The 42,230-nt window shown below is 56.6% G+C and carries 26 protein-coding genes and 2 pseudogenes; 8 read left to right on the top strand and 20 right to left on the bottom strand.

Annotated elements, in window-relative coordinates:
- Positions 1-1,012: 1,012 nt before the first annotated feature.
- The 11 genes and pseudogenes from JM946_RS29580 to JM946_RS29625 all read right to left on the bottom strand — a co-directional run bounded on the left by JM946_RS29580 (position 1,013) and on the right by JM946_RS29625 (position 14,069).
- Positions 1,013-1,801, bottom strand: coding sequence for an SDR family oxidoreductase (locus tag JM946_RS29580; RefSeq protein ID WP_230980095.1), 789 nt, complete (start codon positions 1,799-1,801; stop codon positions 1,013-1,015).
- Between the two features lie 114 nt (positions 1,802-1,915).
- Positions 1,916-3,712: a M24 family metallopeptidase gene (locus tag JM946_RS29585; RefSeq protein WP_203171069.1), complete on the bottom strand. Its 1,797-nt coding sequence runs from the start codon at positions 3,710-3,712 to the stop codon at positions 1,916-1,918.
- Positions 3,713-3,714: 2 nt separating this feature from the next.
- Positions 3,715-4,161, bottom strand: coding sequence for a DUF1330 domain-containing protein (locus JM946_RS29590; RefSeq protein ID WP_203171070.1), 447 nt, complete (start codon positions 4,159-4,161; stop codon positions 3,715-3,717).
- Positions 4,158-4,400: a biotin/lipoyl-containing protein gene (locus JM946_RS29595; protein ID WP_203171071.1), complete on the bottom strand. Its 243-nt coding sequence runs from the start codon at positions 4,398-4,400 to the stop codon at positions 4,158-4,160. Before JM946_RS29595 ends, JM946_RS29590 begins: the two co-directional genes overlap by 4 nt.
- Before the next feature lie 32 nt (positions 4,401-4,432).
- A complete protein-coding gene (locus tag JM946_RS29600; protein WP_203171072.1) occupies positions 4,433-5,428 on the bottom strand; it encodes an alpha-ketoacid dehydrogenase subunit beta in 996 nt (331 codons plus the stop codon).
- Positions 5,429-5,448: 20 nt separating this feature from the next.
- On the bottom strand, positions 5,449-6,447 hold the full coding sequence (locus tag JM946_RS29605; protein ID WP_203171092.1) for a thiamine pyrophosphate-dependent dehydrogenase E1 component subunit alpha: 999 nt from the start codon (positions 6,445-6,447) through the stop codon (positions 5,449-5,451).
- Between the two features lie 52 nt (positions 6,448-6,499).
- Positions 6,500-7,852 carry a spinster family MFS transporter gene (locus tag JM946_RS29610; RefSeq protein WP_203171073.1) on the bottom strand — a complete coding sequence of 451 codons (1,353 nt, stop codon included), beginning with the start codon at positions 7,850-7,852 and terminating at the stop codon, positions 6,500-6,502.
- Between the two features lie 70 nt (positions 7,853-7,922).
- Positions 7,923-9,401, bottom strand: coding sequence for an aldehyde dehydrogenase family protein (locus JM946_RS29615; protein ID WP_218043205.1), 1,479 nt, complete (start codon positions 9,399-9,401; stop codon positions 7,923-7,925).
- Between the two features lie 103 nt (positions 9,402-9,504).
- Positions 9,505-11,874, bottom strand: coding sequence for a TonB-dependent receptor (locus tag JM946_RS29620; protein WP_203171075.1), 2,370 nt, complete (start codon positions 11,872-11,874; stop codon positions 9,505-9,507).
- Between the two features lie 751 nt (positions 11,875-12,625).
- Positions 12,626-12,811 (bottom strand): annotated as a pseudogene (locus JM946_RS31880) (hypothetical protein); the annotation flags it as partial.
- 991 nt (positions 12,812-13,802) lie between these two features.
- On the bottom strand, positions 13,803-14,069 hold the full coding sequence (locus tag JM946_RS29625; RefSeq protein WP_203171076.1) for a transposase: 267 nt from the start codon (positions 14,067-14,069) through the stop codon (positions 13,803-13,805).
- A 353-nt stretch (positions 14,070-14,422) separates the two neighbouring features.
- On the opposite strand from JM946_RS29625, the gene JM946_RS29630 reads away from it, so the two are divergent.
- Positions 14,423-16,660, top strand: coding sequence for a hypothetical protein (locus JM946_RS29630; protein ID WP_203171077.1), 2,238 nt, complete (start codon positions 14,423-14,425; stop codon positions 16,658-16,660).
- 20 nt (positions 16,661-16,680) lie between these two features.
- Here the strand turns inward: JM946_RS29630 and JM946_RS31455 are convergent, their stop codons facing one another.
- From JM946_RS31455 to JM946_RS29645, 3 genes are all read right to left on the bottom strand, one after another.
- On the bottom strand, positions 16,681-17,802 hold the full coding sequence (locus tag JM946_RS31455; protein ID WP_203171078.1) for a glycosyltransferase: 1,122 nt from the start codon (positions 17,800-17,802) through the stop codon (positions 16,681-16,683).
- 374 nt (positions 17,803-18,176) lie between these two features.
- Positions 18,177-19,199 (bottom strand): glycosyltransferase family 2 protein, encoded by a 1,023-nt coding sequence (locus JM946_RS29640; protein ID WP_203171079.1) that lies wholly within the window; start codon positions 19,197-19,199, stop codon positions 18,177-18,179.
- A 109-nt stretch (positions 19,200-19,308) separates the two neighbouring features.
- The gene (locus JM946_RS29645; RefSeq protein ID WP_203171080.1) at positions 19,309-20,349 is read right to left on the bottom strand and encodes an NAD-dependent epimerase/dehydratase family protein; all 1,041 of its coding nucleotides are present in this window, start codon (positions 20,347-20,349) and stop codon (positions 19,309-19,311) included.
- A gap of 119 nt (positions 20,350-20,468) precedes the next feature.
- On the opposite strand from JM946_RS29645, the gene JM946_RS29650 reads away from it, so the two are divergent.
- From JM946_RS29650 to JM946_RS29670, 5 genes are all read left to right on the top strand, one after another.
- Positions 20,469-21,572, top strand: coding sequence for an NAD(P)/FAD-dependent oxidoreductase (locus JM946_RS29650; protein ID WP_203171081.1), 1,104 nt, complete (start codon positions 20,469-20,471; stop codon positions 21,570-21,572).
- A gap of 25 nt (positions 21,573-21,597) precedes the next feature.
- Positions 21,598-22,509: an NAD-dependent epimerase/dehydratase family protein gene (locus tag JM946_RS31885; protein ID WP_203171082.1), complete on the top strand. Its 912-nt coding sequence runs from the start codon at positions 21,598-21,600 to the stop codon at positions 22,507-22,509.
- 31 nt (positions 22,510-22,540) lie between these two features.
- Complete coding sequence (gene rfbC, locus JM946_RS31890; RefSeq protein ID WP_203171083.1) at positions 22,541-23,080, top strand: dTDP-4-dehydrorhamnose 3,5-epimerase; 540 nt, start codon at positions 22,541-22,543, stop codon at positions 23,078-23,080.
- A 464-nt stretch (positions 23,081-23,544) separates the two neighbouring features.
- On the top strand, positions 23,545-24,315 hold the full coding sequence (gene rfbF / locus JM946_RS29665) for a glucose-1-phosphate cytidylyltransferase (RefSeq protein ID WP_203171084.1): 771 nt from the start codon (positions 23,545-23,547) through the stop codon (positions 24,313-24,315).
- Positions 24,316-24,487: 172 nt separating this feature from the next.
- Complete coding sequence (locus tag JM946_RS29670; protein WP_203171085.1) at positions 24,488-25,870, top strand: MATE family efflux transporter; 1,383 nt, start codon at positions 24,488-24,490, stop codon at positions 25,868-25,870.
- 235 nt (positions 25,871-26,105) lie between these two features.
- Here JM946_RS29670 and JM946_RS29675 read toward each other — a convergent pair whose 3' ends face one another.
- The 3 genes from JM946_RS29675 to JM946_RS29685 all read right to left on the bottom strand — a co-directional run bounded on the left by JM946_RS29675 (position 26,106) and on the right by JM946_RS29685 (position 30,923).
- The gene (locus JM946_RS29675; RefSeq protein ID WP_203171086.1) at positions 26,106-28,139 is read right to left on the bottom strand and encodes a PQQ-dependent dehydrogenase, methanol/ethanol family; all 2,034 of its coding nucleotides are present in this window, start codon (positions 28,137-28,139) and stop codon (positions 26,106-26,108) included.
- A 229-nt stretch (positions 28,140-28,368) separates the two neighbouring features.
- Positions 28,369-29,559, bottom strand: a complete 1,191-nt coding sequence (locus tag JM946_RS29680; RefSeq protein ID WP_203171087.1) for a sugar phosphate isomerase/epimerase — start codon at positions 29,557-29,559, stop codon at positions 28,369-28,371.
- Positions 29,560-29,951: 392 nt separating this feature from the next.
- Positions 29,952-30,923, bottom strand: a complete 972-nt coding sequence (locus JM946_RS29685; RefSeq protein ID WP_203171088.1) for an SDR family NAD(P)-dependent oxidoreductase — start codon at positions 30,921-30,923, stop codon at positions 29,952-29,954.
- A 1,810-nt stretch (positions 30,924-32,733) separates the two neighbouring features.
- Here JM946_RS29685 and JM946_RS29690 point away from each other — a divergent pair.
- The gene (locus JM946_RS29690) at positions 32,734-34,869 is read left to right on the top strand and encodes an outer membrane protein assembly factor BamB family protein (protein ID WP_456115332.1); all 2,136 of its coding nucleotides are present in this window, start codon (positions 32,734-32,736) and stop codon (positions 34,867-34,869) included.
- Positions 34,870-34,906: 37 nt separating this feature from the next.
- Here the strand turns inward: JM946_RS29690 and JM946_RS29695 are convergent, their stop codons facing one another.
- On the bottom strand, positions 34,907-37,393 hold the full coding sequence (locus JM946_RS29695) for an outer membrane protein assembly factor BamB family protein (RefSeq protein ID WP_218043207.1): 2,487 nt from the start codon (positions 37,391-37,393) through the stop codon (positions 34,907-34,909).
- A 1,148-nt stretch (positions 37,394-38,541) separates the two neighbouring features.
- Here JM946_RS29695 and JM946_RS29700 point away from each other — a divergent pair.
- Positions 38,542-39,629, top strand: a protein-coding gene (locus JM946_RS29700; protein WP_230980099.1) for an IS3 family transposase whose coding sequence is annotated in 2 segments (ribosomal slippage) — positions 38,542-38,794 and positions 38,794-39,629 — 1,089 coding nt in all. Because the reading frame shifts where the segments join, the coding sequence is not laid out codon by codon here.
- Between the two features lie 43 nt (positions 39,630-39,672).
- Here JM946_RS29700 and JM946_RS29705 read toward each other — a convergent pair.
- A pseudogene (locus tag JM946_RS29705) lies at positions 39,673-40,134 on the bottom strand (IS110 family transposase); the annotation flags it as partial.
- A 316-nt stretch (positions 40,135-40,450) separates the two neighbouring features.
- Complete coding sequence (locus JM946_RS29710) at positions 40,451-41,473, bottom strand: SDR family oxidoreductase (RefSeq protein WP_218043209.1); 1,023 nt, start codon at positions 41,471-41,473, stop codon at positions 40,451-40,453.
- Between the last annotated feature and the right edge of the window lie 757 nt (positions 41,474-42,230).

The following is a 42,230-nucleotide window of genomic DNA, read 5'->3' on the forward strand; positions in this document are numbered from 1 at the left end:
CGGCGGAAATCTGAGCCGTGGTTGACGGATCGTGAACACCTAAAGTAGAAACCAACCCTCCAGTCGCCGGCACCACGCACTGTTCACCATCGCGTGGAATCGCTGTTCACGATCGCTGGAATACGCAGGCTGGCCGTGCTGTACTAGCATGGAGCCAAGCACTGCTTGACATGCAGAGCTGAGTGAAGCCCAGACCAGCCCGGGATCTTCAAATGGGGAGCTTGGTTGACGGATCGCGCGAGAAGCTGTCGCTCACTCCAGAGAGGTGATGAGCATGTCCGCAATGATGATGACAACGAGCGCTAGCACTGGCCCGCCTCGCAACCAGGTCGTTCATTCAATGGAGTATGCACAGGCGAACAGTCGGATCGTGACAATGCTGCACCCACCGCGGCGTACCGCGGACATGTGAACGCGAGAGGCGCGGCGAGCCTTTGGCGATTCGCCTGCCGCCGACAACAATTTCGCCGGACATTGATCCGGAATTTCGGCGCAGTTCGCTGGAAGCGCGCGCGTCGACATTCCGAGCGCATCTCGCCGGTTTGGGCACCGTCAGTGAGGCTGGTCTAACGATCGGATGGGACGTTGAACACACGTGGGTCATCGGCACCATGAACGCGGAACGTCACCCGATTGAACGCGAGCACGCGAGTCAATGTGCAAATCCAGTCTTCATGCGGCTGATGCGGCGTTCCGCAAGCAAACGTTCAGGTGGAAGCCGACAACGGCGATGATGATCTAAGCGCGCTCTCCTTATCGGCCATACGGTACGCTATGGTCAGCGTAATGTACGAACAGATCCCGCAGCACTATGAACTTAGCGCATCTGGCGGCGCACGGGTTCGCCGTAGCAGGACTAGCGCTAACTAACGGAGACCTGCGTATGTCCGTGCAGCAACATGTCTCCGAGTAATCCGAAAGAAGTGAAAGCGAAACTGCTGTGAGCAAGTCAACTGAGAGCAGCTTCGAACAGAAGCCGCACTCGCATCCGCTGAGCCGGGGGCGCTAGTATCTATGCCGTCGCCCCGCCGTCAATCACAAGTTCCGAACCAGTTATATAGCTGGCGGCGGGCGAGCATAGAAAAACCGCGGCTCCGCCGATTTCATCAGGTCGTGCCATTCGACGAAGTGCACTCAGCGCCTTCCAGGCATCTCGCTGCACTTCCATAGACGGGGCCAATCCACAGGCGACGTAACGGGCAAGGATCGCGTCCATCATGGGAGTATCGACGCCACCAGGATGAATACTGTTCACACGAATCGGATATCCCAACACCGCGAACTCTTTGGCCGCCGACTTACTGAGGAGCGTAACAGCCCCTTTGCTCGCCGAATAGACCGCGTTGAACGGCACACCACGTAATCCTGCTGTTGAAGACACGTTGACGACGGAAGCTCCCCCGACGCGCTGCGCGCCTCGGTCCTTGAGTATAGGCAGCGACGCCTGCAAGCCAAGCAGAACGCTTTCAACATTTACGCTGAGAACCCGCCGGCACTGCTCGATCGATGTGTCTGCAATACGCTCCACTAAGGATATGCCGGCGTTGTTGATCAAGCAGTCTATACCACCGAAGCGGATAAGAATCTCACTAATAACTCGTTGCCAATCACCCGCAGAAGTCACGTCCTGGCTGAACCATGCGTCTGCTTGAAGACCCTGCGGAGGATTGCCGATGTCAGTTGCAATCACCTGCGCACCCGCCTTGGAGAGAGATGCACAGATGGCGTGTCCAATCCCACCGCCGGCACCCGTTACCAATGCTACGGAGCCACTGAGAGACTCAGGTCTGTCACATACCATTGCGCGCTCCGTTAACGTATGCGCCTATCTTGCATACTTTGTTTGACGCCATCTGCGTGCTCCGCCGCGGGAAAAATGAAGGCACCGTAGTAATCGGAGCAGATCTATAGCCCCTCAATACTCGATGAAGGGCTGCACGAATGTTCGAAGCCAAGCGGCCGACTGAACATCCAGCAAAGGCTCTATATCTCTGAGCACAGTGCGGTGATACTCACCGAGCCAGTGCCGCTCCGTGGGAGAGAGGCGCTCGAGGTCCACCAGGCGAGGATCAATTGGTAGACGTGAGATCGTGTCGAACTCCAGGAAATTCGAATAACGCGAAGGGACCACGATCATGTGGCTTTCAATGCGGACTCCGAAGTCGCGATCCACGTAATAGCCAGGCTCATTTGTGATGATCATTCCCGGCTCCAAAGGATACGCAGAGATGGGGCGCACCTCGGCACGGATCACGGGGCCTTCGTGGATGTTGAGGTAATTGCCAACGCCGTGGCCCGTGCCATGGTCGTAATCCAGCCCTTCGTTCCATAGTTGTTGGCGAGCGATCGTGTCGAGGCGAAAGGCCGGAGTACCGCTGGGGAAGCGTGCGCGCGCTAAAGCGACGTAGGCTTTGAGCACGAGCGTATGTGCGAGAACATGCCTCGGCTTTGGCGTGCCCAGCGCAATGGTCAAAGTATTATCCGTGGTTCCGCCCGGATAGTGTCCGCCCGAGTCCATCCAGTAGATTGCGTGGTCGTTAAGTACCCGACTACCCTCTTGCGGCGGTACGTAATGCGGCTGCGCACCGCTGGGGCCCGAGGCGGACATGAGCGGCATGGAGGGACCGCGATAATCCGCATGCTCAGCGCGGAGACTCTCAAGCTTTTGCGCCGCTTCAAACTCGGAAACCGCATGCTCAGGGACTGTGCGCGCGAGCCACGCTGCAAAGCGCACGACGGCAGCCGCATCGATGATGTGCGCTCTCCGAGCCCCCTCAAGTTCCGCTGGATGCTTATGCCAGCGCAGGCGAGCCACAGCGTCGTCGTCGCGTGCACTCTCTCTGAGGATTGCAGTGAGTGCAAAGGGGGTACGCTGCAAGTTCGCGCCAACGAGCCCTTGCTGTGCGGCTTCGCTCAACGCCCTCGTAAGGCGATCGCTCGATTGGACAACCACCGGACCTTGACCTCGAGCGAGAACGTTTTTGCTCAATCGATCCTCGTCGACGAACCAAGTAACGCGACCATCCTTTCGCACCAGCGCGCGAGTAGTACATGAGGGCACGATATGCCACTCGCCCGCTGGCGTCCAATGTGCTTCAACTGCAGCGCGCACATTGAGGAGCCAGGAGACATCCTCGGGATCGGCCACGAGAAGTGCGTGCAGCCCGCTTCTCCGCAGGTGCTCGGTGACACGTGCACACCTGACTTGATAGGTCTCACCGGAAAATCTGACGGGATAATCTACAATCTTAGGTCTGTACTCAGCCGGGCGTGAAGGCCCCCACAGGGCATCGATCGGATTCTCGTCAAGCATTTGCAGATTGAAGCCGAGCTCGGCGGCAAGGCTCTGCCACTGCGCTACATCCGGCTGCGAATGCAGCCAAGGATCAAGCGCAAGGCGAGCACCCGGCGATAGGAACCGTCTCAGCCATATACGGCGAGCTTCCAAGGTTGCAGGCTCAATTGCGATTGCGGCCCCTTCGGTCTCCACCTCCGCCTGCAGTCGATACCGACCGTCCAGAAACAACGCTGCAGCATCTCGCAGGATGATCGCGAGACCAGTCGAGCCACGAAACCCGGTCGCCCATCGAAGGCGCCTTTGGGAAGGCGGTGCAAACTCGCTCAAAAACTCATCAGTAGACGGAACCAACAGCCCGGACAGATCCCTGCCACGCAGCCAAGGCTGAAGCTCGCAAACGTGATCGTGTGCCACTCTCATTCGTATGCTTCCACCGCGATGACAAACTGGCTTTCGATATGCCCTTCACGCGTCTTCTTCGCGAGTTGGTGCTCGGGCGAAAACCAGAAGGTGCGCAGCGCGTCCATCGATCGGTAGCGCTGAACGATGATGTTGCCATCGTAAGGCCAGCTTCCTTCCAGAAGCTCTGGAGCCGATGCACTCAACAACTCATAACCAGCTCGGCGTGCGAGTGGGTCGATGGCCGCCCTGATCGACTCTATTTGCTCTGGGTGGATCGTCTTCCAGCTTGCTATCAGATAGGCGGGCTTCTCGTGAGGGGCTTCAGGCTGCTTGTCTCTCGCAGATGCATAATGAGCCGATGATGCCATTCCCAATACAAAGCTCAACGCGAGTCCCAAGCCATACCCAATGTTCACTACCCCGCCGAGCGTTATGAGACGATTGAGCAGAGTTCTCTTCATGAGCATTCCTCGATTAGGGCGATCTCTGCATTGACTGGAACGCTTTGTCCGGCCGCAACCAGCACCTTGGCTAACCTACCGCTCACTGGGGCTTCCACCTCTTGCATAGCCTTGGCCGTTTCAACCTCAGCCAGCACTTCACCCTGAGCGACCGTCTCTCCCTCAGTCTTTAGCCATCGACTGACGGTGCCCTCATCTATACCCATTCCCGACTTCGGAAAAATCACTTTGGTTGTCATGTACCCGCCTAAGCTGCACTTCGCTCCAATACTCATCTAAGGACTGTCTTCACGGAGGCGATGATTGCCTCTGCACGAGGGTACATCAGGCTCTCCAGCACCGGACTGAAGGGCACGTGCACATCGGGGGCGGCTAAGCGTTGTATTGGCCTCTTCAGATACTCAAAGCCCTGTTCGGAGACGATTGCCGCGATCTCTGCTGCAAGGCTGCAAACACGATGCGCGTTCTCCACAATTACAAGCCGACCAGTTTTAGCCACTGATGTCAGGACTGTCTCAGTGTCCAAAGGCTTGAGGGTGCGAGGATCAATGAGCTCGACCGAGATGCCTTCGGCAGTGAGCACCTTGACCGCCTCTAGCGCTACCCGCATCGCACCAGCAATGGCAATGAGGGTCACATCGGAGCCAGCCTGCCTGATTGCGGCTTTGCCAATCGGCAACAGATACTCGGGATCCGTAGGAACTTCGTCCTTCACAGTCCAGAACTTCGTGTCCTCAAACAACATCACCGGGTCATCGTCGCGGACGGCTGATTTAAGCAGCCCTTTGATATCCGAAGGCGTGGTCGGGCAGAGAATCTTCAGGCCGGGCACGTTTAGGAATACCGGATACGGACGGTCGGAATGCTGGGCGGCATTCGACACGCCGTAGAACATGCAGCAACGAAAGACAATCGGCACTCCGATCTGGCCGCCGGTCATGTATCGAAGCTTGGCAGCCTGATTGATGATAGGGTCAGAAGCCAAGTACATGAAGCTTGCGATACTCAGGCAGACGATCGGGCGCAGTCCTGTCATCGCTGCTCCGATGCCCATACCGGTGAAACTCGTTTCGGAGATAGGCGTGCTCCAGGTACGGGTGGGATAACGACTCACGACTTTTCCATCACCGTAGACAGCGAGATCTTCGCCGATGATTATCACGCGCTCGTCGCGTTCGAGCTCCTCCATCTGCGCCTGCTGAAGTGCATCGAGATAACTCATGCGCACGTACGCATTACCCGATTTATCGTTGACTGCGGCCGCCATGAACTACTCCTGGTATTCCTCTACACTGCTTGCTTGCCGCGGGCAGGGATAGGCCGGCTGTACAAGTTCTCACACAACTCGGAAGGCTCGGGGAACGGACTCTCGTCGGCAAAGCGAACGGCCTCAGCCACGGCCTCGTCGACCTCCCGTTCGATGACTGTCAGTTCGGATTCAGAAAGCCCGAGCTCGAGCAGGGCCCTGCGGAAAAGAGGTATCGGGTCGCGATGCCTCTTGTGGTACTCGACCTCCTCGACTGGTCGATACGGGTCGGTCATCCCAGCGTTCAAGTTGACGTTATGCTCATCGAATCGATAGGTCTTGGCTTCGATTAGGGTTGGGCCTTCTCCACGCCGGGCGCGCACCACCGCGGTGTGCGCCGCATCGTACACAGCACTGACGTCCTGACCGTCGACTGTAACACCCGGCACGGCGTACGCATCTGCCCGCTTAGCGATGCTCGGCTGGGCATGGCTCTCCACAAGAGAGGTGGTGATTGCATACCCGTTGTTCTCACACAGATACACCACAGGCAGCTTCCACAGTGATCCCATGTTGAGAGATTCGTGAAACGTGCCTTGATTGACCGCACCGTCGCCGAAAAAGCATAGGCAAACTTGATCCGAGCCACGCACTTTGGCCGAAAGTGCAGCCCCAGTGGCCAAAGGAATGCCGCCTCCCACAATAGCCGACTGGCCAATGATCCCAACACTGCGATCAGCCAAATGCATTGAACCACCGCGCCCTTTGGAGATACCGGTAGACTTAGCCATAAGCTCCGCCATCAAGGCTTCGAGACTCGCGCCCTTTCCGATTGGGTGCCCGTGAGAACGATGCGTACCGACGATCATGTCCTCATCGCGTAGCGCCAGACACGCCCCCACGATGGCCCCCTCCTGCCCGATGCTGGCGTGGAAGGCACCAGGGATCTTCCCCTGCATGAATTGTCGCGTGCCCTCTTCCTCGAACCTTCGGATGCGCAACATCCGTCTATAGGCTTCTCTCTGCAGTGTTTCGGTCATCGACACGTGAATTTCTCCTCAACACGGAGGACTCTATCAACTGCTTCCGCGATCATTTAACAGCCGCCAGGTGATCTTCCCTGCCGCAGTTGATCTTCCCTGCCGCTTGCGATTCCTCCCTGTGTACGCATATGAGATCACGGGCTACCGACTCGCCGGCGCGCCAGAGGTGCCAGGCAGCCCAGCAATACCCAGGACACAAGACCACGAGGGCATATCGGAGCGACTCCTCAGCCCACACGGGTTCCAGCGCATCGCTCAGCGCGCCGGCTGCGAGCGGACCAAGCCCCATGCCAACCAGGTTGGCAAACATATAAACGAGGGCTATCGACATCGCACGCATCTTCGCTGGAACGAGCGTCTGCATCGTCGCGAGTAACGGCCCCTGCGCAACATTGCCTCCAAGATTAGCCAATGCCATCGCGGCAAATGCGAGGTAATGATCAGGTGCGAGGAACGTAAGCACCATGAGCAGCGCGTAGATGCAGAATGCTGCCGCGCATGCTCGCAGCTGCAACTGCTCATTTCCCGCGGCGTAGCGGGCAGCCCATTCTCCCCCCAGGTACACTCCCACCAAGCCACCGCCCCCATAGATCATCGCGAGCCAAGTGCCTAGCTCGCCCGTCGAGAGCCCATGACTGCGAATGAAAAAAGCGGCCTGCCATTGTTGCAACCCATATCCAAAGAAATACCAGACCGAAAAGCAGATCAACAGATGCCTGAAAGCTGAGATTGACCATAGAGTCGAAGTAACTTCCTTAAAGCTCGGATGTCTCTCGGCCCACCTCGAACCATTGCCATCGATTGCGGCGTTCGTCGGTACAGCCGGTTTCGAGCACCGAGGCTCGCTCAGCGTGAGAGCGGCCAAGGCTGCGAGAAGCACCCCAGGAAGCCCGACCAATACAAAGGTGACACGCCAGCCGTAGAACTCGTTAAGCCAGCCGGCCGCAAAGTAACCGACCAGAAGTGACAGCGGCACAGCTAGCATGTAGCGGGCCACGGCCCGAGGGCGCTCCTCACGGCTGAAATGCTCCGCGATGAGCGAGTGGGCGGGCGGAATGCAGCCGGCTTCACCTACTGCGACTCCAACGCGGATCAACAGCAGCTGCACAAAGTTGGTTGCTGCAGCAGATAAGGCTACGCACCCACTCCACAAGGCAGTAGTCAGCCCTATGATCGTGATGCGATTGCCGCGATCAGCCCACCGCGCGATCGGGATACCCATAGTCGCGTAAAACAACGCGAAGGCGATGCCAGTCAGTAGACCCAGTTGGGTATCGGTGAGCTCAAGATCTGCTTTGATGTCCTGCAGCACGATACCTAGCGCCCAGCGATCTAAATAGTTGAACGCCAGGATCACCGTCAGCAGGATAAGAAGATGCTGCTTTCGAAAGGGCCGTAGCATCAGACAGAACTCCCAATGCTCAGCACGTGGACTGACGAGGCATGTTCCGGATGAATGATGGAAGGAGTGCTCACCCGTGAGTGATCCACACGAGCTGCCGGCGCTGATAGCTCTCCAGTCCGGCCAAGCCGCCTTCAACGCCCAGTCCGGACTGGCCCCAAGGCTCAAATGACGCGGCGTGTCCCGCGCCCACTCCCCTCGAAGCGGCTGCGTAGACCCACACTGAGGAGCGCAGCGCCTTCGTCAACCTCATGGCGGTTGACAGGTTTGCCGTCCACACATAAGCAGCTAAGCCATACAATGTGCCATTGGCTACGCGGATAGCCTCGGCTTCATTCTCGAAGGGAATAACCGACAACACCGGTCCAAAGATCTCCTCCTGGGCAATACGCGCGGTTGGAGAGACGTTACAGAAGACTGTCGGCTCGACGAAGTAGCCGCCCGTGTGCAAGAGCGTGCGGCAACCGCCGGCGACTAACCTCGCTCCTTCGTCAGGAGCACCCTCAATGTACTGCATGACCCGGGCACATTGTGCGGCCGAGGCTAGCGGCCCGAAAGTCGTGTTCGGATCGAGCGCGTCGCCCATCACGACCTGCTTCACTCGTGCCACGATCTTATTGACTAACGCCCCCTCAATCGAGCGCTGCACCAGGAGGCGCGATCCAACACTGCACAGCTGGCCTTGATTGGTCAAAAGCAGCGAGGCGATGGACTCGCTGGCCGCATCTAGGTCTACTCCATCATCGAATACGATCTGCGCAGATTTACCTCCGCATTCAGCCAGTACCACCTTCAGGTTCGATTGACCTGCATACTGGAGCATTTGCTTACCTACAGCAGTAGATCCAGTGAAGCTGACCATATCCACCTGCCGATGCAACGCCAAGGCGCGGCCCACAGTCCTTCCTAGACCGGGCACCACGTTGAGCACGCCGGGCGGAAGCCCCGCCCTGAGAGCAAGAAACGCCAACCGGATCGAGGAACGCGAGGAGAGTTCCGAGGGTTTCATTACTACACAATTACCGGCCGCCAGAGCGGGGGCGAGTTTCAGTACGGCATTAAAGGTCGGAAAATTCCAAGGCACTATCGCCGCCACCACCCCACGCGGCACGCGGCGTTGTGCAACGAAGCTGCCTGCATCGCTGTCGTACACGTCGCCCGTAACCTTATCTAGCGCTTCAGCATAAAAGCGCATCAGCTGTGCAGCGGAGGCGGCATTCGCTCGGAGTTCCCGTATGGGCTTCCCCATTTCGCCCGCGTCCAATGCATCAAGCTCGGAGGAATCTCGCTCAATGAAATCGGCTAGCAGATGCATAATCTTCTTCCTGAAGGACGGTGGCTCCTCACCCCAGCGCCCATCATCAAAGGCTCTGCGTGCCGATGTCACCGCGTGGTCAACATCAGCATCGCAACCCGCTTGGATCATCAGAAGGGACTGGCCATTTGATGGGTTTATCACCTCTATCGCCGATGCACTTTGTGATTCCAATATTTTCCCGTCAACAAAAGGCGCCACCATCTCATCGGGCTTATGAAGAACACAGTTCATCTTGTAGCTTGGCCGGAGTGCGTCTGGACTATGCCCCTGGGAAAGCCTGTGAGCGAACAAAACACCATCAACTGCACAGCACGCGCGTCCGGCACGCACATCATCAGAAGTCATAATTCAGTCGGAAACCGATGGTGCGCGGTCGCAGGCGGTAACCAAAAACACCCTCGGGCGTGCGGAAAGAGAACTCATCTTCGTTCGTCAGATTGCGCACAAACAGATCAACATCTAAGCTTCCGAAGTCCACTCTCCCAGACAAATCTACTTTGACGTAACCACCAGCTTTGGTGTTCGCTGTTTCCTGCAGATTTCCATAGAAGGTGCCCACATAAATCGGATCAGCACGCACAAAGGCCTGGTATCTTCCTACATTGAACTCGTATTGAAGACCGAGGTTCGCATTGAACTCCGGCGACGCAGGCAACCTTGCACCTTCGAAGGCATTTATTGCGGGCACGTCCCTGGTCAGCTCAGCCCGGATCCACGACCCGCCAGCATCAATGCGGAGTGCCTCTGTGGCGTAAAAATTTAGCTCAAGTTCCATGCCTTCGGAACGCGCCACACCCGCATTCGCGGTGTAAGCGGGATAACACGTCGCAGGGACCGGAGCACCTTCTGCAGCCAAGTTTCGGGTGACCGGCACGTCTGTCCAGTCTATGCGAAAGAGATCGGCCGCGATTGTGAGGCGACGGTTTAGAAGCACGAACTTACCACCGAGTTCGTAATTATCTACCTCATCTGAATTGACAACTTTTGTGGAGTCAATTGTGACATTGCTTGTTCCATCAACGAGACCATCACCGTCAACGTCGCAGGTCGCCGCGTTCAATCCAGTTTGCGCTCTACCGAGACGAAACCCTTGCGACCAACCGGCATAGACCAGGGCGTTTTCGTTAGGCTTGTAGCTGAGATTTCCTCGGAAGCTCGTGCCCGAAGCATCGGCATCATACAAAGTTGGGCTTAACTCTCCATATACCGCACCTGTGCTGCTTGTGAGTTCAGAGCGGTCGTACTGGTACGCGCGTCCGCCACCGGTAATCGTTAGCCCAGGAAGAAATTCCCAAGACACCTCGGCGAATGCGGCCTTCTGCTTCAGGTTCCGGTCCGTATCAAGCCCTCCCATAGATCCTGATTGTCCAGGTGCGAAGAGATTCGCCTCTGCGCTCCCGGACCAGTACGGACGGAAGATGGCTACATCGTCGAGATCTTCGCCATAGACGCCAGCCAAGAAGTTCCATGCACCCTCAAGCTTCGTCGCCAAGCGAATCTCACCGATGTTCCCTCGATGCCCGCTCGGTGAGCGCCACGAGACAGGCATGGCTTGATATGGACTGCCTACCGGCGTGTAAATCCCCAAAGGGTACACATACGTAGAGTCGCTCTTGAGATACGAGTAGGTGGCGACAAGATCTCCCCAGCCAATGTCGTATTCCATGACCGCATTTGCCACATTGAGTACGTTATCAAACAGACCCAAGTTCCGCTCACCATCGGCATGTTCAGGTGCGACTTGGAGAGACAGCTGCCCGAACGCGCCAGTATTTGTGGCGGCGAAGCCATCTGTCTCGCTTTCCTGCCTCTGATAAGTCAGAGTGAACTTAAGATCTTCGCTCGCCTGGTACAGAGCAGAAATACGGCCACCAATAACGTAGTAGTCACCAACGCCGTCTCTGTTTGCCGCGAATGATTCGGCACCAAAGTCTGCGGCTCGTGCTCGGAAGGCCGCATCTGTGCCCGAGACGTTCCGATAAAAGCCCTCCTCTTCGTATCGATAACCGACCGCACGAACCGCGACTTGGTCGTTAATGAGTGGGATATTGACCACGCCCTCCATGGTGTAGTTGTCACCACCTGTGCCAGAGGTCACCGAGTAACCGCCTCCGACCTTAGCTTCGAGCGCGCCTAACTTAGGTGCCATCGGAATTGTTCGCACAGCTCCGCCAAGCGAGGCGTTGCCGAAAGCCGTACCCTGGGGGCCGCGCAACACTTCAACACGCTCGATATCTACGAGCTTCGCATCAGCACTGGTGCTGCCGCTCAATGCGCCAGAAGCAGTCATGGGTGTCTCACCGAAGTAGGTGGCGACCGTGGCAGCCCCAAAGTAGTTCTGAAACGCCGGAAAGGTTTCAATACCGCGTATGACGATGGATTGGCCGTACTGGTCGCTCGCCTGGGCTACTCCGGGAATGCCGCGCAAGTAATCTTCGGAACTGACCAGTCCCCGACGATCAATGTCATCCGCTGTGACGACCGCGATGCTGATCGGAACCTCCAGCAAACTTTCAGCGCGCCGAGTAGCGGTAACGATTATCTCCTCCATCGCCCCAGATCGACGTTTCATACCTCCGGATTCCGTCTGACTCTCAGCCATTGCGAGCTGTTGATCGCCCTCGCTTGGCAAGCTCTGCGAGAAAGCAGGAACGGTGAGACTGGCTGCGATTGTTGCTATCAGCCGATGTTTAATACTTTTCATTGTTTCATCTCCATCGTTCATTCGCCAACCCGTTCAGCAAGAACGACCAGTATGCCTGATAGATCGACCGGACAACTGTGATGACCCCAGTACCTGAAAACTGGCTTCGGTTAAGAAAATCACCCCATCTAAATGAATAGCTATCTGTCGTTCGGAATCGGCCGACGCTTCCAAACTTCTTCTCTCAGCAAGGCCACGTGCTTCGTGGTCACAGTGACTTACTCAAGTGACTCCGACGCATCATAAAGTGTTTTTCGACCTAACCTGGTGGCCGGGATCAACACCCGCGGGCTGCTGGTCCGCATGATTGGGTGCGGCAAGAATGCGGTGTTGAGTGGTCTGGGACGGTCGCCGTGGCCCGCTGGCGGAGACAGGTCAGTGTAGTTCAGCACCGGCTAAGGCTACCTTGATCGCCGCCGACGACAACGGCGAGCGGCAACTACAGAGCGATCAAATCGATGGCTCTTCACACGCACTGGATCGGAGCTTCCTATCGCTGCCGATAGAAGATAACCGAGGGGTCGGATGTGATCGAACGGTACTCGGTCTCGCATGACGTAATGGCAGTCTTGAGCCAACCTTATTCGACTGCGCTTCATGCCAGGTATGGGACTGCGTACTGTGCAGCTTCGAGGACGGCCCAAGCGAGATAGCGATTGCCGCGCTTCGCGTCGTTCTCGCCTTTCGCTACTCTTGCTGCTCCGTTTGTTGTCTACGCAGCGACAGTCGGAAGCGAACTGCCCAACATCGACTAAGCGATTCCTGTCCCCACCTTGAGCACGGGTCCAACCAATCGCCGTGCCGATGCTCGCACACTCAGCAGCAAGCAACCAGGGCGCGTGAGGACAGCTAACTGTTGCGTTAGCCGCCCGGCAGCTTGCGCCTGCTCTAGTGAGGTGATCAGATCAACCAAGGTGCCGTAGTACACGCGGCGGCCGCGTTGGGCAGCTGGACTGCAAGGCTGATCGCCAAGGGGTTTTACCGGAGGCGCGGCGGTCCGAGCAGCACGATGTTCTCATTGCGATCAACGAAGCCGAGCTCGTGCGGGCTTTCCATTCGTTCGCGCTTGATCGAAGGATGGAAGGAGAGTTGAAGGACTGCAGCGCCTTCACGCCGGGCAAAGTGGATGAGCGCATCGCAGCCTGCAGGCGCCGGTTGTTACAGAGGTTGACCTGTGCAGTTAGCAACCGGCTGATTGCTTCGGTTGCCGCGAGCCGACGACCGTCGATGTCACTCAGTGTCGTGTCTACCGCTTGCAGCTAACCGGGCGTCTTCAGACCGGCGAGCATGCAGCGGATGACTTCTCGCTGAGAGCGAACGGCTCTCATGACCGTACCCCCGATGATCTCCTTGTAAACAGCGAGTGGACGCCGCTCCGCTTGGCAACGCACGAAGGCGGGGCCCGGGCCAGCACCGGCGATTGCATCATCGGACAAATATGGCTGCAGGGCATGCCCTTGAGTCATACACCCTCCTCACCCTCAAGGCGCACCACGGGACACTCGCCAGTCGTACGATGCAGACCAACGTTCGCCGTCAGAGTTGACCACGACACGCTTGCACATTAGGGTCGGAATCGTTGAGGATCTCCCGGCCGTTCAAGAAGCTCTGGCGCACGTAGCGAATGGAACGCTCCACTTACCCCTTGGTCCTTGCTCGATAGGGGCGGCACGCACGAACGCAACAGCCCAGTGCGCGGCGGAGCGTAGGAACCCAGGGTTCTCTCGGAGCTAGCCACCAACGGCTTGCTGATCATCGATGATGATGCAAGACATATGATCAAAGAGCATCCCGGCGGGAACGCCGGCAAACATCGTGAAGGCCTGCTTCAACCCATGCGTCTGCACTGACATCATCTGTCGCGGATAGAACTGCACCCAGAGCAACCTGGAATAGCCCAGAACCACGAGCGGCGCGAAGCCCTTGGCTCAAGGCAAACGGAATTCCGCGAAGTCCATCTGTGCCTGCAATCCCGGAGCAGTCTCCAATCGCACCACCGGGCCAATCGCAGGCGCCGGCCTGACGTGCCGCACGTAGTCCATCACCTGCGTATAGCCGCCGGTGTGGCCCGGGGCGCAACTCTGCGCGCGAATGCGCGTCGCTGTCAGCGTGGGGTACTCGGCCAATCGCGCCCAGACGATAGGGCGAAAGGCATTGATCTTGCTTTGCACCTGCGGCCGCGGCGCATATCGCACCGCCTCATCGTCCAGATCTCCAGCAGATGCAGCAGTCGCCCAAGGGTAGCCTAGCCTTCGTTGGCCGAGGAGGTTTTTCCCACTCAGTGATGCTACCGACTGTAGAGCTCTGGCGTGTTGATAACCAGTCGAGCACATTCCCCGTACACGCAACTGCTGCACCCGCCAGCCCTCGCCTCTGGAGGACATGCGTAACGTCGCCTGAAGCCATTCGTACCGCCCCCATGAGAATTCGGAACCGGCAAAGGGGGTCGAAGTACGCAGTGTGTCGATCACCACCAGGGAAGCCGCTTACGGCATGCAGGGCTCACATCTCACACGAACCGTTGTGGTTCGAACAGTCTCCGTACTTCATGAAACTTCAACGCTGCAGCATCGGTGTAATCGTGACGATCGGCGCTTTCTGCGACGCCGGATGCCTAGCCTCTCCCGCAAGCACTCGGGTAAGCTGCGAGCGGATCGACATTGCTAAACTCAGCATCGACAAAGGGCATCGCTGGCGGCCTCCTTTTGGCTTAGACCGAGTTGGCAGCCCGCCAGTTGCGCACGTTGAGCTACACCTGCAGCATCCTCCCACGGCGGAGTACTACCTGACCGCCTACAACAACGGCGATGAGATCGAGCGAGAAAAGGTACATCTCAGGCTCAACGCAGGTGACTATGGAGGCTTGGGCAACGTTCCAATCAGCAATAAGAGAACGGCTCGATTTTCTCACGTGATACTTCCGCAAAGGACCACAGAAGCCGCATTGGAAAGGGGCTGCGACGGGAAGCTTGAAGTTCTTGATCGGAAAACCGTGACGAAAGAGGATATCGAAGCGGACGCTGTCGCTCAATCTCCGCAACCGTTAAACCCCGTGGATTTCGGCGCTATATTCCCACCGCACAACGTTCTATTCATAGTAGAAGGCCAGGACGCGACAGTCCGCGTAGCGGCGCTATCTCGCTCGCTTGATCTGCCTCGAGCTCGTCTACAAGTGTGGGTCGAAGGCGCCAAGCCTATCGAACAAACGATGTCCCTTCTGAAGGATAAACGAGTTGATCGAACTGTTACGGTTCCCGTTTCAAGCGCAGTCACGAACAACGCCCTTCGTATACGCATACTCAACGAAGAAAAGATTGTTTGGTCAAAGGACATATCAGTGATGACTGTCCGCCACTGGATGCGACGTCCGTTGTTTGGCGTGGTTCAAACGAAGCTTCATTACGGATCTGCAATACCCGTATTTGATTCAAATACGGGCAGCTCACGAGCAGCCCTACCCTATGAGACTGCATGGAACGCAGATCTGAAAGATCTGATCGTCTTTCTGCCCAATGGTTCTCGCTTTGTCTTCTGGCGAGGCGCCAACTACATTCCGTTCTGGGCCGGACAGTACAACACTGGCACGCTCTATCAATGGGCGGAAGACTGTAGCCGCGGAATGATCTCTCATCCAGACGGCAGCAAAGACTGCCCAGAGCCACTCTTTGATACCGAGCTTCGATACAGTCGCGCACGAATCATCGAAGCGAGTGCTGCTCGCATCCATGTGCGGTGGGAGTACGAGCTCACTGATGTTCGCTACGAAGTTCGCGGCGGACTAGCGACCGAAGACTTCTATTTTTATCCCGATGGGTTCGGCACTCGTGTTGTAACGGTGACGGCATCGGCCGACTCCAAACCGCAGCTCTCCGAGTTCATCATCATCACACCTGCGTCCGCTTACCCGCTCGAGGTACTACCTAAGAAAATCCTCAAAGCGCTGTATCTCAACTCCGGGCAAAAGGACAACATCTCTTTTCCCTATGATGACGAGGCATCTTCTGTCGACAACGAAACTCAAAGCAGCAAATTCACAAGGCTGATACTCCGAGACCATGAGCCCACACTATTCCGAATCTTCTCCCACAAAGATGATCCCTCATCTGCTATTTACCTCTATCCAGACGTCGGCGCTGACTTCCGGCCCCTTATGCCTTATGCATACCCCCCCATGTATGATGGCGCTGAGATTGTCACACCTGCATATTGGGGAAATCACTGGCCGCTAACACGCGGGAAATGGACTGGCTGGACGATCAATGATGAGATTGACGCAAGCCCAACACACAGCGCCATTGCCGGCTGGATTCCCTTCGACCCCCAAAAAGAAGAGAAGAGATGGGAAGTTGCTCCTCTAGTCGAAGGAAAATGGGCGATGGCGAACTGCACTTCATCGCCGCAACCTTGTGTCCTATCCCGATTCGCCTGGATGATCGGTCACACCGATTTGCCAGACCAAGAGCTGATTAGAATGGGCAGAAGCTTCACTAGGCCACCTGCCATCGACGTATTCGGAGGTCGCGTAGCTGTTCCGTCATACAGCATCGAGCGCCGCGCGCTACGTATCGTGGCTGAGCAACCGAGACTGACAATCAGGCTTCGACCTACCGTGCCGCTCATTAATCCCGTCTTCGAAATCGAGGAAGCACCTACGGGGCCCCTTGAATTTGTTTTCGTAAACGAGGTTCAGCTCTCACCAACAGAGTACGCATGGGACGGCAAGACCCTCTGGCTGAATAGAAATATAGAGCCTCCGCACCTGGATATAACCCTATCATTCAAATAAGTACCAGCAAATTCTTAGGCCTACAGTTGGTCACCTGCGTCGCTCGGTCGCAGTATCGACGCTATGAAATCCATCCATTCCGACGACTGCCGTTTACGCGCATCGCGCATCTGATCTCGAATGTAGCCACTGAGCGCGCGCAACGATGATACATCGTCCAGCAACTTCTTAACTGTCAAGGCAGCATTCGGGTAGTCGTCTAACACAATCCGCGGAACTCCAGTGAGAAATGGCAAGCCACTCAATGCCGCGTCTGTGGCGACGAACGGCGTAGCATACGAAGCGCACTCCGCCAGTTTTAGCTTCGCACCAAAGGCGTTCTCTATCGGAGCGATGAACAAGTTATCTCTGAGCAGATGATCCATGACTTCATCGTCCGAACTCGCTCCGAGGAACCTTACGTTATGCTCTCTCCAGAGGTCGGGGACACAGCTGTCCGTGGCGCCGATGATCGAGATCGTTATCGCCTCATCCAGCATGCGAAGAGCCGGGGCAAACTTCGTGCATATCCATCCTATGGCAAGGCGATTCGCAAAGTAGTCAATGTGTCCCACGAATAATACGCTCCTACTGCTGGTGTAACTCCACAGCATACTCCGCTCGCTGAGAAGTGGAGGAAGGACGGCGACATGAACGCCCGCCGGCGCACTTCTTGGTATATCGTTCCCAGTTAATGTGACGATTGCGCGACACCGCCCGACGGTCGCCTCGAAGCGCTTCTTGAATCTATATTGGGCCAAGCTCCGTGCCAGCCGCCATATGAGCCTTCCCGTTGAAACAATGCGCCCAGTGGGACTTATGCTCCTCGGAAACAACAACTCTCTATGGAAAGCCACCTCATCGTTCAGTAATACTAAGCAAACTTTCCAGTTCCTCATGAACACTGACGGCACACCAAGTGCCGCCCAAATGTCACTTACGATGACTACCTCGGGTGCATAGCTAGTGATTGTATCGACTACTTCAAGATCGACATGTTGTTGTTCCCGGAGACTCTTCTCAAAAATGAAGAAGTATGCTCCCTCAACCATTCTCCTGATCCGCCGCGAAAGACTGGATACGTACTCGACCATACCGTCAGCGCTCCCTTTTTTGTTCTCAATTAGCGGTATCGATATGTGCTCGAATCCTACGGCGGACACAAATGCTCGATTCTCGTCCCTGCGAGCGGGCAGCTCGCTTGTTATGACAACGACCCGGATGTCCCTGATCTGTCGCAATTGATTCAGAAGATGACGGGACCACAGCGCCCGGCCGTGCCGATCGCATAGGTTCTCTTGGAGGTAAACGATAACTGTAGGATTACGCGCCATAGGTGAAACTTGGGCGGCACTGAGATCCTAACTCAGCGTGATCACTCTACGTATCCGCACAGACTCCCCCCTGCTGAACTGTTCCTAGCAGGAGGAGCTGAGTATCCGATGCAATCAGCGTTCCCATCTGAGTATCTCTGATCGATCCGACAGCACACGCAAACAGCACTTGCACGCCGCCTTGATAGAACATTACAGGACTTTCAGATTCCGAAAACAGACAGATTCCGCATCGGGTAGTATCGGCTATCCTTCAAAGCCTGCATCAACGTGCCACGCAACCGGTTGGCGCTGAAGAAATGATAGTGGATCACGCACAAGATGTTCAACACACTTCCAGGCAGTGTAGCCACTGCGACAGGCATCAATGCCTGCCACGTCGACCGCAGTCTTGGTCGGACGAACTCACGGTACTCACGAAGTGAGTAGCAACCACATGCTCGATTGAGTACCAGAGTCCGTAACTCCCTCCAAGGCTCCTTCGCTATCACTTGCCTCTTCGCACGTTCGGAGAATGGGGCGCCCCAGATCAGTTCTGGGAACTTTATGCATACGATCTCAAAGAATCTCGTCATGTATGATTTAGAGTTTCCATCGCGATAGCTAACGCATGGTTTTGCGATCACCAGGGTTCTTCCAGGAAGCGTATGTTGAAATATCACCCCGAGATGTATCCACATCGAGCCGACGTATGCATCCCTGTCCCGCGAAAGCCACAGACTCCGTTTGATTATCACTGAACCGATGTACACGAGGAGAGGCGCCGTCTCGGCGAACATTCTATCCGTCTCTTGCTCTTCGTATACTCGGTCAACCTCCGCATCAAGGTACTTCGCTACGAGTACGCGAGACATGTTGAAGTCTTTCCGCTCATAGTTAACAGCAATCAGACTATAATCGTCCCTCTTAATGGCGCCCAGCACCGTAGCCACAGCGCCCGGCTTAAGAAGATCGTCATCGGCCATCAACCAACAGTACTCTCCGCGCGCGAGTTCCACTGCGCAATCGAAGTTCTTGTCCAATCCTCTGTTCTCCGTCTGTCTGACGTATCTCAACGAAGTGCATGCCACCGCGAACTTCTGAACTACCTCTTCGGTGCTATCAGTGGAAGCGTTGTCCGACACTACAATCTCACATTCTTCCGTAATCTGAGACACTATGCTCTCTATGGTCGCCCCGATAAACGCCGCTCGATTATAGCTTGCGATGCAGATTGACAGCTTCACTGACGGTGGCGCCACCATATAGGACCTCTTTGCGCTGAGCTTAGGAATTCGCACATCAGCAGAGAATATGCCAGAGAGGTCTTCCAGAGACCGCGCCGGTTCTCACAGTTCATCGATTCTTGGTCGTCCAGAACAGACTCGGGCTCACCGCCCCATCTGATATCAGGTGCTTTATCTGTTTGAGCCGGATGAATCTTCTCGACTGAAATGTGTCGACAGTTTCTCCTCGAGAATCGAACCAGTCACCGATCTGCCTACAGCCGCGCTCGATATCCCATACTGGGTGAAACCCAGGCAACTTTCGTGAGGCCTTATCGAAATTCACCTTGTAGGATCGAAGATCGCCGGAGCTCTCGCCTGTTATCTCAAGATGGGCTGCCGGTACGCTTCGCGCCACTGCCTTCGCAATCTCTCCCACTCGATAATTTGCATCGTCGCTGCCGATGTTAAATGCCTGGTTGTGAATCGTGCTCTTCGGTGCTTCGGCCGCACAAAGTGCGGCCTGGCTAATGTCCTCGATATGCACGAGCGGCCTCCACGGCGTGCCGTCCGACAACACACGTACCCGCCCAGTTGATTTGGCCCACGCGATAAGATTATTTAGAACCAAGTCGAGCCGCATTCTCGGGCTTACTCCGTAGGCAGTTGCGTTACGCAAATAAACTGGTGAAAAGCCGGCGTCGGCCAAACTACCCAAGTCGGCTTCAGTCTTCACCTTCGATACCGCATAGATCGAGACAGGATTGAGCGAGCCTTCCTCATCGATAGGACTCGTGTTATCCGACGCCCCATAGATACTGCACGATGACGCAAAGACGAAACGTTTGACACCCACTGACTTCGCAAGGCGGGCCACCCGTATACTCGCGTGGTGATTGATCTCATCGGTAAGCTCGGGCGCCAGCTCACCCAAGGGATCGTTGGACAGAGCAGCGAGATGCACGACGCAATCGAATCCCTCAAGCTCCGCTGGTTCAACACGTCGGATATCCTTCATAATCTCCGCATCCGGTGGAACGTCCGTCTCGGATGTTAGGCATTCTCGAAAGAAACCTGTGTCGAGCCCACATACAAAATGCCCGGCGTCCTTGAACGTACGGATCATGATGGGACCGATGTAGCCAAGATGTCCGGTGATGAGTACACGCATGTTTTACCTCCGGTGAGCTTTATACTCCGGGAGCCGTTCCGACCGGACGAGCTGTTCCTTGCACGGAACAATCGCGAGATCGATCGACCCTAACCTATCGTTGTCATTGGACAATCCGTATGGCCGAGAGCGCTGATTGCATAGTCGTCGGAGCCGGCGTTGTTGGACTAGCTGTCGCACGCGCCTTTGCAGCTTATGGACGAGAAGTTTTGGTACTGGAAGCGGAGAGAACGATCGGCACAGGCGTAAGTAGTCGTAGCTCGGAGGTTATTCACGCCGGCATCTATTACCTCCCTCACTCACTCAAAGCCAGGTTATGTGTGTCCGGGCGTGATCAACTCTACGAGTACTGCAACACACGAAACGTGGAGCACAGGCGTTTAGGTAAGCTAATTGTCGCAACCAGCGAACCTCAGGTTTTAGATCTCCACCGGTACGCAGACCAGGCCGCCGCAAACGGCGTAGCTGATCTTCGTCTCCTCACAGGTCAGGAAGTTCGCAGCATAGAACCTTCGGTCCGGTGCGTTGCTGGGCTACTATCCCCTTCCACAGGCATCATTGATTCTCACGGTTTGATGATCGCCTACCAGGCGGACATTGAAGCGCATGGCGGCACCATTCTGTTCAACACCCGAGTGCTGCGGGGGACATTGTTCTCCAGTGGTGTTCAACTGGAGATCGAGGGCGGAACCTCCGTATCAGCCGGGACTGTTGTGAATGCGGGCGGATTGCAGGCTCAGGCGCTATCAAGCAGGATGGAAGGCATTCCTCACGCCTCGATTCCGGACCTCCACTTGGCCAAAGGTCACTACTTCACCCTGAGCGGCCGATCGCCGTTCAAACGGCTCGTGTATCCGATCGCCAACGAGGCCGGTCTCGGTACGCATGTCACACTTGATCTTTCCGGGCGTGCGAGGTTTGGACCCGACGTGCAATGGATCGATCACGTCGACTATACGTTCAACACCGATCGACGGGCCCTTTTCTGCCGTGCGATCCGAGAGTACTACCCAGACCTGGATGAATCTTGTCTCCAACCCGGTTACGTCGGGATCCGGCCAAAAGTATGTGGCCCTGGCCAGCCTTCCGCCGATTTCTGCATCTGCGGACCTGCTGCACATGGAGGAGCACCATACGCGGCGCTCTATGGAATCGAGTCACCGGGCTTGACTGCGTCGCTCGCACTTGGCACATACGTAGCGCGGATGTTTGAACAGGCTTAGCGGACTTAAAGGCACCGATCAGATCATGGACGCCGATCGAGTGATTCTCGTGACGGGAGCAAGTGGATTCCTGGGATCACGAATCGTCCAGCAGGCCCGTTGCCAAGGTCTCAACGTAGTCGCAGCTCATCGTGCTGGCACCGGCCCGGGGGTTGCTCATATGGACGTCTGCGACCCAAACAGCGTCGACGATGCCATCCGAAACGCGGCGCCCACTGTCGTCATCCACTGTGCCGCCTATGGCGTTAACTATGCCGAGCAGGACTTTCAGCGGGCGCTTCACGTGAATACCATCGGCGCGGTGGCTGTGCTGGAGGCAGCCGCCCGACACGGTGTTCAGCGATTCATACACATAGGCAGTTGCTTCGAGTACGGCAGCCGCGATGGACTGATCTCCGAGAACACTGTTCTTCAACCGACCGCAGTATACGGCGCTACGAAGGCAGCAGCCGCTTTACTTTTGCGCGAAAGAGCACGCGGTCTCAAACCCTCGCTTGTCATTCTTCGGCCGTTCGCACTCTGGGGGATCGGCGAGCCCGCACATCGCATCATCCCTCAAGTCGTTTCGGCTTGCCTCACTGGCGTACCACTCAAGTTGACATCGTGCGAAGTGATCCGTGATTACACCTACGTTGAAGACATGGCCGCGAACATACTTTCCATAGCATTACTCCCCGAAATCGAGTCAGGCACAGTGATAAATCTGGGAAGTGGGAGAGGCGTGCTGCTTCGTGACTTCGTACTCTCTGTTGCGAGACTGCTCTCTGGAGAAGCACTGATGCAATTCGGAGCGCTGCCCTATCGACCCACGGAAATGTCTTCGCTCGTCGCAGATGTAACACGGATGCGAAGCTTTCTCGGGGTCGTTCGGGAGACATCGCTAGTCGACGGCGTAAAACGCATGGTTGAATCCATGAGGACTCATAACATTTCCTAGCCACATTGCTGCCATCACCCGGAGTGTCGCTTTGATCTACCAAAAGACCCCGTTAGAAGGCGCGTGGATTATTGCGCCGGACCCACGTCGAGATACCCGCGGCTATTTTGCTAGAACATTCTGCACGGAAGAGTTCTCCGCCCGTGGCCTCGAAAGCACGGTCGCTCAGTGCAATATGTCATTCAGTCATGTGGCAGGCACTCTGAGGGGGATTCACTTTCAGCTGGAGCCTTGCGCCGAAGTGAAACTGGTACGTGTGCAACAGGGATCTGTTTGGGACGTGATCGTCGATCTCAGGCGCGCGTCTCCGACCTATTCGTCTTGGTTCGGGGTAGAACTAACATCTGCCAACCTACTCTCCCTGTACGTACCAAAAGGTTTCGGGCACGGATTTGTCACCCTAAGCAACGACACCGTAGTCTCCTACCATGTTTCGGCGCCGTACACTCCGCAGCTTGAGAGAGGCATCCGTTGGGACGATGCGGACGTAGCTATTAGTTGGCCGATACAGCCAGTTGTAATGTCGGATAAGGATAGGACGTTGCCAACGCTCCGAGAGATTCAGGCATAACGTCCGACCAATGCTCTCGTGGCGAATCTTCGGTTTGCAGAGAGCGCGCGACAGATTCGACGAGGCTGATGCCAAAGCGCGCACGCACGCACCCGCTTGTCTCTCAGATGAATCGAACGCCACGCAAGCGAGCGCGGATCTATATCGGCGCGCGATCGGAGATTGGGTTGTTGGACCAATCTGAAAATCTCCAACGGTCGACGGACAGCTGTGGCAGATCAAGAAAGCGTTCGCCTTTGGCCTTTACGTTCGGGGTATTCAGACCGCTCCCGCTCCTCCGGGTTGGTTACATAGATGAACCCGCGAGAAGCTGCTACCGCAATCCTCCGTGAACGCACTCGAGGCGCGTTGATTTAAATCACAGCTGAAGTCGTTAAACACGCACGCTGACGAGTCGCTTGATTGGATTCTAATCCCAGGGAATGATTTCGCACCAACTACGTTACCTCAGCGGAGGCTCGGCAATGAAAGCAGTGATCCTAGCTGGTGGCCTGGGCACGCGTATAAGCGAGGAAAGCCATCTACGACCAAAGCCTCTTGTCGAGATCGGGGGCAAGCCGATTCTCTGGCACATCATGAAAATTCTTTCCGCAAATGGGGTTCAGGAGTTCATCATCTGCTGCGGGTACAAGGGCTACTTGATCAAGGAGTATTTCTCCAACTACTTCCTTCACATGGCGGACGTAACATTTGACATCCCACACAACACGATGCAAGTCCATCACACCTTCGCGGAGCCTTGGAAAGTGACGGTTGTCGACACAGGCATGGACACAATGACAGGCGGTCGCATTCTCCGTATTCAGGATTATGTTCGCGGTGAACGTTTCCTTCTAACATACGGTGATGGGGTGAGTGACATCGATGTTCGGGCCTTGGTTAGGTTTCATGAGGACCACCATCGACTCGCGACCGTCACTGCAGTACAGCCCACTGCTCGTTTCGGCGCCCTTGAGTTCTCTGGGAATTGCGTCAGTCAGTTTGTTGAAAAGCCGAAGGGGGACGGGCGCTGGATCAGTGGCGGATTTTTCATCCTTGAGAGTGGCATCTTCAAGTATCTCTCCAAAGATCAGGATGTCTGGGAACAGGAACCGTTACGCAAGCTCGCAGAGGACGGAGAACTGGTGGCGTATCGCCATAGTGGATTCTGGGCAGCGATGGACACTCTAAGGGACAAAACCTCACTTGAAGAGATGTGGGCCTCCAAGCGAGCTCCCTGGAAGGCGTGGGAGTAGCCGTTGAATCCGGGGGACGGCAGTTCCTTCCAGTGACAAGACGTTCAATTCAGTGGACTGCACTATGGATTCGCTCTGATGATGAGCGACTCCGTCTTGGATTTAGAGCTCGGCCCTGACGCAACGTCGATCGATCTAATCCTCCCTCTTTTGATCGCCGGTCAATGCCCCATTGAAAGACTTAACCCAAGGCTCGATCCTCAAACATATTGCCTCGATGGCAACTCCACTGGCTATCGGGATGCTCACCCAGATCGCTTATCAGATTATCGATCTTTACTTCATAACAAAGATTGGCGTGGCTGAGACGGCCGGGGTAAGCGCGGCGGGCAACATCTTCCTCCTCGTCGCTTCTTTGACTCAGGTACTTGGTGTTGGTGTCACCGCTCTAGTAGCGCAAGCCGCGGGACGGAGGGATCGGTCCGATGCCAGCTTGGTATTCAACCAGGCTTTGGGGTTCTCTGCTGTTTTCGGTATGGCGATGATGCTGCTTCTATACACATCATCGATGCAGTACCTGAAGGCTGTTGCTCCTGACAAGGCGACCGTAGAAGCTGGGCTCACCTTCATTTACTGGATAGCGCCGGGATATGCCTTGACGCTGCCGACCGTCGTAATGAGCTCCGCGCTTCGAGGCGCCGGGATCAATAAGCCGACCGTGGCGCTCTACATTCTCACTGTCTTAGTAAACGCAGCTCTGGCTCCTATTCTGATTGCGGGCTGGGGAACAGGAGTCCCTCTCGGGGTTATGGGCGCCGGTTTGGCGACGACCATCGCCACCGCCAGCGGCTTACTTTTCTTCGCCATCTACTGTCATCGCTCACACTTGTGGACGGCTTTCGACTGGCGCCTTTTGGTTCCAATACCAAAACAGTGGTTACGTGTGCTTGCCGTGGGTCTGCCAGCAGGCGGCGACACTGCGCTCTTCTTTATATATAACGCGGTTGTCTATTATTCGATTCGTGATCTTGGATCTGCCGCTCAATCAGGTTTTGGTGTTGGCTCGCGGGTGCTCCAGACCCTTCTGTTGCCCGCCTTGTGCATCTGTCTTTCTGCCGGGCCGATTGCAGGACAAAATTTTGGCGCGAAGAACATCGATCGCGTGAGGCAGACATTCATTATTACTGCTGTCCTCGGATCGGCGGCCATGTTTGCGACGACGATCTTGATTCAATGCCAGTCAACCGCGTTCATTGGCCTGTTCGATGCGGATTCATCGACGGCGCACGTTGCCCGCTGCTTTCTGGAACTGTCGTCTTGGGCATTAGTCGCTCAGGCAGTCGTAACCACTTGCTCCGGCATGTTTCAGGGGTTCGGCAATACGATGCCGGCGCTGATCAGCTCATGCGTTCGCCTGGTGCTCTTTTCGGGTCCCGCAGTATGGCTGTCTATGCAGCCGGCATTTGTGATCGATCAGGTCTGGTATCTCTCAGTGGCAACGCTGATGCTGCAAGCGGCAGTGAGCCTGTGGCTACTTCGCGCGGAGTTCCGGAGGCACTTGTTACCGCTTGCGACGCCTACTACGGGATGCATGAAGGCTCGTCAGGCGGTTTAGCTGCAGTGGGCCTGCGGATTCCGAGCAGTGTAATGAACGCCGATCATCGCCGTCGGCTTAGCTCTGTGGGCAGACACAACGCTAACAGTCCGGATGCATTCAATTCCTACGTTGCCTCTGGGCCTCACGCAGTGCTCGCCAGCACCCTTGAGTTGGCTCCTCCGGCAACTCGACTCTTGCGTCGGCCGTGACGGCGCTTGAAGTGGAATCCGTACTCGCAAGGGGCGACGTGCGCTCAAGGCACGGAAGCTTGTGCAGTTTCCCGAGCCGTCTGCCGTATATACATATAGATCGACCATACTTCCTTCTCACTCAGGTCATCAAACGTCGGCATGCCTCTGGCCGTGAAGGCGCCCTCCTTAACGACGGCTCGAAATGCGCCCCATTGCATCGCCAATAGTGATTCACGTAAGTCGGGTGCCATCGATGCGAAATTCTCAAGATCTTTACCATGACACTCCTTGCACCTCCAGTACGCTCTGCGTCCTTCGGCGGCGGCCTCTGCATCGATGACAATCTTTGGATCATCAACCGCCCTGACCGTGAACCGGGGTGGCAACGTGGGTGGCAGCGGCGTCTTTTTTCCTAGCGCAAAGGTAAGAACGCGCCTCGGTTGTTCGTTGAATCGCCAGCCATAGTCAAACACCTTGCTCGCATTCGCGCCGCCGCCGTAGCCCACTAGCAGAGAAATATACTGAACACCGTCGCTGAGATAAGTGGATGGCGCGGCGTTGATCCCAAGTCCTGCGTCGAAGGTCCAAAGCCGCTCGCCGGTTGTCGCATCGTAGGCGAAAAATTTCCCACGGCCGGTGCCCTGAAACACCAGATCTCCGCCTGTGGCAAGTACGCCACCGTTCCATGAGCAATCGATGTATCGCACTTCCCAGTGACTTTTCTGCGCGATCGGATCCCAAGCCAGCAGCGTGCCCACACCATCACCAGATTCTATCGGGCGTACATCGATGCTCTTAGCGCCAATCATCATGCCCAGCTGAATAGTGGGTATGTACACCAGGCCCGTTCTCGGGCTGAACGACATCCTTTGCCAGCTGTGTGCACCGACGACGCTCGGCCAGATGGGCACTGGCTCACTACCGTATCGAGCGGCGCGAGTCTCAATCGGGCGGCCGCTCTTCAGATCGATTCTCTGCGCCCAGTTTGCTTTGCTGAATTTTTCTGCCGAAATGAGCTTACCTGTCAATCGATCGATCACATAGAAGAAGCCATTCTTTGAAGCCAGCATCAGCACTTTTCTTTGCTGACCGCCTATATCGAGCTCCGCGAGAACCGTCTGTTGAGTTGCATCATAGTCCCACGACTCACCCGGATTAACCTGGTAATGCCAACGGTACTCGCCGGTGTGGAGATCAAGCGCAATGATGGAGGCGACGAAAAGATTATCGCCACCGCCCGCACCGCGCCGGGAAGCATTGATCGGAGTTCCGTTCGCGGTTCCGATATAGACGAGCTTCAACTCAGGGTCGTATGCGATGTTGTCCCATACCGTGGCGTTACCACCGTCCTTCCACCATTCTCCCCTCCAAGTCTTTGCCGCCATCTCCATGGCGGCATTCTCAAAGCCCTTCGCGGGGTTACCAGGAACTGTATAGAACCGCCACAATCGAGCGCCGCGTACCGCGTCGTATGCTGTGACGTAGCCTCTAGTACCCCCTTCGCCTCCATGGCCGATGATTACTTTGCCGCCGGCCACACGTGGCGCACCGGAGATTTGCTTACTTGCGTCAGCTTCGTCAAACGTCTGGATGCTCCAGACCGGATGGCCAGTCTTTGCGTTGAGCGCCAGGAGGCGTCCGTCCACAGTGCCGACATAGATGTTGCCTCCCCAATATGCCACTCCGCGATGAGAGCCAAAGAGGATCCCCTTTCGGTCAGGAGTATGAGTGGCAAGTTCCGGATCGAATCTCCACAGCTGTTTACCAGATCGGACATCAACTGCGTACGTTGTACCGTTCGTACCCGAGAAGTAGAGGACGCCACCGATCGCCAGCGGGGTGGCGTGCAGCGAGCGCTCACCGGGAAGATCCAGATGCCACGCGAGCCCGAGCTGCGCAACGTTGCCGCGGTTGATCGACGAGAGCGGGCTGTAGTGTTGCTCGGCAAAGGTTCTCCCTGGCTCGGGCCAGTCCTGGATCCCTACCTCACCAGCTGACGGTCGATCATCAACCGCACCACCGACGTCCGGCAGTACACAAAGACTTAGTGTAGCGGACCAGGCAATTGCAACCGAGGCACCTGCGACAGATTTCATACGAAACACATCCGCCGATATTCGCTGATTCCTCTGCTGGTCATACCGATTCTGCTTCTGGCCGGGGGCATTCAGGTACGTACCACTCTCTTTCTCTCTGAAGTTGACTGGGCATGGGCACCGGCATGCCGCCGATGTACTACCTGCCCGGAGTAGCTACCTGGGTCATCGCACGCAGTTCGGCCGTCGGCGCCTATCTACGGTGCCAGGATGGCATTCCATGCCTGTTTCATTCAGTTGGCTGTTGCAATCGTGCATCCGCTTGCTGAAAGTTCGGCCGGATGCCGCCGGAACCCGGCTGATCGAGTTCCGCCGCCAGCCAATCGACCCCACGCGATACGTTGTGTAGCACAGTGTCAGGGCTGGCCCCGAAGTCCAAGCAAAGTACCCCGACAGGGCCTCGCCAGCCGCTCTTCTGAATAACGCGCATCATTGGCAGTTCATCCTCTCCCTGCGAAGGATAGAGCGACTCCATTTCCCCGCGCACGCCACTGATCGCAACCGTCCTTACGCGCGGCTTGATCCTCGCCCAGATCTGCTCGAAGTGCCTTACATCGTCATGAAGGCTGTCGCGGGCATGCCAGAACGTGTAGACCATGCCCACGTTCTTGATGCCGTCCTGCTCAAGCCGCTCAATGATTGCGAGCTGATTGTCAACCAGTCCGAACCAGCCATTGTGATTGTAGAGGCTCACATCAAAGCCATACTTCGAGGCCAGTTGTGCGAGCGAGCCGATGCGGCGCGCCTCCTGCTCCAGGCGCTCGACCTGCTCTTGGGGAGTTTTCGGAAGGTGAGCCTGGTCGGAATATATGCGATGAAGCGCCTTGAAGAATTTCTCCTTCTGCTGCTCAGTAAAATCGGTGCCCGATGAGAAAGCTGATTGGAAGTAGTCGTCATCCGCGGGACCAATGAATCCCGCCTCGGCAAATCTCTGCTTCCATCCTTCAGCAGTTTTCGGTAGAAAAGCATTAGACTGCGAAACCCAAATTTGGGGGCGGATCCCAAGCCGCCTGAAGGAATCGAAAGCTGCTCGGACCTTGTTATCCTCTCCTGGCCGGTCAGTGTCGAGCCAGAAGTACACAGCAGCGACATTCACCCCATGCTGTCGGAATGCGGCAATCTGCTCATCATATTGTGCCGCCCTGTCAAAGAAATATATGAATGAGTAATGCTTGAAGCCTCTCGCTCTAAGCATCCGCGCACGTGCTTCCGGTGCAATCTCCGCCTCGCCTTGATTCCATTGCAGCTCCAACGGCACCAGATTCTCGCGTGCTAGAAGCTTCGTTCCTGTTGAGGCACTTGCCGAATGGATGGCGACCGCCCCGCAAAATAGCAACGCTGCGAGGACGCATGCTGCTCGCTTAATCACTGATGAAGCAGATCTTTTGCTATGTGCATGCCAGTCGAGAATGGTCCTCATGAGGGCCCCCGTTCGCCTGTATTGTGAAGGAGAGATCAGGATCGACATCCTTACAAATGCTGCGCCTTGGCGAAGGTGCTTTCAACCGACGAGCACTGTCGATGCTTATGCTCGTCTCGAAGATCATGCATCCGTGACCTTCGTTTGTGCGGAAATGTGCGCTCTTGGAGCAGGGTTCGTTCTCATCCAATGCGCGGCAAAGGTGGCCGCACGGCACGACCGTTGCAATGGTTCCGCTTCCTTCAACATCACCGGTAAGGGATGCTTCGTCGACCAGTCGCTGGCGCCCGCCACGCAGCAACGCCCTGCATCTGACGCTCATCTGATAAACCGCGGCAAGGCTGTGCCGCGTCCTTCCATTCGGCACATTCCGATGACTCGTCTGCGCCACGTCATCGCACAATCTTGCTCGTCGGGCTACGCTCCCTACCTAAACAACGGCGGCGATCACGCTCGAGCGTATATGAGGGATTGCTCAACGTGGGTTGCGCAATTGCCAGTCTTGCCTCCGGGACTTGGACGTGCGCTGGTATCGACGCGAGCACGGCTTCACTGCGATCACGGATCGCCCCTTCGTACTCCGGATGCGAGAGTATGTATAGATAATTGTTTCTGATTCCTTCAAGCACAATGCGCCCGGCCTCGAAAGGATCCATCAAGGCTCCGGTGTCCCGAAGTTTCCGACCCGAAGCTTCATGCTCGGCCAACTTACTGGTATCGGTGCTGTGGCTGAGGCCTCCCAACTCAGTGGGTCGGTTCCGTTGGGAATTCCAGCCGCGCGAGAATACGGCTCCTGGACAATAAACCGATACACCAATATTCAACGGCAGAAGCTCGCCCCGAAGCACTTCCATCATCATGATCACGGCCGCTTTAGATGCACAGTAGATTGCGGCGTTCTCCACCGCAAATAGGCCCCACGCAGACGCGGTAGTCACAATCTGGGAGCCCTCGCCATGCGCCCGAAGATGTGGCAGAAATACTTCCAGGCAGTTGAATACGCCGCCCACATTAACGTTCATCATCCAGTCCCAATCTTTGCGAGTAGCCTCGCTAAAAGGTCCTAGAGCATAGACGCCGGCGTTATTCACAAGAACGTGGATTTTGCCGAATACCTTGATCGCTTCAGCCGCGGCTGCTTGGATTCCGTCTCGATTAGTCACATCGAGCTCTACAGCGTGAACGCGCTCGCGGGCGTTTTCGAGGTATTTCATTGCCTCACTGAGATGCTCCCGAGTCCGATAGGAAATGACAATCTTCATTCCCGCGTCGGATAACGCGCGAGCAATGCCGAGACCAATTCCGCTAGATCCGCCGGTTATGAATGCGACCTTCCCTTGGACATCCTTTATTGGGATCGGCACTTGGGGACAGGAGACCCTCTCCCGTCCCCTTGCTGAACTGACTGAAAGCGCGGACGTACTAACGAGCGCACCAGCAGTGACTCGCAGAAAGGCCCGTCGCGCAGGTTTGGAGCAAGGTGGTCTGTTTTTCATCGATTTCCGGGCGCCTCAACTTGCGTGCCGCGCTGATTGCCGGAGGCTCCCCCATGTCGCTCGGCCTAGTAGACGACGTGCTGCGACCATCTTCCTCCTGACTGCTGGTGGACCGGTCTAAGAAGCGCAGTAACCTCCCCGCCCACAGTCGATGTTGGCGATCATGTGAGAATCTTGCCTCCCAAAGCACTGTCTCGCCCCACAGCGCACCACCTTTCGTTCGCTCTGCAGGCTCGAACACGCGCCCATCAACGCACCCTCCGCTTCGGCCGTGCAAATTCCTCTCGCCAGCACCGCATGCAGCTGCTTCGGGTTTCAAGCAGGCGCAAGCACCCCCACACGCAACAGCGCTAGTCTGCAGCGACTCAGCTTTTTCCATTGACATGAAGATCATTCGTTTCGCATCAACTACGGCTCCGCAGGGCACGGTTACGCAGTATGCTTTTCGACATGTCCTGTCCCGGCACTCCTTCGGCGAACAGTTCCGATCGAAGAGTGGCCTAGACGGTGCCCGTTGTCGATGAGCCTAATAGTGTCGGCGCCTCGATCTATACTCTCGTGCGGCGAGTGCTTGGGCCGTCGGCGCCAACGCCCGTGCTCGAGTCGGGATCCCTGCGCTGGCAGACGGCTTCGTCGTCGGCCCGTAGCCGATCTGCTTCATCATGCTAGGAAGGCGCGCCGGGCAACTACGGAGTACCCGGCACAGCTGCTGAGATGTCAGATCCAAAGCTCGATGAGTCGCAAGAGCAACGGCTGGACAACGCGGCTTCATCTCCAGTATGACGAAGGAGCTCATCCCTGCAAAACTCTTCTTCTCGCGTGAGCAGGTCGCGGTCGAGCTAGCACGTACATCCGTCTACACAGCCAGTTAGCTTCTTCGCGATGCGATCGTGGTCGCGCAGAGTCGTCAGGATACGCAATCAGCCGACTTCTCGATACGCGCCCTCTACTGGCAACCCTGGAAGCCGCTACCCTTTCGCCCCCCTGCGCCTGGCCTCATTCATCACTCCGATCGCGGCTCCCAGTACGCTTCGTAACTGTAACGCGAAGGTCTGTCCGGGGCGGCACACGGATTCGATGTCGCGCACGTTAGATCCGTCGATAATGCGACGGCCAGATGTTGCAAAACGCGCAAACACGAGGTGTTGGCTTGCACTATGCAACGATGCGGGACCTGGTTGATCGTCCCCCAAAGCTAATTCGAAGAGATCTATAGGTGCCATCGCTTACATTCTGCGCTGGGCGATCTCCGGCCTAAAGAGTTCGAGCTCGCCCAAACCGCATGCGCTGCATACGGCAAAGCTGCGCGAGGGATGACTGTCTCAGCAGAGGGTTCACTCCAAGATCTATGCAGCTTTGGCCCGGCGTTGGCACGTTTGCGCACGTGCTGGCCCTAGTTAGACTGCTAAACGATCAACATCGCCTGCCGCGATCACTCGATCGCTGCTGCAACCCAACTTTTTGCGATGCTCATATTTCTCACACGGAAAATATACAACGGCAGATACTTCTGCTGCCTGCCATGGGACGCGTGCCGAGTGGATCGAATTCCGCTCGTTATCTATCGGTTTGCGCTCCCCCGCTCCCGCCCCGTCACCTCGGAGCTTGTGCGCGTCGATGCAGACGTGATTACTTAGGTGACGAAGCCCAGACGTGTCCAGCAGCTAAGAATGCTTCTATGCTTTTCCGCGCAACCACTCTTCGTGCCACTCTCTTCACACTAGTTATCTTCGCCGTGAGACTCAACGGCGCCACATTGTCGGAGGAGGAGGACCACCAAGGGCACCCGACGAAAGATTGGCCTACCGTTGGTGGTGACTTGAGCAACACTCGCCACTCTGCGCTTGCGAAGGTAGACAAGAACAATGTGCGACAGCTGGGAGGCGCGTGGGTCTCCGAACGGTTCGACGATGGTAGCGTGTCGCTCGTTACGCCCGTCGCTAAAGATGGAGTGCTGTTCGTCACGGCCGGACGGAAGGTCTATGCGCTGAACGCGATCACGGGCGTGAGGATTTGGACGTTCAGCACGGCTCCAGATATTCGACCAGAGCGCGTGGACGAGACTTCAGAAGCGCTCAAGAACTCGACGATCACGGAGATTTCCGTCCCGAATCGACGCGGCATAGCCATCGGCCAAGGTCTTGTGTTTGTGGGACTTCACGATGGGCGCGTTATCGCACTCAATAAGGATACAGGTGAATTAGTCTGGAGTCAGCAGACAGGGGTTGACCAGCCGAAGAAAGAACAAGTCGTTTCCGGCGCACCAATATACAGCCGAGGTCTAGTGTTCGTCGGACTGTCGAACGGAGATGCACGCCTGAGAGGACGAGTGACCGCGATGGACGCGGCAACCGGCAAAATTGCTTGGCAACTGTTTACGGTCCCAGCACCGGGAGAAACCGGTCACGAGACGTGGCCGTCGTTCAATGATGCCTGGAAGTTCGGGGGCGGCGGCGTATGGACGAACGCGGCCGTGGACGAAGATCTGGGAATGGTTTACTTCGCTACTGGCAATGCCGTACCTCCGTTTGCAGGAGACTGGCGGCCCGGCTCGAATCTTTATACGTGCTCGGTCCTGGCATTGGAGATCAAAACAGGCAAGCTGAGGTGGTACTACCAACTCGTGCGCCATGACGTGTTCGACGCAGACGTGGGAACCCCGGTGATCCTTCACGATGCGCAGATCGAGGGGCAATTGCGCAAGGCAGTGGCCATCTTGCGGGCCGATGGGCACTTGTTCCAGCTTGATCGAGTTACCGGCCATCCATTGAGGGCCGTGGAGGAGCGAGCGGTCCCGCAGCTTGCGTCCCAAAAGACGGTGCCCACACAGCCGTTTCCTGTCGGCGCTGAAAGCATTCTGATGGATTGTGACGACTGGAAGAAAGAAGGCGTGCCTGCTGGATTCGTACTCGGCTGTATGTGGACCTCCGCGGCCGCTCCTCCACCATCGAAGGATCCGCAGAACGTGCTCGCACCATTTCCATCCGCTCGCGTGAGCCCGATGGCGTACAGTCCTGAAACGCGATATTTCTATGCGCAGGCTACCTCGTTCCTCACCTGGCCGCGAAGATCACCAGATCCCTACTACTTCGACTTCGATCGCAGCGCCCCAGGCCTTAGAGAGCACGGAGAGCTTGCGGCGATCGACAGCCGCACCGGCAGAATCGCATGGAAGCGACGAGTCTATGCACCCAAGGGCGCATTCCCGTTCTTGAGAGGAGGGTTGCTTACAACATCAGGCGGATTATTGTTTCGTAGCGCCCCCGACGGAACGATCGAGGCCAGCGATGCCCAGAGCGGACGAATACTGTGGACGTTTCAGACAGGGATGGCTGGTGCATACGGCTCTCCGGTGACTTATGAGGCCGATGGTGAGCAATATGTTGCGGTGCCGATGGGTCCTTCAGTATGGGCATTCAAACTCGGGGGCGAGCTTCAGACTACTAATACAGCCGCTGCACTCCCCAAGCAGGAAGAGGCGTTTTTCGGCCCCGTCATAGACACTGCCGATGTCGAAACCACATCATTGAAGCGCTCATCCTTTGGATCTGGAACGCGCTACTTCGTAGATGAATTCGCATTCCATCCTTATCGCTCTCGCGTGGAGAAAGGAGCTAAGGTGCGATTCGTGAACAACGGCAAGATGGAGCACGAGATTGTTGCGCTCGATGGCTCTTGGAGCACTGGTCGCTTAAGACCAACCCAAGAGTCCTGGATCAGTTTTCGATCCCCAGGGGAGCACACCTATATATGTAAGGACCATCCCTGGAGCTACGGACAGGTCATAGTGACGGAGGAACAAGTCGATCAATGACGGATCGTGGCAGTCGTTCGATTTCGGTCTTAATCGGTCAGTTCCGCGTTGTACTCGCTTTCATCTTGATACTGCGTAGGTGTTGCGCGTCATCCTTGAGCTCCCCTTGCAGCGAGATACCGTTAGTGCGCAGCAGGTAAGCAGCAATGTCCAGGTAAGTCTCTCGGCTTAGGCTTCCCGGGTTCGCAAGCGGCATGGTCGATCGGATGTTATCGAACAGATCTGCCACGCTCACGTTCGTCCAACGCAGCATGAAGGCTTCTCCCAACAGAGCTGGCGCTGCACCCCGCCCGGCTAGGTCCTCGCCGTGGCACACGCTACAGTTGCGCTCAAAGTGTTCTCTGCCTCGCCGAGCTCGATCCGAAAAGTCGCGGGAAGCCGATTCAGTATCACTCTCCATGGGCTTTTCATGGCTGCGGGATATCAGATCATCTGAGCGGACGATGAGTTGCCCATAACTCCAAGGGTGTTCTTTGCATACATACAGATGCTCGCCTGGATTTCCGAATGTCAACCAAGCTTCCTCTCCGGGACTCAGCCGGCCTGTACTCCATGAGTTGTCCAAAGCCACGATCTCGTGGTGGAGAATCCCATTGTTGACGAAGAGAAGCTTGCTTCCAACCTTCACCCGTGCGCGAACTGGATTGAACGTGAACTCGTCAATGAAATAGCGCGTGCCCCGCGCGGTCTCCGAGCGATGTGCTGAGCTTGTTTCGATCTCCGCGGTGTCGACCAACGGTCCAGGCAGTGCTTCCTCCGACCGCGAGACCACGGGCTTCGGTCTTTCGATCGGCTTGCCGCCGCGTTTGAAGGCCCACACCGCGGTGCCCAGAGTTGCTGCCAGATATTGCTCTCCGTCAAGCTCGTATGTGACGACTGGCCCGCCACTGGAGCCGGCCTGAAAATCCCACAGAATCTGTCCGCTCCCTGCATCAGAGGCTTCAAGCCGTCCGTCACCTGAGCTGCGGAATACGAGTTCACCTGCGGTCGTCAAAGGTTCGACGGTCGTAGCACCGACTGGCACTCGCCTGCGCCAAACAATCTTTCCTGTGCGGCTGTCGAGCGCGGCAAATTCGCCATAGGTCTGCAGACCTGGAATAGCTCCGACCTCCTTCCGGAAATAGGGATCCTGCGACCTACGGGGCCAATGTAATATTGAAGTCCCGTACGCATAGAAGTACCCCGTTTGGGGGCTATATGCCATTGCAGATCCGGTAGCCATGGCCGCTGGCGCGAGAACATTCTGAGGATCGGTCGACGGAGGCGGTGAAGCCGGCGGTGTAAACATACATCCCAGCACGAAGCCGGCAGGTACGGGCTCCTTCTGCCAGTCTTCGCAGCTTTTCAGTATGCTCTCCCCAACCATGGGGAACGGTTGGGTCTTGGCCGTGCTCTGCGAGGGAAGCTGCGGAACAGCACGCTCCTCAATAGGTGCGAGCGGCTTTCCCGTTACGCGATCTAGTTGAAACACGTGGCCATCGCCCCTCATAACTGCAAGCGCCTTGCGCGCGCTGCCATCGACTTGGGCGTCGTACAGCAATATCGGTGCTCCCGAGGCCGCACCGAACACATCATGACGGACAAATTGGTAGTACCACTTTAGCTTCCCTGTCTTCACCTCCACCGCCAGGACGGAGCCGGAATAGAGATTGTCACCAGGCCGCAAATCCCCCCCGTATGCCGGTGCGGGGTCTCCAGCCGTGAAGTAGACAAGTCCCAACTCCGGATCTACCGCTGGGCTCGCCGATATACCGCCGCCACCGAATCGCCAGCCGTCATTGAAGGACGGCCAAGTCTCGTGTCCAGGCTCCCCCGGCCCGGGAATCGAAAACCTCTGCCACAGTTGTCTCCCAGTCATGGCATCGAGTGCAGTCAGCTTTCCACGCCGGTTCTCCGCATCATCAGCTAATCCTGTAAAGAGGATGCCACTACTGTACGTAAGTGAGCCTGCGGTCCAATGCCCTTTGTTCGACTCGTGGGTTCCTGGATGTCGAGTCCACACCAACTTCCCAGTCTTCTCTCTCAACGCAACGACAGTCCCACCTACGAGTCCGACGAATACTAACCCCTGGCCGATGCGGACTCCTCCGTTATTCGGAACTCCCTTTGAGAGATTCACGAGCCCAAGATTCCCTGATCGAAAGAGGCCTGTTGAATCCTTTCCCGCCGGGCTTTTGTAGCTCCAAACGCGTTCTCCGAATTTCGCATCGAGGGCATGGACATACTGTCCCGCCGTGACAAAGAGCAGTCCGTCGTTCACCACCACCGGTGATTGTGACGTCGCTCCGTCACCGAAGTTCTCGGAGACCCAAGCCAGACCGAGCTCGGACACATTGCTTTTATTGATGCGTGCGAGACCTGAAAAGCGCATGTTGCTTTGATCGCCGTTGAGCATCGGCCAGTCTGCTGAAGGCGAGCGAGCATAGTCACGGCCAGGAGCCGCCGAGGGCAACTCAGCACAGACGCCGTGTGCGCTTACGATGGCGATCGCATTGAAGACGAGCCATCTCACCCAGAGTCGCACATTTGGAGGCTCCTGAATGCGTGAGGGGGAGGCGCTTCCATTGTTTGTGTCCGCTTGCACAGAGTTTGGATCCATTATGTGCTCGCCGATCACGCGTTCCGGGTGATGTTTCGGATGTTTGCCAACGCCAGCACCTGTAAAGCTCGATCACGCCACCCGGATCGCAGTCGAAGACTCAAGCTTGGATCGGCGGTTTCCGTTCATCAAGCATCTCCCTCGGTAAGGGTCGCCGTCGGGGCTTGAATCGAAGAGTTGCGGCAGTTTCGAACCCAGGTGTCGATCTGCGCACAATTGCCCTCGTTTGTTCCCAGATATCCTGTAGCATTTGGCTCGAGCCAGAAGCGTAAGCCGCCGGGAACGCAGGCAAGCCACAGACTTGGTAGCGTGCTGCCTCACGGATATGTTATCGGCGGGCTGTCGCTTGTTGCCGGCGACCGCTTGGTAGCGACGCGAGTTATATCGGCGGGCGCACCGCTCATTACGCTCCCGCTAACAATCTCTTGACTCGCGGATGACGTGTTGACACGCGAACACCCGAGTTGGACGTAAAGTGAGCCAACCGCTCCCATGGGTAACATTCCGTCTGAGGCAACGCGGCACCATCTCAACGCCGCTGCCTTGGAAGTTCCAGCAGTGTAGCAAGTGACATCCGAGCAAGCGGAAGGCCCCCAGTGACGATCGGCAGCGAGCGTACTTTCCGCAAGAGAAAGCACAGGTGGTCTCACCCTGAATTATTCCTAGAACCAGTGGACCGTCGCGGCTCGCCGTCCGTCGCTCCATCTCGTCTCGTGTTCCCGCCAATGTGCTGAACTACCTCTCTACATACATCGACACCTGGAGTGATCATCGCGGAGTGAGCACACAGTATTGCGAGATTCCCCCGGCGAAGGTATAGGGCTCGCTACCAATAGCAAGCCGCTAATCGTTTGAGCGGCGGATACGGCGACAGTTTCAGCGGCAGTCGCCGCTCAGAGACGGGCCATTTCAGAGGGTGGGCGCGGCCATCCTTTGAGTAACGCGGGGGGGGGGGTGCCCCTATGTTGTTGTCAAGGGATTTCCTGCCCGTGGCGGGCTATGCGGTAATCCTCCCGAAAATTAGATGAGGTCAGAAGTGGAATTTTCTCGTAACCTTGACCGAGGAGATTCCCTTGAAGAAATCACGATTTACCGACAGTCAGATCATTGCGATCTTGAAGCAAGCCGAGGCCGGCACTCCGGTACCGGAGCTGTGCCGCGAGCACGGCATCAGCTCGGCCACGTTCTACAAGTGGCGATCCAAATATGGCGGCATGGAGGCTTCCATGGTGTCGCGCATGAAGGAGCTCGAGGAGGAGAATCGGCGGCTGAAGAAAATGTATGCCGAGGCCCAGATGAGTGCCGATATCCTGAAGGAGGCGCTCTCAAAAAAATGGTGAGGCCATCTCAGCGTCGAGAGGTGGCCCGATGGGCGGTAATCGTTAAAGGCCAAAGCATCCGACGGGCCTGCGTGGAACTCGATATCAGCGAGACCTGCTACCGCTATGAGCCGAAGCTGTCGAGCGAGAACGATAGAATCGCCAAGTGGCTGATGCGCGTGACGGACAGCCAGCGCAACTGGGGCTTCGGGTTGTGTTTTCTGTACCTTCGCAACTTGAAAGGCTTCGGCTGGAATCACAAGCGCGTGTACCGCATTTACCGCGAGCTGGAGTTGAACCTGCGGATCAAGCCCAAGAAGCGGCTGCTGCGCGGGGCGCCGGTGCCGCTGACGATCCCGACAGTAAAGAATCAAGTCTGGTCGATGGACTTCATGCACGATGCTCTCGGCGACGGCCGCAGCTTCCGGCTGTTCAATGTGCTGGACGACTTCAACCGCGAGGGCCTGGCGATCGAGGCGGATCTGTCGCTACCGTCGGCTCGCGTGATTCGCACGTTAGAGCAAGTCATCGACTGGCGTGGCAAGCCGCGGGTGATTCGCTGTGACAACGGACCAGAGTATATCAGTGGCACGCTGTTGCAGTGGGCAGCGCAGAGGCAGATCCGGATCGAGTACACCCAGCCCGGCAAGCCTCAGCAGAACGCATACGTCGAGCGCTACAATCGCACCGTGCGCTATGACTGGCTTGCTCAGCATATCTTCGGATCGATCGCTGAGGTTCAAGAAGCTGCGACCCGATGGCTATGGACGTACAACAACGAACGTCCCAACATGGCACTGGGCGGGTTCACGCCGATACAGAAGCTGGCTATGGCTGCTTAGTTCCTCCACTTTTGGCTGCAGCTAAAAATGGGAGGATTACCGTCTGAGTGATCTGTCCGGCCAGGTCGTCATCGAAGCCGCACAGCATGGTGAGCTCGGCGACGTCGTTGTCCGGCAACTTCAGCGATCGCAACGTATGCGGCATGCTGCGTGCCGCTTCCGCGATGATGTATGCGTCTCGCGCATCCGTCTTGGCCTCGCCCGCGTGCAGGTCGGCGATTCGGCGCATCGCAAGGCCCGGAAGGTAGGCGACTGTCGCACCTTCGGCTCGCGCCACCGCAACTGGCAGAGCGCCGATCGTGGCCGGCTGGTCGACAACGAGCAGCACGCGGCCATGTCCTTTGAGCTTGGTGATGAGTGCTCGAAGCTTGGCTTCATCGTTCGGCAAAGCACTGTCGAGCAGGCGCTTTCCAGTCTGATCCAGCGCCACGGCGTGATGTGCCCCTTTGCCAACGTCGACGCCGACGAAGACCTGGATGCACTCCTGCGGTTCGATGCCCGTCATTGGTACCCCCTTTGTAGTTATCTTTATGGGCGGCCAGCGACCTACAGCAGCCAGTCTCGGCATCCACGTTACGAGCGACCTAGGATTTGGTCCTGGTCCAGCCCCTATCAGCGATCACCGGCTGCCGACCCGGCCCGGTGACAACCCCCCCCGGATCATGGACGACTGGGGGCGGGAGTCATGCCGGGCCAAGCTGGCCGAATCTCAGCATAACTGAGATATGAAGAAAGTAACGGGGGGCAGTCCACAGGCGCGCCGTACTGGAAAACGTGGATAACAGGGATTGCCGCAATTCCGCCCACAATATAGGATCGGCTCACTTCGTTGATTTAGCGCGTTTCACGCGAGTGCAGCTGATGCGATCGCGCTCCTTTCTATAAACGGACTCTTGACGCCAGGAACGTAGTCTTTCTACTTGCGCGCTGCTCGCCTGTAAATCCTTTGGGAAGGCTGCAAGGAGCGCCTCGTTTCGGTCACGAACGATGGGCTCATACTCAGGATGCGTGAGGATATACAGATCATTGCTACGCATCCCGCGCAGTACAAGCTCGCCCGCTGTGAACGGGTCCATGAAAAGTTCCGACTGAAGTTTATCCTCCTTCGACGATAGTTCTTTGCCGAGACTCTGGGCTCGGGCCGCGTTTCTTCGGCCACCAGGTCGATTTCGATCGGAATCTGCGATCTGCGTTTTGACCGCTCCAGGGCAGTATGTCGAGACTCCGATATTTGACTCAGCTAACGTCGCTCGCAGGCCCTCCATCATGCCAACGACTGCGAATTTCGACGCCGTATAGCTTGGATTATGCCAGGGTTCGGCGACCAGCCCATCCATGGACGCAGTTGCGATGATCTGACCACCTTCGCGGTGCTTCTGAATGTACGGCAGAAATGCCTGCAAACCATTGAATACTCCGTTGAGGTTCACGTTGATCACCCAGTCCCAATCCTCGTAGCTTGTTTGGCTTAATGGCACGTGATGCACTACCCCTGCATTGTTGACCAGAACGTGGATCTTTCCGAATACCCGCGCGACTTCAGCTGCAGCCTTCTCCATGCCCGGACGATCAGTCACATCGACGCTGATAGCGTGAACCTGGCTCGCCATATTGCCGAACAGTTCCATCGCTACCCTGATGTGCTCTCTCGTCCGATAGCCAATTGCCACTTTCATCCCCGCGGTTGCGAACGCGCGCGCAATTCCTAAGCCGATTCCGCTTGATCCGCCGGTGATGAAGGCCACTTTACCGGCCACTTCCCTCATCGGAGCCTTTTCCTTCGAACAATCGGCGGGTGCCGCAGCCCCTTCAGCCGCTCCGGCCTGACGAAGTGACTGAAGCATCCCAGCAACGGACGTTCCACTGGCCACGAGCCCTACTTGCTTGAGGAAACTGCGACGCGCAGACAGTAGCGGAGTGTCTCGCCCGTTTCTCCCATCCTTAGCCTTGGCCATCGCGCTCTCCCGCTTGAAGACGACACTCGAAAGGCGGAGCTTTCTCGGTGCAAAGTTCGCTTCTGGGCTCTCTCCGTCGTGTGTTCGGATTGTGGGCCGGAATGTGAGAATCTACGCCATAATCCCTGTTGGGCCGGCTCGATAATCCTCAACTTCTTGTAACACTTGGTCGGGCCCCGGCAACAGAAAACTGGGACAGACCTTGAGTTGTGTACTTATCATCCGGCTCGAAGGCGCTCGATGATCAACCCGTAGATGCTCAACGCTCCTTCCAGTTGGCTGAGCTTGATGCGCAGTCTTGATAGCGGCGTGTCTAAGACTTCCATTGTCTTCTCTTTCGCCGGCGTAAAACCATCCACGTCAGCGGTAGCCAAAATCTAATCGCGGACTGTCTACAAACGGGACCAACGTCAAACTGGGCCGGCCTAGAATTTCCTTGGACACCATTTTGGGCCAAAGTAGTGGCCGAAGGAGTGTCCGATGGCAAAGAAGAGTTCTGGTGCGAATGACGTAGAGCGCGGCCGCTGGTCGGCCAAGAGGAAATCAGAGGCGGTACTACGACTGCTGAAGGGTGAGGACCTGGATACGTTGTCGCGGGAGCTGAAGGTGAATGCTGCGACCTTGTCAGGCTGGCGCGATATCTTTC

It is taken from the genome of Steroidobacter gossypii, from assembly GCF_016801985.1.
In the GTDB taxonomy this organism is placed as follows: domain Bacteria; phylum Pseudomonadota; class Gammaproteobacteria; order Steroidobacterales; family Steroidobacteraceae; genus Steroidobacter; species Steroidobacter gossypii.

What these genes read in the sequence shown, in the direction of transcription:
- JM946_RS29620 (WP_203171075.1), bottom strand. Translation starts at nt 11,874, where the DNA reads ATGAAAAGTATTAAACATCGGCTGATAGCAACAATCGCAGCCAGTCTC.
- JM946_RS29710 (WP_218043209.1), bottom strand. Translation starts at nt 41,473, where the DNA reads ATGCTTCAGTCACTTCGTCAGGCCGGAGCGGCTGAAGGGGCTGCGGCA.
- JM946_RS29690 (WP_456115332.1), top strand. Translation starts at nt 32,734, where the DNA reads ATGCTTTTCCGCGCAACCACTCTTCGTGCCACTCTCTTCACACTAGTT.
- JM946_RS29650 (WP_203171081.1), top strand. Translation starts at nt 20,469, where the DNA reads ATGGCCGAGAGCGCTGATTGCATAGTCGTCGGAGCCGGCGTTGTTGGA.
- JM946_RS29630 (WP_203171077.1), top strand. Translation starts at nt 14,423, where the DNA reads ATGAAACTTCAACGCTGCAGCATCGGTGTAATCGTGACGATCGGCGCT.
- JM946_RS29590 (WP_203171070.1), bottom strand. Translation starts at nt 4,161, where the DNA reads ATGAAGAGAACTCTGCTCAATCGTCTCATAACGCTCGGCGGGGTAGTG.
- JM946_RS29680 (WP_203171087.1), bottom strand. Translation starts at nt 29,559, where the DNA reads ATGAGGACCATTCTCGACTGGCATGCACATAGCAAAAGATCTGCTTCA.
- JM946_RS29605 (WP_203171092.1), bottom strand. Translation starts at nt 6,447, where the DNA reads ATGACCGAAACACTGCAGAGAGAAGCCTATAGACGGATGTTGCGCATC.
- JM946_RS29615 (WP_218043205.1), bottom strand. Translation starts at nt 9,401, where the DNA reads ATGAACTGTGTTCTTCATAAGCCCGATGAGATGGTGGCGCCTTTTGTT.
- JM946_RS29645 (WP_203171080.1), bottom strand. Translation starts at nt 20,349, where the DNA reads ATGCGTGTACTCATCACCGGACATCTTGGCTACATCGGTCCCATCATG.
- JM946_RS29580 (WP_230980095.1), bottom strand. Translation starts at nt 1,801, where the DNA reads ATGGTATGTGACAGACCTGAGTCTCTCAGTGGCTCCGTAGCATTGGTA.
- JM946_RS29675 (WP_203171086.1), bottom strand. Translation starts at nt 28,139, where the DNA reads ATGAAATCTGTCGCAGGTGCCTCGGTTGCAATTGCCTGGTCCGCTACA.
- JM946_RS29595 (WP_203171071.1), bottom strand. Translation starts at nt 4,400, where the DNA reads ATGACAACCAAAGTGATTTTTCCGAAGTCGGGAATGGGTATAGATGAG.
- JM946_RS29600 (WP_203171072.1), bottom strand. Translation starts at nt 5,428, where the DNA reads ATGGCGGCCGCAGTCAACGATAAATCGGGTAATGCGTACGTGCGCATG.
- rfbF (WP_203171084.1), top strand. Translation starts at nt 23,545, where the DNA reads ATGAAAGCAGTGATCCTAGCTGGTGGCCTGGGCACGCGTATAAGCGAG.
- JM946_RS31885 (WP_203171082.1), top strand. Translation starts at nt 21,598, where the DNA reads ATGGACGCCGATCGAGTGATTCTCGTGACGGGAGCAAGTGGATTCCTG.
- JM946_RS29610 (WP_203171073.1), bottom strand. Translation starts at nt 7,852, where the DNA reads ATGCTACGGCCCTTTCGAAAGCAGCATCTTCTTATCCTGCTGACGGTG.